The following is a 57,671-nucleotide window of genomic DNA, read 5'->3' as shown; positions in this document are numbered from 1 at the left end:
CGTCCTGGGCCTTCGTGGAGACCGTGCGCAGGCCCATGCCCTCGATGAGGTTGTTGGTGGGGACGTCCGGTCCGTACACGCCGTAGAGCGTGCCGGAGGCGCCGCCGTGGAACGCGCCGGTGTCCGAGCCGAGGTCGACGGTCAGGGCTCCCTCGCGGACCACGGTGACGGTCGCCTTCACCGCGCGCCCGGCGGCGGTTCCGGCCACGGTGAACGTGCCCGGCCGGGCGTACCTGTCGGACGGTACGGCGTCCCAGGTGACCGGCGCGTCGCGGTCGTAGCCGTCGGAGAAGGAGGAACGGACGGCAGCGGGCAGGGACGGGGCGGTGCCGGTCGTCGTGCGGACCTCGAAGGACGTCTTCGACAGCTCCTGGAGGGTCGGCACGGTCCCGACGGTGCCGGCCACCTGCTCGGGGCTGAGTGCCGCGTGCCAGACGGTGAAGTCGTCGACCGCTCCCTTGAGCAGCGGGTCCGGCCAGAAGGATTTGCCGATGTACCCGGCAGCGGCGGCCGAACTGTCCAGTACGTCCTTGGCTTTGACGCTGGTCTCGGTGGCGGAGACCGGCACGCCGTCGAGGTAGGTGGTGAGCCGCCCGGCGGAGGTGTCGAGGGTGACGGTGACGGTCCGCCACTGGTCGGCGGGGAGTGGCGCGTAGCCGCGGACCTGTGCCTCCGCACCCCCTCCGCCGGTGGTCACCGAGGTCTGCAGCAGCCCGTTCCCGCTGTAGGGGGTGGCGAAGAGGTACTTGGTCGTGTCGGTGCCCAGATCGAAGATCCGCTGCCAGGACGACTTGTCGCCGCTCCACTTCACGCGCGCGGAGACCGTCAAGTCGGCCGCGTCGCCGAGCACTTCGCGGGGGAGGCGGACGTACGCGCCGTTGGAGTCGGGTGCGCCGCCGGGCAGCGCGAGTGCCTTGCCGCCGGTCGCGCCCTCGACGGACTGGGCGGTGGAGCCGTTCACCAGGGTCGCCGTCAGGTCGTTGCCGGAACTGTCGGCGATCCGGCCGGAGGCGAGGTCGTCCTGGTCGAAGGTGTAGTGGGCGACGGGCTGCGGCGTCTCGGCCGCCTGAGCGGGCACGGCGGGCGCGGCCAGCAGGCCGGCGCCGAGGGTCAGCGCCACGGCGGCCGGTGCCCGGCGCCGGGCCGATCTGTCAGCGGATGGCATGGATCGCGTCCTCAATCCTGGAGTGTCGGAGTGCATCGAACCGGTTCGATCAGGGCGTGGGGGGCAGCAGGAAACTCGCGTGGCTGACGGGGTTGGCGGCTCAGCGGCTCCAAAGAATGCGTGGAACCGGCTTGGGGTCGTCGGAAGGATCACTTCATCGAACCGGTTCCGGGAAGCTAGCACCGGGAATCCCGGCCAGCAATCCCCCAGGCCCGAAGAAATCCGGCCTTCTGCCGGGCAGGAAAGTGCTGTCGGGGGTGTTGACAGGCGTTCGGCCTCTTCCTACCTTCACTTCACGCGAACCGGTTCGACGATCGGCTTCCGTCAGACGTTCCAACCCCTGTCCAACCCCTACTCTCACGACCGGCGGGTACTGTCTCCACCGAGGAGCGAACCGGTTCGAGCAAGGAGCCACCCGTGAACATCGGTGAGATCGCCCGGCGGGCCGGTGTCTCGCGGAGCACCGTTTCGTACGCGCTCAGCGGCAAGCGCCCGGTCTCCGGCGACACCCGCCGGAAGATCCAGGAGGTCATCGACGAGCTGGGCTACCGGCCCAACGCCAGTGCGCGTGCCCTGGCCAACGGGCGGACCAGCACGATCGGCCTGGTGTTCCCGCCGGCCGGGAACCATTACACGGGGATGCAGCTGGACTTCATCGGCAGTGTGGTGGAGGCCGCGGCAGCCTACGACTACGACGTCCTGCTCTCCCCGAGCGGTGTCGACAGCGACCGCTCGTTCCAGCGGCTGCTGGGAGAGCGACGGGTCGACGGCGCGATCCTGATGGAGATCAGACTGCAGGACGACCGGGTCGACCACCTGGCCGAACTGGACTTCCCCGCCGTCGCCATCGGCCGCACCGCCCACCTGGAGGGCGGCTGGTGGGTCGGCCTGGACCACACCGCACTGACCGCGGCGTGTGTGCACCACCTGGCGGACCTCGGCCATCGCCGGATCGCCTTCGTCAACCGCCCCGAGCAGCTGCTGCGGGCCGGGTACGAGTCCGCGCACCGCGGCCTCGACGGCTTCACCAAGGCCGCCGCGGAACGCGGGCTCACCGTCCGGACGTACCCCTGCGGGGACGATGCCGCCTCCGGCCAGACCTGCGTGGAACGCATCCTGCACGACGACCCCGCCACCACGGCTCTGGTCACCCTGAACGAGGCCGCCCTTGGCGGGCTGTACCGGGGGCTCGCCGGGGCGGGCCGCCATGTGCCGCGCGACTTCTCCATCACCGGAGTCGTCGCCGGACGGTGGGCGGAGACGGTGACCCCGCAGCTCACCGCGGCGGACGTACCGGCGGAGGAGATGGGCCGGCTCGCCGTCGACCTGCTGGTGGAGCGGCTCGACCATCCCGACGCGCCACCCCGGCACCATCTCCTCACACCACCCATCTCCCTGCGGGCCAGCACCGGGCCGAACACAGCCTCCTGACCACACCCGCGTAGTTCACCGCACCCACCGCACTTCACCTCACCGGGCGCCCGAACCGCTCACCGTGCTGTTCGCCGTGCCCGCTTTCGCTCACCCCCCGTGCCCTCGGCACCCGCATGCCCAGAACAAAGGAACCCTCGCGATGAACAGCTCCTCCAGACAGCGCCGTCTGACCGCCGCGGCCGTGACCGCCCTCGCCGTGGCCGTCACCGCCACCGCCTGTTCCTCCGGCTCCGGCAGCAGCGACACCAAGGACGCCGGCAGCGGCACGTACACCCTCTGGGACCCCTACCCGCAGTTCGACAAGACCTCGGCCTGGGCGAAGCTGCTGGACCAGTGCGGCACCGAGGCCGGCGTGAAGGTCAAGCGGACCGCCTTCGACACCAGCGACTTGGGCAACAAGACGCTGCTGGCGGCGCAGCAGGGCAACTCCCCGGACGTCCTCATCGTCGACAACCCCGTGGTGTCGACCATGGCCGAGGCGGGCGTGCTCACCACGACCGACGACAACAAGCTGGACACCTCCAAGGTCGACCCCAACCTGCTGGCGGCCGGCCAGTCCGGCGGCAAGACCTATGGCACCCCGATCGGCGCCAACACCCTCGCCCTCTACTACAACAAGGACGTCCTGAAGGCGGCCGGCGTCGATGTCGCCTCGATCAAGGACTGGCCATCGCTGACGGCGGCCCTGGCGAAGGTGAAGAAGGCGGGGAAGAAGGGCATCACCTTCTCCGCCATCGGCACGGAGGAAGGCAGCTTCCAGTTCCTGCCCTGGTTCTGGGGCTCGGGCGCCGAGCTCACCGAACTCGACTCCCCGCAGGGCGTATCGGCGCTGACCCTGTGGAACGACTGGACGAAGAAGGGCTACGCCCCCAACTCGGTCCTCAACAACACCCAGACCACCAGCTGGCAGGAGTTCGCGAGCGGCGACTACGCCTTCGCCGAGAACGGCACCTGGCAGCTCGCCAACGCCAAGAAGGCCGGCTTCGACTTCGGCGTGCTGCCCGTCCCCGCCGCCACGGGCGGCAACGCGGCGGCCCCCACCGGCGGCGAGTTCGTCACCATCCCGGTCCAGAAGGACAGCGGCCGCTACGCCGCCTCCCAGAAGCTGGTCACCTGCCTGACCAGCGGCGACAACCTCTACAACACCGACACCACCCTGTCCTACGTGGCCCCCACCAGCGAGGTCCAGGACAAGCAGGTGGCCGAGAACGCCGACCTGAAGCCGTGGGTGGACGCGGTCAAGGCGGCCAAGGGCCGTACCAGCGACGACCTGGGCACCAAGTACCCCAAGATCTCCGAGCAGATGTGGAAGGCCGTCCAGTCCGCCCTCAGCGGCTCCAAGTCGCCCAAGGACGCGCTGTCCGAGGCCCAGTCCGCAGTCAAGTAACCCGACCACAAGGGTCGTTGATGAATCACACGACACAGCTCCCGGACCACCGGTCCGAGGGCGTCCGAAAGGACGGGGCGGCCGCTGACCCGCCCCCGGCCGGCAGCAGCAAGCGCCGCCGACCCGCCTCAACCCAGTGGGCCGCCTGGGGCTTCCTCGCCCCGGTGGCTCTCTACCTGGCCCTCTTCTACGTCTATCCGCTCTACCGCAACCTCGACCTGAGCCTGCGTGACTACACCGTCCGCTCCTTCGTCCAGGGCGACGCGCCGTTCACCGGCCTGGCCAACTACCGCAAGATCTTCGACGACCCGACCTTCGCACCGGCCCTGCTGCACACCGTGGTGTTCACCGCTGTATGCCTGGTCTTCCAGTACGCCATCGGGCTCGCCCTCGCGGTCTTCTTCCACCAGAACTTCCGGCTCTCGGCCACGCTCCGCGCCCTGTTCCTGGTCCCGTGGCTGCTGCCGCTGATCGTCTCCGCCTCCACCTGGGCGTGGATGCTCAACAGCGACTCCGGCATTGTCAACGCCCTGTTGAGCGCCCTCGGGTTCGACCCGGTGAACTGGCTGACCTCGCCGTCCTGGTCACTGACCTCGGTGATCATCGCGAACATCTGGATCGGCGTCCCCTTCAACCTGGTCGTGCTCTACAGCGGCCTGCAGTCCATCCCCACGAGCCTGTACGAGGCTGCCGCCATCGACGGCGCGAACGCCTGGCAGCGCTTCTGGCGGATCACCTTCCCCCTGTTGCGTCCGGTGTCCGCGATCACCCTGCTGCTGGGGCTGATCTACACCCTCAAGGTCTTCGACATCATCTGGATCATGACCAAGGGCGGCCCGGCCGACTCCTCCACCACCTTCGCCACCTGGTCCTACCAGCTCGGCTTCGGCAACCTCCTGCCCGCCTTCGGCCCCGGAGCAGCAGTCGGCAACCTGCTCGTCGTCGCCGCCCTGGTCTTCGGCCTGGTATACGTCCGGGCGCAGAGAAAGCAGGCACTGTCATGAGGCGAACCCGCAGGCGTACGTGGGTGAAGACGGCGATCGGCGTCCTACTGACCGCGATCATGCTCTTCCCGGTCTACTGGATGATCAACGTGTCCTTCACCCGCGACCAAAACATGCGCAAGAGCCCGCCGGACCTGTTCCCCGCCCACGGCACCCTCGCCGGCTACCGCACCGTCCTCGACGAGCAGTTGCCCTACCTCGGCACCAGTCTCGTCATCGGTCTGGGCACCGTCGTCCTGACCGTGGCCCTGTCCGCGCCCGCAGGCTACGCCCTGGCCAAGCTGCGCCCACGCGGCGGCGGCATCCTGAGTTTCGTCCTGCTGGCTGCCCAGATGATCCCCGGCATCATCATGGCGATGGGCTTCTACGCCATCTACCTCCAGCTCGGCCTGCTCCAGTCCGTGCCCGGCCTGATCGTCGCCGACTCCACCCTGGCCGTCCCCTTCGCGGTCCTGATCTTCACCGCGTTCATGTCCGGCATCCCGGGCGAGCTGCTGCAGGCCGCACAGGTGGACGGGGCCCAGGCCCTGCGCACCTTCTGGTCCGTCGTCCTGCCGATCAGCCGCAACGCCGTCGTCACGGTGTCCCTGTTCGCGTTTCTGTGGTCCTGGTCCGACTTCGTCTTCGCCAGCACTCTGGTCAACGGCGGCGCCCATGAGCCGATCACGCTCGGCATCTACCACTACATCGGCAACAACAACCAGGAGTGGAACGCCATCATGGCCACCGCGGTGGTGGCCTCGCTGCCGGCCGCGATCATCCTCGTCCTCGCCCAGCGCTACGTCGCCGCCGGCGTGACCGCCGGTGCCGTGAAGGACTGAGCCTCACCAGCCCCCTGCTCGAGAAACGAGTCACACCCCATGACCGCCGCCCCCTCCGGCCCGGCCTTCTCCATCCACGACATCCCGTTCAGCACCTACGGATCCTGGTTCGACATCTCGCCCGTGATCGCGGAGAAGACCTACGCCGAGGACCTCCACCTCGTCTCGCACCAGAACGGCATGCACGCCGCCCTGCGACTGGTCCCCCTGGACACGACTTCGGCCGTCCGCGCGGAGACCCGCGTCGAGGCGACACCGGGCCTGCTGAGCTGGACAGCCGAGAGCGGACGCGTCGACCTCGCCTACGAGAGGCCGGACACCGTACGGCTGCGGGGGAGCGGCCTGGACTTCGGCGTCTTCGCCGCCGCGCACGTCCTGACCCCGTTCAGCGGGACGTACTTCTTCCACGACCCGGCGGCGAACGCGCACGTGTTCACCTCCTACGAGACCGGACGCCGTTATCGCGTCACCGTGCTGTCCGGCACGATCGCCGAGGCGGCCGGAGCCCAGGCCCTGGGCGGTGCCGAGCGCGGTGTCGTGGTGACCGCTCAGACGCACGGCGTCTGGGAGATCGCGATCGAGGAACTCGACACCGCCCGCCCGCCCTACGCTCCCTCGGCGGCCTTCGACGAAGTCGTGGCGGCCGCGCAGGACGTCTTCGCCGCCTTCGCCGACGCGGTGGCGCCCTGGCGTTCGGCGGCCACCCCGGCCGCCGAACTCGCCGCCTACGTCGTCTGGTCGGCGACCGTGGTGGCGAAGGGCCTGGTCACCCGGCCCGGTGTGCTGATGTCCAAGCACTGGATGGACAAGGTCTGGAGCTGGGACCACTGTTTCAACGCCCTCGCCCTCGCTGCCGGTTGCCCCGAACTGGCCCGCGACCAGTTCCACCTGCCCTTCGACCACCAGGACGAGAGCGGCGCCCTGCCGGACTCGGTCACCCACTCCGAGGTCCTCTACAACTTCGTCAAGCCGCCCATCCACGGCTGGGCCTTCGGCCACCTGCGCCGCAGACTGCCCACACCTCTCGACCGGGCCGAACTGACCGAGGTGTACGAGCGGTTGGAGCGCTGGACCAGCTTCTGGCTCACCGCCCGCCGCGCCCCCGGCGCCGACCTGCCCCACTACCAGCACGGCAACGACAGCGGCTGGGACAACGCCACCACCTTCGACCCCGAACGTGTGGTCGTCACCGCCGACCTGGCCGCCTTCCTCGCCCTCCAGATGCACGAACTCGCCCAACTGGCGACGGTGTTGAACAGACCGGACGAGGCGGGCCGGTGGCACGCCGCGGCCGAGGAGACGCAGACCGCCCTGCTCGACCAGCTCTGGACCGAAAACAGGTTCGTCGCCCGCTCGGCCGACACAGCGGAGACCTGGAGCAGCGCCAGCCTCCTCGACCTGATGCCCATCGCGCTGGGAGAGCACCTGCCCGCCGAGATCGCCAGTACGCTCGCCGACCGCATCAAGGCCCACCTCACGCCGTACGGCCTAGCCACCGAACTGCCCACCTCCCCGCACTACTTGGCCGACGGCTACTGGCGCGGCCCGATCTGGGCCCCCGCCACCGTCCTCGTCGAGGACGGCCTGCGCCGCGCCGGCCACGACCGACTCGCCGACGACATCAGCACCCGCTTCCGATCCCTGTGCGAGACCCACGGCTTCGCCGAGAACTTCGACGCCCTCACCGGCACCGGCCTGCGCGACCGCGCCTACACCTGGACCGCCAGCAGCTACCTCCTGCTGGCCGAGGCACACGCACACCGAGACGGCCGCTGACCGCCCGGCTCCGCAAAACCCCGGGGTCGTACGGACCCCGGATCTTCCCCCCTCCCAGGAGCCGCACCATGACGTCGCACTCCACGCTCCCCGGATCCGCCGCCCGCACCAGACGGCGAACGGCCTCGTCCGTCGCGAAATTCCTCGGCCTGCTGGCAGGCGGAGACCTGGACAAGGTCACGGCGGTCTTCGCCGACGACATCGACTGGTACGTTCCCGGGTCGGCGTCACTGCCCTGGACAGGGGCGCGCACCAAGGGCAGCGAGGTAGCCGACTACTTCAGGACGCTCGGTGCGAACATCGTGCCCGAGAAGAACGTCGACGATATCGAGGCGCTTCTCATCGACGGTGATCATGCGGTCATGCTGGGACGATTCACGCGGGACGCGAGGGGCACCGGCCGGACGTACATCACTCCCATCGCAATGCACCTTCAGGTGGCAGACGACAAGATCGTCAAACTGCACCTTCATGAGGACACCCTCGCGGTAGCCGAGGCATACGCTGAGTGAGCGGCCTCGGTCGTACGTCGATCGGCGCGGGGCCAACGCCTGGGCGCGCGGGAATTCGATGCGGCTGGTAGCGGAATGGCGGGCCGGACCTGAATTCCGCGGCCCGATTTGCGCTGCGTTGCCCTCTCTGCGGGTCAGGTCTAGCGTGAGGGAAGTGGCAACCGGCGCCATCTGCCGCGAGGCACCACGCCGCCGAGGGATAATGGTTCCCGAGCCTCCACGGCAACCGTCCTGACCTTGGTCGCATCCAACCGGGTTTTACGGGCGGATTTGACGCACTTCGGCGCCAACCGGCGCCCGGAGGTCGATGTGCTTCCCACGCGACACAAGACAGCAACCATCAAGGGCCAAGAAGTCTTTTACCGCGAGGCCGGCCCCCGCGACGCACCGGTCGTACTGCTGCTGCACGGATTTCCGAGCAGTTCCCACATGTTCCGCCATCTCGTCCCCGCGCTGGCCGACGACTATCACGTGATCGCCACCGACCACATCGGATTCGGCCACTCCGCCATGCCCAAGGTGGACGCATTCGACTACACCTTCGACAACCTCGCCGGCATCACCGCCGGACTGCTCGACCACCTGGGCATCAAGCGCTTCGCCATGTACGTGCACGACTACGGAGCACCGATCGGCTGGCGCCTTGCGCTCGACCCTTCCTTCGATGTCAGCGCGATCATCACGCAGAGCGGCAACGCCTACATGGAAGGCTTCACCAAGCCGTTCTGGGACGACCTGTTCGCGTACGCCACCAATCCCGGCCGCGAAACGGAGCCGGGGGCGCGGGCCAAATTCAGCGTTGCCACGACCCGTTGGCAGTACGAGAACGGCGCCCCCGACGCGAGCCTGGTCAGCCCGGACACCTGGACCCTCGACCAGCTCCTGCTGGAACGGCCCGGCAACGACGAGATCCAGTTGGCGCTGTTCCGCGACTACCCGACGAACATCGACGGGTACCCGAGGCTGCAGGAGTACTTCCGCACCAGCCAGGTGCCCCTGCTCGCGGTATGGGGGCAGGGGGACGAGATCTTCGGGCCGGACGGCGCACGGGCGTTCTCCCGTGACCTGCCGGAGGCAGAGGTCCACCTGCTGCCTGCCGGACACTTCGCCCTGGAGACGCACCTGGACGCGATCAGCGGATACATCCACGGATTCCTCGGACGCGTCCTCACGTGAGGTCCTGGTATCTCGACGCGTTCAGGGGCCGGAGGCTGATACGACGTGCATCCCGGCCGGAGCGGCATGGGGGGCGCCGCAAGAGAGGTGGCGTGGTGGCCACGTTGACAGCAGTGAACGTCGGGATGCCGAAGGACGTGCCCTGGCACGGAAAGACCGTGCACACCGGCGTCTACAAGCGGACCGTCGCCGGACCCCGGATGGTGCGGCGGCTGAACATCGATGGGGACGGCCAGGGCGATCTGGGCGGGCACGGCGGTGAGCAGCGCGCCGTCCTGGTCTATCAGACCGACTCCTACCGCTACTGGGCGAAAGAGCTGGGCCGCGATGACCTCGTCCCCGGCCAGTTCGGTGAGAACTTCACCGTCGACGGCCTGCCCGACGAGGAGGTCTGCATCGGGGACCGCTATCGCATCGGCGGCGCCCTGTTCGAGGTCACCCAGCCCCGGGTGACCTGCTACCGGGTGGGCCTGCGGATTGGCGAGCCGCGGATGGCGGCACTGCTCGTGGCCCACCACCGCCCCGGCTTCTACCTCCGGGTGATTGAGGAGGGCGAGGTCGAGGCCGGGCAGGAGATCGTCAAGGTCGCCACCGGCCCCGAGGCGATGACCGTCGAGGAGATGGACCGGGTGCTCTACCTGCCCGGGCACACTCGTGAGCAGGTCGAGCGGGCGCTGCGGATCCCCGCGCTCAGTCCCGGCTGGCAGGACTCCATGCGGATCCTTCTGGACCAGTCCGACGGCGAGGGCAGCGGTTCCTCCGGCAGTGCGGGACTCAATACCGCGGCCACCGCTCCGCCGCCCGGCTGGCCGGGCTTTCGGCCGCTGACCGTCACGCGCATCCAGTCCGAGAGCCGCAATGTGTTCTCCCTGCACTTGGCAGCCGCGGACGGTTCTGGGCTGCCGGCCGCGCTGCCGGGCCAGTTCCTCACCGTGAAGGTCCAGCCCGAGGGCGACGTGCCGCCGCTGATCCGCAGCTACTCGCTCTCCGGCGAGCCGGGCATCGGCACGTACCGGATCAGCGTGAAGGTCGAACCGCACGGCGCCGCCGGCAACGAGCTGCGTGCCCACATCCGCGTCGGCGACCGTTTGCAGGCCGCCGCGCCCCGCGGCACCTTCTGCCTGGCCCAGGGCGACCATCCGGTGCTGCTGCTGTCGGCTGGGATCGGCGTGACTCCCGTGCTGGCCATGCTGCACACCCTCGCCCGCGAGCACTCCACCCGAGAGGTGCGGTGGCTGCACGGCGCGCGGGACGGCACCGAGCACCCCTTTGCCCAGGAGAGCCGCGAGCTCATCGCTGCCCTCCCCAACGCGCGGTCCACCGTCTACTACAGCAGGCCGGCCGCCACCGACCGCCTGGGCGTCGACTACGCAGAGGCGAGTCGCCTGTCGGCCGAGCACATCCCCGGGCTCGGCCTGCCGACCGACGCCGACGCGTACCTGTGCGGTCCGGCGGCCTTCATGGACAGCCTCACCGCCGCGCTCATGGCCAGCGGCCTTGACGCCTCCCGTGTCCACACCGAGATCTTCGGCGCGGGCGCCGCCATCACCCCTGGGATCAAGGGATCGGCGACCGCGCCCGCGCCCCACCAGCCCGCGGGTCCGCCCGGCACCGGACCCGAGGTCTCCTTCGCCCGCAGCGGCCTCAACGTCCCCTGGAACGACGCCCAGGAGTCCCTGCTCGAACTCGCCGAAGCCTGCGACGTCGCCGTCCAGTGGTCCTGCCGCACCGGCGTCTGCCACACCTGCGAACTCGCCCTCATGTCCGGCACCGTCGTCTACTCACCCGACCCCGTCGAACCCCCCGCCCAGGGCAACATCCTCATCTGCTGCTCCAAACCCGCCGGAGACGTTGTCCTCGACCTGTGAGCCGACGGCCCCGCCATCGGCTCAACGCTCGGGACTTCGCAAGCCAGTACGACCTCTCGAATGACCTGGGCATCAATCCGGGCGCTGTGCGTCTTCCAACGTCGCCTGCCGCGGGAGCCTCGTGGTACACGCCGTGGTCGGGCGCAAGGCGGTCCGTGCCGCCCGTTCGAAGCGGCTCGGGAGCGGGTACTTCCGGTCATCGGGCGCCCATCGCGGCGAACCGCCACCGACGGCAGCCGCTCCCGGGCCCGTTTGTTCTGATCGGCGACGAAGCGCCGCATGTGGTCTTCGGCCAGCAGGGCCGGGTCGTGGCCGCTGCCCGGGGCGGTCACGGTGAGACAGACGCCGAGGTCGACACACACCCGGCGCCCGGCGTCGATGTGCTGCGGGCTGCGCGGCGCTTGGAGCGACCGCAGCCGGCGAGCACAGCGCTCCCAGAACAGATCCCGAAGCCAACGCTGCGGCACATCGGTGAGGTCGACATGGCTGGAACGCCGCTTGTAGCGAACGCCGAAGTGCTCCGTCTCCAGGAATCGGACAGGATGACGCCGCAGGGGTGCATGGCGTAGCCGCGGGGCAGCGCGTCCAGTCCCTCGGCCAGCTCCCACAGCGGCCCGAACTCCCCCGCCCGAGCGGCAAGTCCGCGCAGTTCCGGCAGACTGCATCCGCACCCCCGGGACGTCGAGCTTGAGCAGTCCGAGGTCTTCGACGTCCTCCTTGTCGGCCTGCGCCATCGGGTAGCCGCCCGGGGTGGGCTGTACCGGCAGCCGCACCAGCGGACTTCCCCGTGCCGTTCCCGGACCGCGGTCCGAGGCGGACGTGGCGCGAGCGCAAGGTCATCCTCGGCGCGGCCGCCGTGCTGCTGCCGGCGCTCGCGGCGATCACCGTAGAGGTCTGGATCGCCAAACCGAAGGGCCACTGATGAGCACCACCGCCTTCAGGCGCGCCCAGCGCTGGTTCTGGGACCTGGCCACCATGGCGGTATGCGCGGCGGGCGCCCCCTGTAACACGGGCTACGAGCCACTCCAGGCCCTGCCACGGGCCTGCGCGTCCTGGTCAGTGGCCTGGTGCTGGCCGCCTCCACCGTCCAGGCGGCGCGGGTCCAGGCCGCGCTCGCCAGTCGGCCCCCACGCCCGAGCATTACCCCCTCTGGGTATATTGTCGTGACGCAACCCGCTCACGGCCCAACGCGGACGGAAGCCATGACGACAGTCCACCACCGGCCAGGCGGCGCCCACAGCGCCGCACTGCGGTGGACGCACGCTGCCGTCATCGCACTGGTGGCAACGCTCGCGATTCTCATCCACCACGACACGGCCGCCGCCATCACGCACGTACCGCCCGCCGGGGTCTCCGAGACGAGCAGCATGACGGGCTTGCACCACGCGGCCGCACTGGCGATGCCCGCCCGCACGAGTCTGCACGCCATGGCGCCCGGTGTCACAGCCCCGACCGCGGCCCACGACGATGACGGGGCATGCTCCGGCACCGCGATGCAGCATTGCTCCGCCGCCGGGGTCGACGGCCTGAAGTTCGCACCTCCCCACCAGCCGTCCACCGGCTGCGCTCCGGCCCTCCCCACCGGAGCAGTCGCCGGCCGGGACGTTCCGGGAACCACAGGCCGGGCACCACCCGATCTTTCCGTCCTGTCTCGATTGCTGCTGTAGGCCGCGCCCGCGGCTGCGCGCGCTCACGCGTGCGCTCAGCCGCGCCCGCACGCGCGTCGAACAACAGCGATATCGAGAAGAAGGACACCCTCTGTGAACAGCATGAACCGCCGCTCCGTCCTGCTGGCCGGGCTCGGCGTCGCGGGCGCCGGAGCGCTCGCCGCCTGCAGCAGCTCCGACAGCACTCCTGCCCTGGTCAGCCCCTCCGGCTCGGCTGTCGCCGCCGCCGACAAAAAGCGCACCCGGAGCGGCAAAACCCACGAAACGACCCTGACCGCCACACAGGCCATGGCCGACCTCGGCGCCGGGATCACGGCCAGGACCTGGGCCTTCGACGGCCGGATCCCGGGCCGGGAGCTGCGCCTGACGGCCGGTGACACGCTGTCCGCCACGCTGTCCAACCAGCTGCCGAACCAGACCACCACTTCCATCCACTGGCACGGCATCGCCCTGCGCAACGACATGGACGGCGTACCGCCGGCCACCCAGGCCGCCGTGCGGGCAGGACGCAACTTCACCTACCGGTTCACCGCGGACGCCCCCGGCACCTACTTCTTCCACCCGCACGTCGGTGTCCAGCTCGACCGGGGCTTGTACGCGCCGTTGATCGTGGAGGACCCCAGGGAGCCGCTGTCGTACGACGAGGAGTGGGTGGTCGTCCTCGACGACTGGCTCGACGGCGTCACCGGTACCCCGGACGACGTCTTCGCCGAGCTGCGCCACGGCATGGGCGGGATGCACATGGGCGAAGACTCCAGCAGCCCGTCCAGCTCCTCCGGTGACGACATGGGAGACATGGGCGGCATGGACATGAGCAGCATGGGCGGAATGGGCAGCTCCCCGTCCGCCTCCACCTCGTCCTCCGGCGGGAGCATGGGCATGAAGTTCATGCTGATGGGCGCCCAGAGCCCACTGCTGGGGGGCGATGCCGGCGACGTGAAGTACCCCTACCACCTGGTCAACGGCCGCGTTCCGGCCGACCCGCAGGTCTTCCGCGCCAAGCCCCGCAAGCGGGTCCGGCTGCGCCTGATCAACGCCGGCGCCGACACCGCCTACCGTGTCGCTCTCGGCGGCCACCAGCTCACCATCACCCACACCGACGGTTTCCCCGTGAGGCACCAGCAGACCGACGCCCTGCTGATCGGCATGGGCGAGCGCTACGACGTCCTCGTCACCCTGGACGACGGCGTCTTCCCCCTGGTAGCGCTCGCGGAGGGCAAGAACGCCACCGGCATGGCCGTCATCCGCACCGGCTCCGGCAGCACCCCCACGGCGACCGTCCGCCCGAAGGAACTGGACGGCATGCTCATGGCCGCATCCCAGCTGCACGCGGCGGACGACGTCCGGCTGGCATCGAAGAAAGCCGACCGGGTCCACCGCATCGAGCTGACCGGCGACATGATGACCTACAACTGGGCCATCAACGGCCGCCGGTTCGACATGAACAACCCGACCGCGCACCCGATCACCGTGAAAGAGGGCCAGCGGGTCCGGCTCGACTTCGTCAACACCACCACCATGTGGCACCCGATGCACCTGCACGGCCACACCTACCAGCTCGGTAGCAGCGGACCGCGCAAGGACACCACCATCGTCCTGCCGAAGAAGACCGTGTCGGTGTTCTTCGACGCCGACAACCCCGGACAGTGGATGCTGCACTGCCACAACGCCTACCACGGCGAGGCAGGCATGATGGCGCTGGTCGCCTACCAGGGCTGACCCCGGCATACACCACACGCGCCGGTGCATTTGCGCGTGGGCCGGTGCCGGCGCCACGGACGCCAAGGACGCGACGCGCACAGCAGGCAACGCGACCGAGCACGGCCCTCCACCCCTGGGTGGAGGGCCCGTTTCCGCCCCCGGGCCGATCCACACGACAGCGCACCCATGGTGGGCTACTGCTGTGACTGCCACCTTGCCGCGCGCCCTGCCCAGCCCGGACGGCAAACCGGTTCCGCCGCCCGGCACCACTGACACGTTCCGCGCCTTCGCCCACGACCTGGCCACCGGCCGGCGGCCGTGGACCGCCGAAGCAGCGCAATTCATCGCCGACCTGTTCGACCAGCTCGCCGCGGACTGGGACACCACCCGCGCCACCGGCCGTGACGACCCCCTACGCGACGCCCTCACCCGCGGCGGCCCGATACCCCGGGGCCCGTGCCTCGAACTCGGCTCGGGCACCGGCCTGTTCACCCCCGTACTGACGGCCGCCTTCCCGCACGTGATCAGCGTGGACCTGTCGATGCGCATGCTGCAGCAGGCCCACTGCCGCTCGCCGTGGCGGGTGCGCGCCGACGCGAGCAGGCTGCCCCTGGCGGACGCCTCCGTCACCACGATGGCGGCGATCGACATGCTCCTGTTCCCTGCCGAGACCGCCCGCGTCCTGGCACCCGACGGGTTACTGCTGTGGATCAACCAGCTCGGCAGCGACGGGCCGCTGTACCTTCCCGCAGCCACCGTCGTCGCCGCTCTGCCCGGCACCTGGCAGGCCACGGAGTCCGAGGCAGGCTGGGGCAGCTGGGCCGTCCTGCGCCGTACCGGCTGACTTATCGACTCACCTTCCACAACCAGGGCAAACGGGCCGGCCCGGGCCATGAGGCCCGGGCCGGGTGGGAACGCACTGGCCGTCAGTGGTAGGCGTGCACGACTGCATGCCCCGTTCCGCGGCCGATCATCCACCGGTTCACCGGAGTGGTCAGCACGAAGGCCAAGGCAAGGGATGCCGCGAGCGAGATCCAGAACAGAGCCTGGGACAGGCCCGCGTCCATGGCACCGGGCACCCCGACCATGACGGTGTTGTCGATCAGTTCCATCACGGCGATGGACACCGTGTCCGCGGCCAGCGCGACCTTCAGCGCCTGGCGGACGGGCAGCCCGGCGCGCAGCACGCCCCGCATGGTCAACGCGTAGCCGAAGACGAAGGCCAACGCGATCGAGACGATGACAGTGCCCGCATTGTGCAGGCCCACGGCAGTGCCGATCACCATGCCCAGGACTTCGCCGATGGCGCAGCCTGTCAGGCAGTGCAGCGTCGCCTGCGCGGCTGTGCGCCAGGAGACACCGGGGCCATGGTCAGCATGGTGCGCGTGCTGGTGCTGTTGCTGGTGGTGCGCGGTGTGGTCCATAGTCGACCTCCCTGGTTGGATCGGGTCACCCACCCAGAACCACATACCCCCTGGGGGTATTCCGAAATGGCGAAGTTTCTCTACGTGGATGGGTCTTGCACCGGTCCTACGCTCGGGACCCGGCCGAGCGCTCTACTGCCCGTGATCACCATGAGCGGTATTGGTAACCCCGGCTATCAGAAGTTGCGGAATACCGAACTGTCCATCGGCCCGCTGCGCGGCCTGCCTGCGCTGCGGACGCCGCCCCTGCACCCGCTGGCAAGGACGCGCAACGTGGTACGGCAGGGCCGCACCGTGCTCGCCTACCGCGGCTGCCTGCGCTCATCGCTGGCCGCCGTACCGGCCCCCATCGCCCTGCTCGAGCCGCGCCGCCCTCTCCCTGCTCCTCCACGCGGAGCGATCGGCCTGCCGCTGCCCGAGGACCCGCCCGACGGCGCCGCCTCATTCGCCTGACACCTCCAACGCCCACCGCTTCACCGCGCCTCGCCAGCCCACTTCAGCAGTGGACCCAACGGCTCCCGCGTGGTCGTCAACTCGCCCAGCGGAAAAAGTCCTTAGTCACGGGCAGCCTCCAGCCCTCAGCCCTCAGCGCCGAAGAAGACGTTCGCGTCCAGAGTGGCCCCGGACCGGGCCGTGGGGCAATCGGTCCGCATCGCCCGCATCCCGGGGTCTCACCGGGGCCGAGTCTGGGTGATCCGCCAAAGGCGGCGGGGCAGTTCGCCTTCCTCGAAGGCGTGGACCTCGGCCAGATTCCAGCCCTCGGCGAGGGCGTCGACGAGGTGGCGGGGGAAGAAGTGCACCGCGAAGCCGCCGTGTTCGAAGATGTCGTCGCCGTGCGCGGTGCCGGAGCCGTAGTGCGTGTCGCCGGTGTGGCGGACTGCGTAGACGAAGGTGCCGCCCGGCCGCAGCACGCGGCGGACCTCGCCCACCAGGGCCTGGATCTCCTTGGTGGACAGGGCCATGCACAGCAGCATGTGCGCGAAGACGGCGTCCACAGAGGCATCGGCGAGGGGCAGCGGTTCGCGCACGTCGTGCATCGCGGTGGTCACCCGCTCGTCGACGCCCTGCTCGCGGGCGGCGTCGCGGAGCTGCTCCAGGCCGACGGGGCTGAAGTCGGTGGCCTGGACGGTGAAGCCCTCGCGTGCGAAGTACAGGGCGTCACGGCCATGGCCGGCACCGAGCTCCAGCACGTCAGTGGCGTCGACAGAGCGGAACACGTCGGCGGCGTGGACTGCGGGTGCGGAGGGCTGCTCGCCGTACATGCCGGGGTGGGCGGTGTAGGTGTGCTGCCAGTGCTCCCGCTGTGTGTCGGCCAGCTCCGGTTCGTCATTCACGTCTGTTCACTCCCCTTGCCCGGACCGGTGCCGCCTGTGTCGGCCAGCCTGGAGGGGGTTGGTCAGGGCCTGCCGAAGCTGGTCGGCGGCCGGGACGCCGGCCACGCCGTCCGGAGTCCGGTACATCCGGCAGGCCAGCCCTGGCGTCGCGTCGGGCTCGGCGAACGGGTCACGCCCGTTGATCAGGAACGTCGGCGAGCCGGTGAAGCGAGCCGCCGCGGCCTCGGTCTGGTCGGCGATCACGTGGGTGGTCACGGTGACGTCGTGCAGGCCCAGGCCGTCAAGAACCTGGTGCAACCGGTCGGCGGCGGACCGAGTGTTCGCGCAGTCAGGGATGACCAGCAGTTCGATGTCCATGTCTCCAGCATCGCGGGCTTTCCAGCCGGAGGGTGCGGGTCAGGTGCAGCACTCGCAGCCGGGGCGGCACCCGCATGCGTCCGCCTCGCCCCCGGACGGCGTCACGACGGCGGTGGGGGCCGTGCAGCAACCCCGGTGCGCAGCGAGACGCCGTCGAGCAGCACCAGCCGAGCGGGGCCCTCGTACAGGCCCGTTCCTGACACGCACCCGCCCGCCCGTCAGGAGCGCGAATCCAGCATCAGATGCATTCCCGTCGGCCAAAGGGCCAGGTCATAGCTCCCCATTCAAGAGAAAGGAAAGTGGCGCAATGTCGCAGGCCACCAGGTCGGACGACTCCCGATCGCGCATCAAACGCAATTCCCCGGATTCCCGCCACATCCTCCGCCTCCGCTTCGATCTCCCGCCCGACCACGACCCTGAACTTCTCCAGCGGCTGCGACAACTCCTGGAAGACTTCACCCCGCGCGTGCAGATCATCGAGCCGAACATGGCTGTACTCGACCTCACCGGCGCGCTCCCGTACTGGAAGCGCGACGCCCGCAGCCTGACCGAACTCGTCCAGCTGCGCGCTCGCCCACCTCGGCCTGAGCAGTGCTGCGGGATGCGCGGGCAACCGGATGCTCGCCGCGATGGCCTGCGCCGTCACCCAACCCGGCCGGCGTACGGTCATCGACGACTCCCCCGAGGCCATCACCGCGTTCCTGCGGCCCCGCCCGGTCCGGGAACTGCCCGGCGTGAGCGCGAGGACGGCCGCGACGCTCGCCGAGTACGGCCTGCACACCGTCGGCGACGTCACCGACGTCCCCCAACTCACCCTGCAACGCCTCCTCGGCGCCCACGCGGGCCGCACCCTCCACTAGCACGCCCAGGGCCACGAGCCCCAGATCGTCGACCCCACCCCGACACCGGCGAGCATGAGCGCCGAACACCACTTCGGCCGCGACGAACTCGACCCCGCCCAGCACCGGCGCGCACAGCTCGCCCTCGCCGACGACCTCGGCGCCCGCCTCCGCGACTCCGGCCAGAGCGCCACAGCCCTGGCCTGCACCGCTACGCCGACTCCAGCGGCACCCGCCGCAGCCGTACCCTGCCCGAGGCCACCCAGTACACCGTGCTCCTTGCCCGCACCGCGTACGCGGTCTATGAGTCCCCCGGTCTCCAGCGCGCCCCGGGTCCGCAGCATCGCGCTCCGCGCCGAGGCCCTTCGCCCCGCCGACCGGGCCCCCGGCAGCTCACCCTCGACACGGAGAACGACAAGCCCCTCGCGATCGAAGCCGTCGCCGACCGCGCCCGCTACGGCCACCACGTTCTCTACCCCGCCACCCTCGCCATCAACTCCCCTACCCCGTCCGCCCGCCGCCGGAACCGGGGTGGCCTCCCCCAGACGACTCGCTGCGACATAAGCACGACAGCAGCGGGCGAGGGTAGGCACCCCTGCCGAGGAGTGACGATGGACCAGGACCGCTATCGGGACCTGCGTGTTCCGGACGACAGCGGACGGCCGACCCGTGAGGAAGTCGCCCGGCTGATCTATGCCTTCGACGCCGTCGCGGACGAGCGCCGCACCCGCGCGGACTACCTACACGTCGCCGACAACGTGCTCGAAGTCCTCACCCGACGCGGGCTGATCAAGCCAGATGCAACTGGCCGAGCGGCCACCCGCCATCGGTCTGCGCCTGCACAAGAGCGGCCACGTGACCGGGACCAGACCAGGACCAGCCAGGCCGCCACGCCGTATTCGCCCTGCAACCGCACGGGCCCGTTCGGAGCCGTGATCACGTGGCCGGGAAAGGATTGGACGGGGCGAAGCTCGGGCTTGTAGCTTGCAGTTGACCGCGACATCGCCCGAGGAGGTGAGACCCATGAACGCTGTATCGATGTGGGTGCTCCCCCTTTCCGCCACGGTCGGGCGATTGACGTAGGTGTCGCCGGGAGCGCCTCGACAACAAGGCACTCCCGAAAGGCAACACCTATGGACTCTCCGAAGTTCACCGCCGAGCCGTCGTCCAACGATCCGGTCGAGCGCGACTTCACCGTGGGCGACGTCCCCGGACTCCGGTCGCCGGCCTCCGGCGCTGATCGCGCGCCGCTCATGTTCGACGTGATCATTGCCGGGTGCGGGCCGACTGGCGCGATGCTGGCCGCCGAACTGCGGCTGCACGATGTGCGGGTACTCGTTCTGGAGAAGGAGACCGAGCCCGTTTCGTTCGTGCGCATAGTCGGTCTGCATATTCGCAGTATCGAGCTGATGGCGATGCGCGGACTGCTGGATCGCATTCTCGAGCACGGAAGACAGCGTCCGGCCGGCGGATTCTTCGCCGCCATCACCAAACCCGCGCCCAAGGGCCTGGATTCCGCGCACGCCTATCTGCTGGGCATTCCGCAGCCGGCCGTCGTTCGCCTACTCGAAGAGCATGCGATCCAATTGGGTGCTCAGGTCCGGCGCGGTTGTGCGGTGGCCGATTTCGAGCAGGACGACGAGGGTGTGACCGTCGAGCTGGCCGACGGCGAACAGCTGCGTTCGCGCTATCTCGTCGGCTGTGACGGCGGGCGCAGTACGGTGCGCAAACTGCTCGGTGTCGGCTTCCCCGGCGAGCCCTCGCGGACCGAGACGCTGATGGGCGAGATGGAAGTGGGTGTGCCGCAGGAGGAGATCGCCGCCAAGGTGACCGAAATCCACGAGAGCAACAAGATTTTCAGTCTCAGGCCCTTCGGAGAAGGGGTCTATCGCGTCGTAGTCCCCGTCGCGGGAGTCAGCGATCGCGCGGAACCACCCACCCTCGAGGATTTCAAACAACAGCTGCGCACCATCGCCGGAACCGATTTCGGCGTGCACTCCCCGCGCTGGTTGTCCCGCTTCGGGGATGCCACCCGGCTAGCCGAACGCTATCGGGTCGGGCGGGTGCTGCTGGCCGGCGATGCGGCACACATCCATCCACCCACCGGCGGACAGGGCCTCAACCTGGGCGTTCAGGACGCATTCAACCTCGGCTGGAAACTGGCCGCACAGATCCGCGGCTGGGCGCCGGAAACACTCCTCGACACCTACCAGGCCGAACGTCATCCGGTCGCCGAGGACGTGCTGGACAACACCCGCGCCCAGATGGAACTGCTGTCCACCGAGCCGGGCCCGCAGGCCGTGCGCAGGCTGCTCACCGAACTGATGGACTTCGACGAGGTGAACCGCTATCTGATCGAGAAGATCACCGCGATCGGTATCCGCTACGACTTCGGCGCAGGCCCCGACCTGCTCGGCCGCCGCCTGCGCGACATCGACGTGAAACAGGGCCACCTCTACGGTCTGCTGCATCGCGGCCGCGGCCTGCTGCTGGACCGCACCGAACGCCTGACCGTCGGCGGCTGGTCAGACCGGGTCGATTACCTCGCGGATCCCACTGCGGTACTGGATGTTCCGTGCGTCCTGCTACGCCCGGACGGCCACGTCGCCTGGATCGGCGACGATCAGCAGGACCTGGACGACCACCTCTCCCGCTGGTTCGGCAAGCCCGCCAACTGATTTCGCCTGAGCAACCGAAGAGGCCAGTGAGGAGGATCGAACGGCCATTGGCTTGCTCTCCCTGATGAAGCAGGGAGATTCTGGTCTTCCGCACCGGGTGCTGTGCCGCTGCGCGGCACGAACCCCGGTGCGGATTCCGTGGCTTCCTGCTTCTTCGCGCTGCGCCGGAACGAGTTCCGGTCTTACCTGCGCTCGACAGGCTGTCACCGCCAGTCCGGCGGCCTGTTCGACGTTCATGGCGGCGTTGTGGTCCCGGTCGTGGATCGTGCCGCAGTGCGTGCACGTCCAGGTACGCACGTGCAGGGGTTTGGGCCCGTCCTTGACTCCACAGACCGAGCACACCTGACTGGTGGGCTCGAACCGGCCGGCCTTCACAAAGACGCGAGCGTACCGCTGCGCCTTGTACTCCAGCATCGCGAGGAACCGCGCCCAGCCGGCGTCGTGCACGGATTTGCCGAGCCGGGTGCGGGCAAGGCTCATCACCGCCGGGTCCGCCACCGCGACCGCTCGGTTTTCACGGATCAACCGGGTGGAGAGCTGGTGGTGGAACTCGCGTCGGACATCGGCGACCTGCGCATGCGCGCGAGCCACCTTCAGACAAGCCTTCTCCCGGTACTTCGACCCCTTCTGCTCGCGGCACAGCGCCCGCTGCGCCTTCTTCAGCTTCTTCTCCGCCCGGCGCAGAAACCGCGGGCGGTCGCTGCCGCCTTCCGGGGCCCGAGCGGATCGTGGCCCACGCCAGGGCGAGCACGTCGGGATCGCACCGCCGGCCCGGCCCGCAACCTCGTGAAATCGCTCCCTCGGTCCTGGAACAGCCGGGCCGGGCAGCACACCGTGGTGCGTGGTGTGCTGCCCGGCCCGGCGTCCGAGGGCAGGCGCGGGTCGCGCTATGAGGTGACCGAGCGGAAGTTCCAACGGCCCGAGCCGACTTCGTACACCGTCTCGGTCCCGCCGTCGCGCACCAGCCGTGCTCCGGCCGGTGCCTCGGCGCGTCCGTCGAACAGGGGGACATGCACCTCCGCCGTGCTGCCCGCGGGCACGTCCACGGTGAGACGGAAAAGCCCGGTGTCACGTGTCCAGTCGGTCCGTGCGACGCCGTACGGCGTGCGGTAGGAGCCCGACGCCGAGGTCATGTCTCCCTCGACGGCCGGGTCGATGAGGAGTTTGGCGTAGCCGACGGACTCGGGCGTCTGCCCGATACCGGCGACCCGAGTGGTGAACCAGGAGTCGATGGCGCCGAGCATGAAGTGGTTCTGCGACTGCCCCGGGCCGCCGTCCCAGGACTCGCCCAGCGTGGTGTTGCCGGCGCGCACCTGATAGCCGTAGCTCGGGCTGGTCGTCCGGGTGGCGATCTCGTGGACGATGTCGTCGCGACCCGCGGTGGACAGGACGCGGAAGGCGGCCGGCAGGGAGATCTCGCCCAGCAGCAGGTGGTCACCGGCGTCCCTGACGGCGGTGGTGAAGTGGCTGAGCAGGCGGTCCTTCTCCCCCGCCGGGTACGCCCCCATGTCGAGGGCCAGGGCCTCGGCGCCCTGACCACCGCCACCGAAGGTGCCGGTGGCGGAGTCGTAGTACTTCGCGGCGAGTGCCGTCGCGCTGGCGTCGGCCTTCGCCCGGTACGAGTCGGCCGCCGCCCGGTCGCCCAGGACGTCGGCGATCCGGCCGAGGGCGTCGACAACCCGCCAGTAGCCGTAGGTTCCGGCGACCGCTCGCGGGAACGTGCGGTCCGGTGTGAACCAGTCACCAAGCCCGTAGTCGAGGATGCCGCCGGACACCTGCCGCTCGAGGAAGTCGGCGTACTGCCGCATGCGCGGGTAGTAGGTGCGCAGCGTGTCCGTGTCCCCGTAGGTCGTGTAGAGCTGCCAGGGGACGAGGACGAACGCGCCGCCCCAGTTGGCGTCGTTGCGGTAGGCGCCGGGCAGGCTGGTGTACTCAGGCACGGTGCTGGGGATCAGCCCGTCGTCCGTCTGCGCGTCCGCCATGTCACCGACGATCTTGCGGAGGTAGGACCGCATGTCGTAGTTGGCGGCGAGCGCGGGGAAGACGAGCTGGTCCTGCTCCAGCCATCCGAGTTTCTCCCGGCTGGGGCAGTCGGTGAGGACGCTCATCATGTTCCCCTGGATGGCGCGCCGGATGAGCGAGTGGATGCCGTTGACGAGCGGATCGGAGCTGCTGAATTCGCCGGCCGAGGTGTTGTCGGTGCGCAGCACCTTGCCGCGTACGGTGACCGTCGCGTCCTCGGGCAGGCCCTTGAGTTCCAGGTAGCGGAAGCCGTGGTAGCCGAAGCGTGGGTGCCAGGTCTCGCTGCGGGCGCCGCGGGTGGTGTAGCTGTCCCAGAGGGGGGCTCCCACGTTGCTGATGGACTGGAACGCGTGGCCGTCCTTCAGGCTTTCGGCCGGGTAGACACGGATTTCGGTTCCGGCCGCGGCGCTGACGGTGATCTCGGGCCAGCCGGCGATGTTGCGGCCCAGGTCGAAGACCCGGCTGTGCTCGGCGCCGTCGACCTCCTTGCCGGTGAGGGTCTCGACGACCTTGATGGGTTCGGTCTCGCGTGCGCTGAGCCGGGCCGGGTTCTGCGCGGTGCCGGGGCCCGGTACCGCGACCGCCCTCCCCCACCGGTGCCGGTCGCCGCTCGGCTCGTCCCAGTGGGGGATCTCCCGGCGTGCGTCGTAGTCCTCGCCGCCGTACCAGTTCGAGGAGGTGGTGGGTCCCAGCGTGGCACGCCAGTCGTCGCCGCTCGTGACGGTGCGGACGCTGCCGTCGGCCAGGGTCACCTCCAGCCGGGCGATCAGCTTGGGGTCGCTCAGGTTGCCGTACAGCTTGCGGTAGCGGTCGGCGGTGCTGACGACGTTGGACATGCCGTTGCCCAGGGCGACACCGATGGTGTTGGCGCCGGTCCGCAGGCGGTCCGTGACGTCGTAGGTGGCGTACTGGACGCGCTGCGCGTAGTTGGTGTTGGCGGGCTCCAGGACGGCGTCACCCACCGGTTCGCCGTTGAGGGTGGCGTCGTAGATGCCGAGGCCGGCGAGGTACAGCCGGGCGCTGCGCACCTTCGTGCGCAGGGTGAAGTCGTCGGTGAGCAGGGGCAGTCCGTCCGGCAGGTAGGGCTGGGGCGGCTGCTGGCCGTCGACCTGGGCGAGCGTGGTGAAGGGGCCGCTCGCGCTGTCGGCGCTCGACAGCGCGTAGTCCACGGGGAAGTTCGGGACGCGGCCGTCCGCGGTGAGGACGTCGGCGCGCGGGTAGAGCGCCACCTCGTCGAAGGTCTTCGCCGTCTTCAGGTCGAGGGTGAGGACCACCGGCGCGGCGGCGACGTCCGCACTGGTGTGCGCGGCGCTCGCATACCCGGCGGCGGTCTGCAGGGCGCTGTTGGGCAGGCCGTCGACGGCCAGGGCCGGTTCCCAGGTCTTGCGCAGGGTGTTGCTCTCCGAGGCCGTGACCGCGGCGCCCCGGCCGAGGCCGGTGGTGGAGGTGGCGGAGTCGCGGATGTCGATCTCGCCGAGCTGGACGCGCCAGGTGCGGGCGGGAAAGGCCTCCGCCAGGGGCAGACCGAGCTTGGTGACGTCCAGGCGTACGTAACGGGCGTTGGTGCGGGGGACCTTGACGACGACGGGCTCGACGGTGCGCTCGCTCAGTCGCCAGTCCGGATGCGTGATCCAGTCGGCGTCCCAGTCCGACTGACGGGTCAGGCCGGTCTCGAAGACGGCGGTGCCGCTCCATCCCGAGTCGCTCTGCCCGTGCGACGACCAGAGCTTGACCCGCCAGTACACGCGGGTGCGGGAACCGATTTCCTTGCCCGCGTACGTCGTCTCCGGCACCGTGGAGCGGACTTTGCCCGAGTCCCACAGGTCGGGGCGCCCGTGGCGCAGCAGGTCCGGTGAGGTGGCCGCCTGGACGCGGTAGGCGGACTGGAGGGTGTTCGCGGCGCGGGCGGTGGTCTGCCAGCTGAGGTCGGGCGTGGTGTCGTCGATGCCCAGCGCCCGGCTCAGGTGCTGGGTGCGCAGCCGGGTCGGGGTGATGGTGCCCGTGGTGGCGTCGGCGGTGACGGCGCCGGCCAGCACGGTGACGAAGGCGGTCAGTCCGGCGAGGAGTACGGGCACGGGCCGTCGCCGTCTGCTGCGGGGACGGGGTCTGAGCATGGGGACTCCCTGGGGTGCGTGCGGGTCGGGAAGGGTTCGGGGGCAGGTCAGACGCGCGTGAGGTCGGCGGTGACGTGCCGCCTAAATCGCAGGGTGACCGGTCCGAGCAGGCCGGACGGCAGGGGCTTGTTCCGTTCGTTGGAGAGGGTGTTGGCCACTCGGACGGAGAGGGAGTTGTGGCCGGGCTTCACCAGGCCGGTGAGGTCGACGACCCATGGCGCCCACAGCAGGGACGGGAGCTCGGTGCCGTTGACGGTGACGGCCGCGACGTCACGGACGTCGCCGAGGTCGAGCAGCACCCGCCGACCGTCGAGCAGGGCGCGCTCGACCTCGAGGTCGGTGGTGTAGGTGCCGCTGCCGGAGAAGAGACGGTCGTGGTCGGTCCAGCTGCCCAGGGGTCCGGTGATCGGTGTGGCGTCGGCGCGGTCCAGGGTGAGGGTCCAGTCGCCGGCCACGCCGACCGGCTCGAGCGGGTCGGCGGTGCGCACCGTGCCGCGGTAGGTGTGGGTGCCGTCGGTTCCGGTGAGCTGGTGGCTGCCGGGGGCCGAGGCCTCCACCGTCGCGCGCAGGGCGGGGCCGTGCCGCTCGACCGCGACGACGGGCAACGCCGAGGACGTCAGGTGCGGGACGGCTCGCGCGTCGTGGCGTACCACGACGATCAGCGTCTGGTACGGCTCCAAGCTCAGGGGCAGCTGAACGCCTCGCCGGGTGCCCCGGTGCAGCGGTGCGGTGCCCGTCCTGCCCGTCGCCGGGTCCCAGAGCTCGGGAACCCCGGTCGCGGGGAGCGTGGCGACGGTCTCGACGCGGGCGCCGCCTTCGTTGTTGATGAGGAAGGCGGTGTCCGTGCCCCGGTGGACGCGCAGCACGCGCACCGCGTCCTGCGGGGTCTCCAGCACGGCGGCGGCGACCCCGGCCTCGTGCGTCGCGGCGCGCAGTCCGGTGGTGTCGGCAATGCGTACCGCACGTCCTCGGCCCACGGACCGGCTGCCGGGTACGGGCTCGCCGAACAGGTCGGTCAGGGCGCGCGTGAGGGACCGGTCCCTGCCGTCCGCCTCGTCGGCGGCGAGGGAGCCGACGGCCACGACGGTTCCGCCCGCCCGTGCGAACTGCGCCAGCGTGTGCACGCAGGCCACGTCCAGGGTCGGTGTCACGGGCAGCACCACCAGGTCGTAGCGGGCCGCGCCGACGGCCAGGCGACCGTCATGGACCTCGGCGTGGCACAGCAGGTCCGGGTCACCACAGAGCGCGCCCTCGTGGACGAGGTCGAAGTCGACCTGGGCCCGCTCCAGCGCGTAGGCGGCGTCGGCGAGCGCGTCGTCGACCTCACCCTGCCGGTCGGTGCCGGTCCACTGCTCGGCCGCGTGCTGCGGCTGCAGGATCGCGGTACGGGCCCCGGGCGTACCGCGGCCGGCCTCCATCACCCGGCCGATCCATTCGGCGAGCGGTCGCATGGCCCACCACCAGGGGGCGCGCGGGCCGAAGGGCGGTGGGAAGTAGACGAGTGTCTCGTCGGTCCACAGCGCGTGCAGGACCGTCAGGTTGATGCCCCGCGTGGCCTGGGCGCCGACGGTCGCGTGGACGAAGCCGGGCGTGACCTGCCAGCCCATGTTGCCGAACATCTCCAGCAGGGCCCGCTCCCGGCCCGTCTGGTGGGCGACGGACGCCGGGTTGCGGGGGATCATGGTGGGTTCACCGGCCACGTACTCGGCAGTGATGATGTCCCCGCCGGGAACGTGAGCCCACTGGTTGACCTTGTGCAGGTCTCCGGTGGACGGGATGCGCTTGGCGGGGGCCGTCTCGTCGTAGAGGGGGTTGGTGATCAGGGCGACGTCGCGCTGCTCGTACCAGCGGGACTGCTTCTGGAAGTAGCGGGCGAAGCGGTTGGACACGGCCTGCCAGTAGCGGCCTCGGGCGATCCTGCCGTCGCGGCCCAGGTCGTCGAAGGCGGCGGCGTAGGCGATGCCGGGGGTGACGTCCACCGCTCGCAGCGCTTTGTCGAGGGTCGGCGACCACGGGAGGCGCCGGAAGTGGGCTTCGGCCGAGGCGAAGAACGGCTCGTCGTCCCAGAAGCCGGGCACCACCGTGCCGAAGTAGCGGCCGAAGCGGCGGTGGTACTCGCCCGGCACGATGTCGAGGAACAGATCCACGGGCTCGTCGTCGAGCAGGTCGACGTAACTGCGGCTGTAGCCCTGGGTGTCGTCGATGAGGGGGACTCCCCCGAACAGGTCGATCTGCCAACGGCCTGCCGGGACCTGCCAGGTGTGATCGCCGCTCAGCCGCCCGGTCAGGTCGACCGCGTCGGCGGCGTCGGAGGTGCCGGCCGGGCGGGCCGCGGCGGCGGCGGCCGTGACCTCGTCGCCGAGGCGTGCGCGCTCGGGGAAGTCCCCCACGTCGGCCGGGTCGTCGAAGGCCGCGGTGTGGAGTGTGGTGCCGTCGGCCGCTGCGACGGTGAGGCTGTCCCACAGGGAACGCTGGTCGGCCACGGCCCGTACGCCCGCACCGCCGGCCGCGTACCGGTCGTCGTCGACGCTGCCCTTGGCCTTGCCGTCCAAGGTGACGGACAGCGTGGTGCCACGGACGGTGACGGCCACGGTGTGGAACTTGGTCTTGTTGAAACCATCGGTCCGGGTGCTGCGCAGCAGTTCGACGGAGTCCGCGCCGCGTGCCAGCCGCAGGACGGTGACGACTCCGGTCTGGTCGAAGGTCACGGCGTAGCCGTCGAGGCCGTCGGGCGAGGCCCGGACGACGAGGCCGGCCGCGGTGTGGTCGGCCTTGGCGCTGCCGGTGACGGTGTAGTCCGTCCACCGTTCGCCGCCGCGCAGGACGGCGCCACCGTCGAGCACCGCCGCGTCGGCGACCAGGTGCCCGGCCTCCACGCCCACTCCGGTGGTGTGGCGCAGGTCGACGGTTGCGGGTCCCCGCACGACGGTGGTCGAGCGCCACAACGCCTTCAGCCGCAGGTCGGGTCGTGGTTGGTACGTACGCGAGCCGACGGTTCCGCCCTTGACGACGTACTCCCCCGCCCGGCCACTGGGGAAGTGGTCGTCGTTGAACAGCCACACGCGCATGCCGGTCTGTTCCGCGGTGTGCAGCACGTGGCCGACGATGCCGAACCACTCCTCGGTGAAGAACACCGGCTGCATCTGGGCGTTGTCGAACGGGAAGAGGACCACTTCGTACATGCCCTTGGACCGCAGATCCGCCATCTGGCGGTCCACCAGGTCCGCGGTGACGGGCCCGTTCCAGTACCAGTAGACGGTCGGTCTGCTGTCCTTGCGGGGGTCGGTGAAGTCCCGTGCGAGAAAGCCGGGTTCGCCGCTTGTGACGGACCCGGCGGCGCGGGCGGGATCGGGCAGTCCGACCGCGAGCACGGTGCCCGCGGCACCGGCCGCGGCCACGAAGCGGCGTCTGGACAGGTCATTGTGAGACATGGGTGAACTCCTGCGTGGACGGCGGGCGCCGGGAGGCGTGCCGAACGGAAGCGGGTTGCGGAAGAAGGGACGGGAGCGCGCGCTGCGGGCCGGGTCAGCCGACGGCCAGCCGCGCCACCTCGGACGCGCTCAGGGCCCGGTTGTGCAGACGGAAGTCGCGGACGGCGCCGTGCAGGTACGGGTGGGTGGCGTTCTGGGAGCGCCCCAGGTAGTTGCGGGTGCTCGCGCCGAGCAGGAGGGGGCTCGCCACCATGGCGGAGTTGCGGCCGGCCTCGACGCCGTCGACGTACAGGACGCCGGTGCCGCCGGCGAGGGTGAGGGCCACGTGGGTCCACCGGCCCACGGGCAGCGGGGCGCCCGCGTCGATGAAGTCCTCGGCCTGCATTCCGGCGATCTTCAGGGCGGCCCTGGCCCGCCCGGCGCCGGTGGTGGCCACCAGGAACAGATAGGTCTCCTTGTGGAATCCCAGGTCGAAGACGCGGGCGGAGGCGGCCAGCGTGTCGACGCGTACCCGCACGCCGAGGGTCAGCTCGTCCAGCCCGCTCGGCAGGCCGGCGGGGAGCGCGACGTGGCCGCCGTGTCCGTCCAGGGACACCGAGCGCACACCGTCACTGTCGTCCCAGGTCGCGCCGACGAGCGTCGCGTCGGCGAAGGCGCCGGTACGGTCGGCCGCCGAGGTGCCGTTCCCCTCGTCGAAGGGATAGCGGACGATGTCCCGTTCGCGCGCGGGACGCGGCCGCACGGCCCAGTAGACGTTGTACCGCTGGTGCTGCACTTCGTGGAACGGCCTCAGTGACACGCGCCGGTCGTCGGCGAGTGCGGTGAACGCCGTGGCGCTGCCGGGCGCGGGGCGCAGGGTGTCCGGACGGATCGAGGGGAGAGTGGCGAGCGCGGTGTCGCCGTATTCCCCCGCGAGGACCAGCGGGCCGTACGACAGCGACTTCACCTGGGGGTTGTCGGGCGCGGCCTGCCAGACGGGCTCGCGGGGCAGGACGAGCTCCACCGTGTCCCCGGAGCGCCAGCGCCGTTCCACCGTGGCATATGTTCCCGGCTCCGGCCGGACCGGGAGGTGCTGGCCGTTGACCTTCAGCACGGCCGGTCTGCCGGAGTCCGCCACCCAGCCGGGGACACGGATCCTCAGCGTGAAGCGTGCCTCTCCCTCGGTGACGGTGAGACGGGTGCGGTCGGCCGTGGGATAACCCGTCTCCTGACGGACCGTCACTCCCACCTCCCGCCAGTGCACTTCGGAGGGGATGAACAGGTTGACGTAGAGCGCAGGACCGCGTGTGTTACGGGTGCGGAAGTAGATGCTGTCGGCGAACTTGGTGTGCGTCTCCAGTCCCGAACCATGGTCGCAGGAGAAGTTGTCGTAGTCCCCGCTGTAACTGCCGGGCGCGGCACCGAGGCCACCCTTGGGCTGCCGCTCCGAGCCCGCCCACAACCCGGTGTAGTACGTCACGAACCCGTGCTCGGAGTCGGGATCCTGTTCGCCGAGCATCTGGTTGTAGAGCGTCCACTCGTAGTGGTCCATGCGGTCGGCGCGGGAGGGCTGATGGAGGAACAACTGCCGCCCGAGCTTGAGCATGTTGTAGCTGTTGCAGTTCTCGCAGGTCACCTCGGAAAGACGGCTGACGATCTCGCCCGGCGGCCCGAACAGTTCCTGGTTGGAGTTGCCCCCGATGGCGTACGAGTGGTCCTGTACGACCGTCGTCCAGAAATGGTCGGCGATGTCCAGGTAGCGGCGCTCTCCCGTGGCCTCGTAGCTTGGTACCGCTCCCACGACCTTGGCGATTTCGGTGTTGGCGTGGTGCCCCGCGAGTTCGTCCCGGCCGGCGGCCAGCGGTGCGTACAGCGACTCGTGGTCGAAGCGTCGGGCGGTCCGGAGGTGCGTCGCGTCGCCGGTCACCAGGTGGAGGCGGGCGAGCACGTCGTTCATGCCGCCGAATTCCACGTTCAGCACCGTCTGCATCCGCTCATAGGAGAGCGGTGAGGTGCGGGCGTCGACCCAGGCCGCCATGTCCAGAAGTACGGCCATCGCTTGCTCATTGCCGCTGAGTTCGTACTGGTCGAGCAGGCCCGCCATGATCTTGTGGAGAGTGTAGTACGGCGCCCACGGTTTGCCGCCGGCTTCGAGCTGGTCGAAGACGGACTCGGGAAAGGCCGACAGATAGCCGCGGTGATAGCCGGCGGCCGGTGCGGACTGCTGGCACTGGGCCAACACCGACACGATGGACCGGGCCTTGGCCACATAGGCTTCGTCGCCGGTATGGGCGTGTGCCTGGGCCAGCGCGCTGAGCAGATGCCCGGTGGTGTGGCCACGCAGCTGGATCCCTGGGGCCTCCCACCCTCCACAGGGTTCGGCCGAGGAGGGCAGTCCCACGTTCAGGCGGAAGGTGTGCAGCAGCCTGTCGGCATCGACGAAGAGCAGATACGCGCAGGTGCGCCGCATGTTGGCGAGGAACGGGCCCTCCAGCAGCCGGACATCGGCCGGCGGGAAGGCGGTGAGAGCGGGTCGCGGTCCCGCCGTGGCGGCGCCGGCCGGCTGAGGGGGCAGCGTGACGGCGGCGGCCACGACGGATGTGGCGAGGAGGATCTGGCGGCGGGACGGACGGGGCATGTCGCGTGGTGCGGACAAGGCGCCGTGCTCCTTCCGGGCAGGGGAGAGTGCCTCCGCGCACGGCTGCGATCGCAGGCGCGGCGGCGGAGGATTGCGGGCTCAACTGACGGCAAAGGTCTGGCACTTCACCGACTTGAATCGTTTTACGTCGTCCGCCGGAGACGGTAAGTGCGTACATCGCAGCCGTCAAGGGTTCACGCAAGGACGGCCGTTGCCGGAATAATTGCCCGCAAAAGCGCTTTTTCGCGGAGACTGCCTCACTACGTTCAGGCCATGGCCACACGGGTGGCGCCTACGGCCGACCCGGAGCCCGACCCGCCGAACAGCATCCCGAGGAAGAATTTTGAATCGTTCAAAGCAAGGGCGCGCCAGGGCCGGAGCAGCGAAAGCTGAACATCGAACAGCGGCGCCGTCCACGGACTCACTCGTCCAGTTGATCGATTCCAGGGGTAGTAGTCACTGCGAGTCACGGACCGCCTCCACTGCCTCCCGGACATCCGGGTGCGGGTCGTCGGCGAGGTTGTCCAGCAGCTCCGTGACCCCCGGGGTGGACCAACGGGCGACTGCCCACACCAGCTCCTCCCGTACCTCGGGGTCGGGGTGGATGCAGAGGCGGGTCAACTGGGCGAGCGGTCCCCGCCGGCGCATCCCGAACCAGTGCAGCGCCTCCCGCAGCACGGCCGGGTCACCGGGCTCACCAGCCACTGCAATCCTGGCGAGCAGCACCCTGGCCGGGGGCGGCGGGCCGTCCAGCGGATGCGGCAACCGCTCGCGCAGGCGCCGCGCCCCGTACCCGCCTCGTACGCGGCACCCGTAGCAGGTACAGGGGCGGGTCCCGTGCACGTCCGGCTGGTATCGCCAGCCCACCACCTGCGGCGCGGTACGGATCCGGTCTACCTCACGCGGCTGGATCGCCCGGGGTACGAACACCTCCCACCCTCGTGGGTCTTCCAGTGCCGAGATCCGCCGCACCGCCTCGGCCGCGGTCACCGTGGCCTGTGCGTCCCGTGCACGGTCCGTATAGGTTCCGGCCAGCACGTGTTGAGTGTCGTCCAGCCGTATGTGGACAGCCACAAGCCCTCCCCGGCTGCCGAAACGCGCCAGTTCGCGCAGCCACTGGTGGGTGAGGGTGTACGACGGCAGCACCGGGAAGCAGTACACCCCGCGCGCGTCTCCCTGCCCGTAACTGGTTGCGCGGATCCCGGACCGCCGGATGCGCGGCGCGTTGGCCGCTGATGTCAAGTGCACGAACATCGCCATGTCTTGGCATGCTAAGCGATCGATTTCATGGGATTCCTGTGCCCATGGAACGATGTCCTGGTCGCGGTCCAGAGTGCTGACGTCGGCACTCGAGTGTGGCGGCCGCGGCCATGACCGGGGCGTGCGCCGGCGAGATGACGAGGGCCTCCGCCTGCCGCAGCAGTTTCCCGGTCTGCCGTATCTGCCGGGCGACAGCCTCCCCGGCCGCCCGGGGCCACGGCGGCCGGTACCCCTGTTTGCCCGGCGTCATCGACAACGCCGCATCCCATGCCAGATCCTCGGGCCGTTCTGGTCCCTGCTGCGCTCCCGCTTGGTCCGGCCGGCCCTCCCCATCCCGAAGTACCCTCCCGCAAGAGCCAGTTGCCGATGCCGTACCCGACCTGATCAGGGGCGATACGACGCGATCCGGCCGAGACCCGAGGTCCTCCGCAACCCAGCAGGGGGCGCGGTCTCCACCGTGAGCTACGAGTTGTCCGGGGTTGTGAGCGGGGCCGCGTTGTCAGTGGGTGCACGGCTTGGGGCCGGTGCGTCGACAGTCCGCCGGGGTGACATGATGAGCCGCTCCGTGCGGCCCCCGGGCCCCTCGAAGCCTTCCGCGGGTGTGCGCCCGCGGCCAGCGGGGGTCCCGAGCAGGGCACCCCTCGTGGAACGTTCCCTGGGGAGGGACCCGTGATATCCAAGCGCGCCGTCACCGCTGCCGCCGTGGCCGCAACAACTGCCGTGCTCCTGGCCTCCGGTGACGCCTATGCCTGCAGCATCGGCGACTTCACCGCGAAGGCGACGTGCGACACCAGCACCGGCGAGGCCCGGGCCGCCATCACGGTCACGGACAAGGACCCGTCCGGCACACCCGCGGACATCACCGTGCGGATCCGGATGGCGGTCGGTACCGACGGCGAGACCGTCGGCACCGGACACATCGACCACCCCACGGCGGCAGGTGCGAGCACGACGATCCTGGTGCCGTGGCTCCAGGGCTACCAGTGGAACGTCTCGGTGACGGCGGGCAATCTCGTCGACGAGCGGCTGACGGACCTGCCGATCTCCCCGGACACCCCGTGCGTGCCGGCCCCTTCCCGCCCGTCCGGCACCCCGACGGCTGGGCCGGCTCCCTCGGCGTCGCCGACCACCACCGTGACGCCGACCTCTACGGCCGCCGCGCCGTTGTCCTCGACGTCCCCGCTCCCTTCGCCGTCCGCATCCTCGCCCGCTGCGGGGACCGGACTCGCCGAGACCGGGGGCGGCAGCGATACCGGGCTGATCGCCGGGTCGGCCGCTGCGGTGATCGCCGCCGGCGCAGGCGTGCTGTTCGTGATGCGTCGCCGCACGACGGCCTGACGGCACTGACCACGGACCCGCGCCGGGCCGAGGACAGGGGTCGTATGCGTCTGACGATACGTACGACCCCTGCCCGGCGGCCACCGGCTTGCACGGTTCCAGGCCGGTGTCCCAGGGCGGGAGCCCCTTCCGGGGCTCGGGCAGGCCGGGCCCACGGCCTCGCGGACCGTCCCCGACGACAGGTCCCCTTGGTCGCAAAGGCCGGAGGGGCGGTCGCACTCGCGGGCAGCGTCAGCGGCCTGTTCGGCAGCGGCAACGGTGATCGGCCCGTCGAGGGCCGGTCGGAACCGGGTGCGGAATATCGGTGCCGAAGGTCGGTGCGGTGGTGTGTGATCGGGGGTATGGCGATTGTGTTGGGCAAGCCTGGAGTCGACGGGCTGAGCAAGGCTGTGGGCGTGCTGCGGGAGTGGCAGCACGACGGGGCGCCGATGCAACTGCATCCGGGGGACCTGGGCTGGTTCTGGCGGTCAGGTGCGGAAGCGACCGCCGCGGCGGTACGGACGTGGAGCCGGGACGGACAGATTCTCGCCGTCGGGCTGCTGGACGGTCCCGGGCTGTTGCGGCTGACGATCGCGCCGGACGCTCAGCGGGGCGAGGAGCTGGCGCGGCAGCTGGTTGAAGACGTGACCGAGCCGGAGCGCGGCGTGCTGCCCGAGGGGAAGGTGAACATCGAGGCGCCGACGGGTGCACTGGTCCAAGATCTGCTGTTCGAGGACGGCTGGAGCGCCGACGAGCCGTGGACACCGCTGCGCCGCGACCTCGCGGAGCCGGTGAAGGACCCGGGCGTGCGGATCGAGGCGGTAGGGCCGGAGCAGGCGCACGTGTTCGCCGCCGTACACCGGGCAGCGTTCGACGGGTCGAGGTTCACGGACGAGCGCTGGCACGCGATGGCGGCCGGATTGCCGTTCGCCGACGCCCGGTGCCTGGTCGCGTACGACGACCAGGGCAACGCGGTGGCGGCGGTGACGGTGTGGTCGGCCGGCCCGGGTAGGCCCGGGTTGCTCGAACCGATGGGAGTGCACCGGGAACGTCGTCGTCACGGCTACGGCGTGGCGATCACCGTCGCCGCGGCGGCCGCACTCCAGGAACTGGGCTCGTCGAGCGCGATCGTCTGTACCCCGAGCTCCAATGCCGGCGCCGTCGCCACCTACAAGTCAGCCGGCTTCCGGCAACGCCCTGAGGTCCGGGACCAATACCGGGACGCCTAGTGCCTGTCTCCTCCATCACGAGCGGAGCCGGATGACGGTGCGGCAGCGGTGACGGTCCTGAGGAAGGCGTATCCGCGCTCCTATGGATGAAATCGGTGGGTGTTGGCGCGGGCGACGCAGCGTTTGGCGCGTCGGATGGCTTCGCGTCGTGTTTTGCCCTCGCTGACGCTTCGTTCCAGGTGGGCACGGGTGCGGGTGTCCCGGCGCAGGCGGGCTGTGTTGGCGGTCACGAGGAAGCCGACGGATCAACGGTCCTGCCCGCCACGGCTTGCTGAGAGCTGGGCGTTGTCGCCGTCCGGATGTTTCCGGTAAGACCGGCCTGGTGGGCGAGCAGTGCGGCCTGAACACGGTTCTCCAGTCCCAGGCGGGTGAGGATGCGGTTGACGCGGCTCTTCACGTTCCCCTCGCTGAGGCCTAGGGCTGTGGCGATCTGGGCGTTGGACATGCCTCGGGCGACCAGAACAAGGACCTGAAGTTCGCGTTCGGTCAGCGCGTTCAGCCCGTCCAGCGCCTCTTCAGGCCCGCTCTCGCGCGGTGCGGGGTCGAGGTGAACGGGGGCGTTGGGCAGCAGAGCGGCAGGCAACGCGGTGACGGTGTCGATGAGACGGCGCGTGACGCTCGGGGCGAGTACGGCCTCCCCGCCTGCGGCCGCGCGAATGGCCTGGGCGAGCTGGTCGGGAGGGCTGTTCTTCAGCAGGAAGCCGACGGCTCCGGCCCGCAGCGCCGCGTGCACGTACTCGTCCAGGTCGAATGTGGTGAGCACGAGGACACGCGGAGCCTCGCCCGGTCCGGGCCAGTTGGTGACGATGCGCCGCGTGGCTTCGACCCCGGTCATGCCGGGCATACGGATGTCCATCAGCACGACGTCCGGCTGGAGTTCGATCGCGTGAGCGACAGCCTGCTCCCCGTCGGCTGACTCGCCGACGACGGACAGGTCTTCACGGCGGTCGACGACCAGCCGGAGCGCGGTCCGGACCATCTCCTGATCGTCGGCAAGAAGCACTCGTACGGTCATACGCTCTCCTCCGCCGGTTGAGACGCCTTCGCGGACAGGACAGCGCACAGCCGCCAGCCGCCGTCCTCGTGCGGGCCGGCCCGCAGCACGCCGTCGAAGGCCGCCACACGTTCGCGCATGCCGACGAGCCCACGGCCGCTGCCGGGAACGGACCGGTGGCCCGGTGGTGCCGGGTCGTTCTCGACCTCGATCGTGAGGCGGGAGTCGTCACCGCGTACGGTGACCCGAACGCCGACAGGCCCGGCGTGCTTGATCACGTTCGTCAGTGCCTCCTGGATGATCCGGTAGGCCGAGATCAGCATGCCGGTGGACGGATCGGTCCGCGCCCGGAGGTCCGACATGTACGTCACGCGGCACCCCGCCGACGTCGCGGCGCCGATGAGCGGCTCAAGATGCTCCGAAGACAAGGACGGTTCGGGCGCGAGCCCTTGTTCTCGGAACGACAGCAGTCCGAGGAGGCGGCGCATCTCAATGAGCGCGGTGTCGGCTGTCCGCGCGATGAGACCGACGCTCTTCATGGCTTCCGCGGCTTCTGCAGCTTCCACAGAGGGTGGAACACCGCTCGCCATGCCCTCCTCTGCGGCTCGCGCCAGAACGGCGATCGCGCTCACATGGTGGGCGACCAGTGGGTTAACGCGGCGAAGGCGGTGTCCACCTTCCTATGTGTCTCGGTCAGGGACTGCTCCCGGATGCCGATTGCGTTCGCTGGCGCTCCCGGCTGTTTCGGTTGTCCAACGTCAGCACCTCGTCCCAGAGTGCATCCGTGGGGGTGACCGGTCATGACGTCGGGAGCTGTCTTCGCCATGGTGTTCGCGGTGCTGCTCGCCTCTCATGTCCGGGCGGCCCCTTGCTGACAGCGGGACAGGCAGGCAGCGGCCAAGTCCGTCTTATGGCCGGACCTGTTGTCAGTGGCCTGCGGCATGATGCGGGGCATGTGACGGCCCGTCCGACCGAGGTTTTTCGAGGCCGTCGGCTACAAGGGAGGGGTGCTGTGCGCAGGCCGGTCACAGGCGAGGTGCACGTTCACTACGGTCAGATCTACGTTGAGAGCGATCCGGACAATGCGATCCCGGACCTCTCCGAGGCGTTCGCAGGCCAGAGCGGGGGGCTGTGCGGGGCCGCAGTCCCGGGCGTGCTCTGGCTGATCACCGGGCTGCACACAGGCAACGTCGGCTTCGTCGTAGAGGTCCACGACGAAGATCCTCCGCTGGACCCGCTCTGGGAGGACGTGGTGGAGGTGTCCTTCCGCCCAGTGTCTGAACGCACCAGTTTGGTGCAGTGGGCGGGCGAGGCCGCGTGGGACCTGAATCTCGCCCGGACCGACTACCGGGTGCGGTACTGCGCCCGGCGGATGGACGAGGGACGGGAGCGGGACACCAGAGCGTCCGGGGAGCCACAGGCGGACAGCTACCTTCTGCAGTTCTGGCCCGCGCCGCCTCGTGCGGACCGCGTGGTCCGCCAGACCTCGCAGAACGCCGCCTACTGGCACCGCTACGCGCGCGAACTTCCACCGCCTCCCACACCAGAGCAGCGCGCCGAGACCGAACGCCTGGCACACCAGGCGGAGGAGCGGGCCGCCGAGGAGCGGCGACTGCACCGCGAGCAGTGGGAGTGGGGCGGACGACTGCCGAGCGAGGGGCTGCGCGGCGTCGGCGGTAATGTCCGCGGTCTGCTCCGCTTCGACAGCGACCTGGTGCACGCCCTCGACGCCGCGGGTCCGGAGGTCCAGCGTGCGGTAGCGTCGCTGGCTGCCCGGCGGGCCTGCGCGGCAGCGGGCCTGACCGACGTTCCGTGGGTCACCCGGGCGCTCACCGCGTTGACGCAGAAACGTCCGCTGCCGCCGCCGTTCGACGACACGGCCCGGCTGTGGGAGAACCTGCGGTCCGACCCGCAGGTCCCGAGGCGGTCGGTGCTCGAGGCGATACCTCCCGGGCGACCGCCATATCGCCCACCCACGCCCCCGGCGGCGGCCGAGTCGACGTGGGTCCCGGCCACGGAGTCGGAAAACGGGTCAAGGCTGCCGGGCCTCGGCCAGGCACTGGGCGCGCTCGTACCGACTGGGCCCGCCAGTCATGGCACGACACCGACAGCAGACGTGGGGCAAGGTGCTGCCGTGATAGTGCACACCTCCGGCACTCCGCGCGGACCCGAGCGAATCTCACAGCCGCACTTCGCCCTTCCTGCCGTACTGGCCGCTGCCGAGCCCGACCCGCTGAAGGCGGCACTGGACGCGGTGTGGCACGCGGTAAATACGTACGGCGAGCGCTACCCAGAGTTGCTGGAGGAAATCCGGTCGGCGTGCGTCGGGCAGCTGGGAGAGTAGGCCGGTCCTGCTGATCAACCTGGTGCGACATCAGCGGCGCGGCATGGGGACGACGCCGACGGCGTTGTCCCCATGATCTTGATCGAGGACCGAAGCGAACGTACTCAGCTCGCGGTGGAGCCGCTGGACCTCGTCGTCCTTGGCTGCCAGGACGGATAGCAGCAGCTGGTGACGTTCCTTGAGCTGCGTGAGTTCGGTGTGAGTGCGGGTGAGTTTGCCGGTGAGTCGCTGGTTGAGATCCCGCAGCCGTGCGATGCGGGCCTCACGCGGGTCGGGCTGTTGACCGGCTGCCCAGGCGGCTGCTCGCCGCTTCTCGAACTCGTCCTTGAGGTGGCCCCAGGTCCGATAGAGGGATGCGCGGGAGATGCCCGCTTCACGGACGAGCGTCTTGACGTCGCAGGCGCCGCCGGGCGGAATCTGCCCGGCCAGCAGCCGGTCGATGGCCGCGCGGATGCGCCGCTCGATCTGGTCGCGTTGCTGGTGGCTCAGTGCCATGTCATCGGGCCTTTCCGGCTGCCGTGTCGATCTCTTCGAGAACCCGCATTGACCGCTCGTGCTCGGCCCTCAGCCGGGCCTTCTCCGCGGGTGGGATCCGAGGGCTGGCCAGCAGGACGACGCCGTTGTCAGCTGTGGTCTGCCAGACGGAACGGTGAATGATGTGGTGGGTGGCCTGCGGGCAGCGGGAGCTGTCACACAGCCCGGTCAGCGGAGCTGCGGCGGACCTGGTGCCGGCGAGCTTGAGACACAGCGCCTTCGCTGGGTCCTCGAACCAGCAGTAGTTCGCCGCGGAGAGGTGCAGGACCGACGCCTTCTTCTTCAGAAGAAGCTCGATCTGCCGGTCGGTGACCACCTTCGCCGGGCCCGGCTCGTGGTCGGCCAGTTCCTTCTCGACGGCGCGGAAGGAAGCCAGCAGCGCGTCGGCTCCCGGGCCGGCGGGCATCTGTCCCTGTTCGAACTGCCGGTATGCCTCGACGGTCCGCTTGAGCTTCTCCTTCGCCTCCTCCTTCTTCCACTCGTGGTGGAAGACGGCCTGGGCGCCACCCGGCCGGCCGGCGTATCCCTCGCTGGTGGCCACCTGCAAGTGCTTGAAGTGAACCTTGGTGGCCAGCAGTCCCCCCGGGCGGGCGGCCATCTCGACAGACAGTGTCCGCCGCAGGCGGCGGGGGTGCACCGGCTCGTCGGGGATCGGCTCCAGGCCCATGCGGCGCCCGGCGGGCGAGGCGACCCACTGCCGCAGCCAGGTCATAGCCCCGTTGGACTCGAAGCCGTTGAACGCGCCGAACAACGGCTGTCCAGGCCCAGCGTCCGAAAGCTGCTCGGCCAGAGCGATAACACGTACGACTTCGTCAATGACGACCCACTCGTCGACCTCACCGCCCCATAGACGCCCCTTGACGACCCTGCTGACCAGGCGGTGCCGGGCCAGACCAGTGCCGTCGGCGTCGTCCGTGCGGCGGCAACCGACCGTCAACTCCATCAGTTCGCTGGACCGCATCCCCGTCAACGCAGCGGTGGCGACCGTGCAGGCGTGCCCGGCGATCCGGATCAAGGCATCAGAGGACCTGTTCGACAACGGCAACGACCAAGGGATCAACTCACCGGTGTCCGCGCGAGAGGCGTCGGCAGGGTCGCGACACCACACGTACTCGGTGCCGACCTCGGCGACCGCCTCCTCCAGCAGCGGCCGGGCCTGGGCGAAGAGAGACTTGTGAATGTCCCGGTGTCCCGTCGGCCGCAGCAAGTGCTGGAAGTTGGCCGTCAGCAACGGATCCTTCGGATCCCACCCCAGACGGAGTCGCTTGGTCACCTGGAAGTCCTCGATCCGCGGCAGCGGCTGCCCCGTCCGCAGATGTTCCTCGACGAGCGCGGCAAGCCGGTCGCCGTCCCGCAGATGCCTCGACCACTCGACGTTCCGCCAGGACTCGCGCTCGGCCCGCAGCTGCGCCCGCAAGTCCACGATGTGCGGTCCGAGCACGTCGACCAGGTGCAAACACGCCGTCAGCAACGGCCGCAGGACCTCGTCGCCCAAGGGCTCGGTCTTGATCACCACCTGCGGTCGGGACGGTGCCCCGGTCACGACGCGGGGCGATCGTGCGCCCCAGGGACGGAAACCGGGCCGGTGCCGGTCGGCCGACAGCAGCTCGCCGTAGTCGGTGATGTCCTGCATGGCGGAGACCACCGTCCGCAGCGAGCCGCCGGCCTTGTTCCGCAGGACAGCGCCAGTCTCCTTGTCCCGGACGACGCCGTACTCGCGCAGGAACGCCTCGCAGTGGTCCTGGGTGACCGCGGCGAGCGTGGGGATCCGGCGCTCGTGCAACCAGTTCAGCCAGAACGTGAGGTGGTAGACGCGGGCATAGATGGTGCGGGGGTGCCGCGGGAGCCGGCGGGCCCTGGGCAAGGCGAGGACACGCTCGTCCTGGGTGGCGATCCAGGCCAGGGCGAGTTCCTTGGCGACCACGCGCCAGGGCCGGTGGGTGATCCGGTCGAACAGCACGTTCTTCTCCGTCACCTTCATCTGCACCGGTGCATCGGCCCAGCCGACGAACGACCACACGTCGTCCTCAAAGCGCGGCCGCGGGCAGTCGCCCAGCCAGTTCAGGCGGGCAGTGGCGGCGATGTCGGCGCCGGCGAACACCGACCCGAGCGCAGGCTCGACAGAGACAGGAAGCAGGCTCACGACGTGATCTCCTCGGCTCGCAGCGGCAGCTCGGCGTCCTCGTCACCGACGTCGCGCTGTGCGGCGGCGAGGGCGGCCTTCTCGAACCGCGGCAGGATGTCCGCCGACAGACGGCGGGCGTAGGGGGCGAAGACGGCGGCGAACTGCTCGCGCGGCATCTGGCGGAACTGCCGCGCGAAGAAGGCCTTCAGCCGCAGCAGATTCGGCAGGTGACGCGGGGCGAACAGCGCCAGCGGGCAGAGCAGGCAGACCCAGGGCCGGGCCGGACACGGCTGCCCCTTCGGCCCATGCAGGCCGGCGAAGTGGTCGGCGCAGGCCCCGCTGAACACGTCCCGCTCACCGGACAGCAACTCGGCCAAGGCGCCCTCGGCCAGCCCGAGGCGGCATGCTTCCTCCGGCAGCCCGACAGCGCTGGCCGCCTCGTCGACGACCATCGGGGCACTCGCGCGCCGCAGCAGGTCGCCCTGCGCATCCCGGGCGATCTCCTCGACCACCGCCTTCTGCGCCGGGGTCGCGGCCGACAGGTAGTGATCACCCTCGACCTGCGGCGAGTGGTTCGGATCGACCGTCGCCCGCAGGGACCACTGCCGCTGACCCCGCTGCGCGATGAACGTCGTCCGCAGCCGCCGACGGTCGATGCGCAACAGATGGCCGTCATCCCCGCGCAGATCATGGGCCTTGACCCAGCCGCGCATCATGTACTCCTCGAAGGCCGCGGGGGCCAGTCGGCCCTGCCGCGTCACCAGCCACACGTGCTCGGCCAGCTCGGCCGGGGCATACCTGCGCAGCAGGGCGCTGTGCTGCAGCCACTGCTCCAGCAGCCGTGACGCCCGCGACGACAACACCACGCTCTCGTCCGCCGTGCGGCCCTTGGCGTAGGACAGCAGCGTCGCCTGCCGCCCGGTCCAGCGGATCCCGGACACCTGAAGGCCACTCAGCCCGTCCGGGACGATGCCGGTCCAGGCCGCCAGCAGCAGCATGTAGGGAATCGCGTCCTTGTGGGACGGGAACAGCGCCGCCCTGGCCCGCTCGATGCCCCGGTGCCGCCCGGTGAACGTCCTCGGCGTCAAGCTCAGGTGAGCGGCGACCTCCGTCCGCGTCACCGGGCCCATCCGCAGCATCAGCCAGGCTCCGTTCACCTCGCCCCAGCCGCCGACTGCCGGATCCTGCCCGCCCTCGGCGAGCGTGACCATCGCCCGCTGTGCCTCCCCCAGGCGGCGTACCTCCTGCCTGCAGAGGTCGATCAGCCGGTTCCACTCAGCCGGCGCGTAGGGCGGAAGCGGTCCGTTGACGGTGGGGCGCGTGTAGTTCTTGCCGAACACCATCTGCCGCACCGATTCGGGCAGCACCTGATGCCGGGTGTCCAAGGCTCGCAGGATCGTGCGGGTGCGGTATTCGATCAAGTAGTGCGAGCGCAGCCAGAACGCCCCGAGCACGGCTCGGGTCAGCTCCGTCGCCGAACCGGTGAAGCCGTCCTCGGCCAGTTCGCGGACCATCCGCCGCAGGGTGTAGGTGAAGCTCTTCACCGTGGTCAGCTTGGCGAGCGGTCCGTGGGGATGGATCGAGGCGGCAAGGCCCTCGGCCAGATCGGCCGCCAGCGCCGGGTTGGGCAGGTCACCGATGACGATGACCGTTGACGTCCCGCCGGGCAGGGACAGCTTCAGCGCGAGCGGATCGCGCAGGACTTCGGCCGGCATCAGAACTCCTCGGCGAACTCAGCGTCGGCCTCGGCGAGCGTGGCCGCATCGACGACAGCGCGAGTCCGTTCCCAGGCCGCGCGGTAGATCCGGTGGACATCCAGACGCTTGAGGTAAACCTCCGTGGTGACCACGCTGGAGTGTCCGAGCAGATCCCGCAGGATCAGCAGCGGATCGGCTTTCAGCAGGTAGAGCGCGAGCCCGGACGTATCTCCGGTCGCCGCCGCGAGCTGGGCGGCCTGCCGGTAGTGGCCCTCCACCAGCTTCTCCAGGGTGGCCATGGCGAAGGTGTGCCGGCACCGGTGCGGCGCGACGTCGGGGAACCGCGGCTCGAAGCGCTCACGGATCCGGCGGGCCGTGCGGCGAAACAGCGTGCCCCAATCCACAAACGGCCGCCCGTCGTAGCTCAGCGCCAGCAGCAGCGACCCGCCCTGCGGATCGACCAGCCGCAGCCGTTCCTCCGGCCGAAGCGCCGCCCAGCGTGTGCGCCGGCCGTTGACCCGGCCGCCGTAGAAGTCCGCCTCCTCCACCACCAGCGGCCTCCTCGGCCGCCACGGCCCTTGCGACATCTTCCTGTCCAGGTCGATGTAGGAGTGCACCGCCGCCAGCGAGGCGTAGTCGATCCACGTCGTGCGGAACTTCCGCCCCTTGGCCGCCAGCTCCGGGACCACCCACGGGATCGGCACCTCGGGCGGCTCAGCGGGCAGCGGCGGAACCTCATGAACCAGCAGGTGGCTGAACTCCCGGCTCCGCATCCCGGTGCCCAGCACCAGCCCGCCCATCGCCGCGTTCCGGCCCGGGAACCGGCCGCGGAACGTCGCGTCCTCCAGCCCATCTGGGCCCAGCCCGGCCAGGCCGTAGCGGAACAGACCGGCGAAGTCAGACTCCAAATACTGCACCTTCACGTGCGGCTTCGGCCGCCGCAGCCGGGCCCGGTTGCGGCGGGTCTCCACCAGCCGGCCCTGCACCATCCGCTTGCCCGTGGCCACCGTGAACGGCACCGCCGCGGCCAGGCCCTCGCTCTCGGCCCAGTCGTAGAACCGGCTCAACGCCGTGACCTGCAACTCCCACGACGAGAACTCCAACCGCTCATCCAACGGCCCCGACAACCGGCGGTCCGCGTACGTAGCGAGCGCGGTCACCAGCTCCTGCCGCGTACCGAACACCGCGACACGGTGCCGGCGCAGATGCGTAAGCCAGTCTCGGGCCGCCAGCGCGTACGCCCGCCACGAATTCGGCGACGGCGCCCCGCTCGACGGCAGCGTACGAAGCCAGGCGTTCACCGCCCGCGTCGCCCGCGGGCCGCCCTCGTCCTCGAACAGGAAGTCGTCGTCGAACAGCACCGGCATCCGCTCAGGGATCAACGGCTCGCCATCGAGTCCCCAGGACTGCCAGCCCTCGGCAGAGAAGAAGTGCACCAACACGCGGCGGGACGGTACGTCCGCGACACGACCCTCATCAACTGCTAATGCCACGTCCGAACAACGGGAGTTGAGGAATGTGAGACACGCCAAGAAAGCAGCGACAAACGTCGTGCAAGTCTCGTGCGATGCGGGCCCGTTCGGTGACCACCGCTTGCCGGGCGTTGCGCTCCTGCTCGGCCCTGAGACGCTGATTGAGGTCACGCAGGCGTACGGTGTCGGCATCGATCCTGCGCCTGCCGTACCCCAGGGTCCAGGCAAGGGTGAAGAAGAAGACGAACGTCGTGGCGCTGATCGGCTCCAGCGACCCGAGACGCGGGCTCTGCCAGTGCCCGGTGAGGACGTCGGCGGCGGTGGCCGACGCGAGGCACAGCAGCGTCCCCGGCAGGCTCGCCGAGGCCGTCGCGTAGCGGGCCACGCCATACACGCCGATCATGAGCAGGAACGGGCCGGGTATCCGGCCGTGGATCGGGCTGAGTATCTGGAAGACCACGTAGAGAACGGTCATCGCCGCCAGGACGGCGCATGGACGTGTCCGCCTCCACAGCAGCGGAGCCGTCTGCATGCCCCACAGGGCCACTCCCCAGCCGTCCGGCTCCGGTGTGCGATCCAGCACCGTGGCCACATCGAACAGCGTGATGCCACCGCCCAGAACCACATCCGTCAGACGCGGCCGGTCGGCTGCCCATCGCCGCACGGCTCGTGGCGCGGCATACATGAGAGTGCTCATTTCGGTTCGTCAGGTTAGAGGAAGACGGGGGCTCGGCGGATCGTTCGTCAGGGGTGCATCGAAAGTTGCGCGGCCGCCCGGGAGATCGCCATAGGGGCCGAGGCGCTGGCGCGTGCGCCCTCCTAGCGTCTGTTCCATGACGAACTTCCCGGTGTCAATCCCCCCTGTCGGGCGGACCAGTCCGACGGCAGGGCCTCAGCGCGGCGCGACGAACGTGAGCAACGCTCCGAAGAATCAGAGAGGTTCGGCGCCCGCCGTGCGGCCTCTCCTCCTGCTGCTCGGCACCGGAACGATGCTGTTCGCGGTGGGCGGCCGGTGGGACATCGCTGCCGCGGCCTGGATCTTCCCCGTGCTCCTGCTGCGCTTCACCCGCCTCGGCCGCGCATGGACCGGAGCGTTGTGGATCTGGCCGGCGCACATCGCCGCCGCCGTCTTCTGGATCCAGGAGTCGGCGATCGGCCTCAACCCCGTGACCGCGGCGGGCGCGGCTGCCCTCGCCGCCTTGCAGACGCTTCCGTTCCTGGCCGACAGACTGCTGGTCAACCGGCTGCGTCCCGCGGTGGCGGCCCTGGCCTTCCCCGCTGCTGTCGCGGGCGGCGAGTTCCTGATCACCGTGCTGTCGCCATTCGGGACGGCCTACGGTTCGCTGGCCGTCACCCAGTACGGTGACCTCCCGCTCCTGCAGATCATCTCGGTCACCGGCTCGTGGGGGATCGGATTCCTGATCGCGTACTTCGCCAGCACCGTCAACCGGATCTGGGAACAGCCTTCGTGGCGCGACGGCTTGGTCTGCGGGGCTGTCCTGCTGACCGTCGTACTCACGGGCAGTGCCCGGCTCGCCTTCAGTCCGTCCACGAGAACGACCGTCCGGATCGCCGGGGTGAGCCCTGACCGGACCGTGACCGATCACCTCAAGACCACGCTCGGTCGGATCACCGGCGGGTCGGCAGGTATCGCCGCCGCTCCCGCTTCGGCAGTGGAGCCCGCGATGACCGCCGTCGAGAACGACCTGCTCGCCTCCACCCGACGCGAGGCCGCCGCCGGAGCGAAGATCGTGGTCTGGCCCGAGGAGGGCGTCAAGACCCAGGAGACCCACGAGTCCGCTGCCATCGCGAACGCGCAGGAGCAGGCCCGTCGGTCAGGGGTCTATCTGGAGATCGGTCTCCGTGTCTACAGTACGACCGCCCCCGCCTACGGCAGGGACGAGGCGATCCTCATCGACCCTGCCGGAAAGGTGCTGTGGACCTATCAGAAGGCGCATCCCATCCCCGGCTCGGAGAAGTTCACCCCCGGTGACGGCCACGTGCCCGTCGCCGTCACCCCGTACGGCCGTATCGCCAACGTCATCTGCTACGACGCCGACTTCCCCGCCATGATGCGGACCAGGGCCGACATCATGCTCGTTCCCTCCCACGACTGGAAGGCGTACGGCGGCGCGCACACCATGAAGGCGAGCCTGCGAGCCATCGAGGGCGGCTACTCGATGGTGCGTCAGGACGCGGAGGGCGTCTCGACCGCTTACGACAACAAGGGCCGGGCCCTTGCCACCACCGACTACTTCACAACCGGCCGACAGACCATTGTGGCCTACGTGCCCACGCGCGGCGGCACCACTGTCTACGACCGGATCGGTGATCTCTTCGCCTGGCTCTGCCTGGCCGGAGTCGCCGCGCTCACCGTCATGGCTCTGACGCGTAAATACCGACCCGTATGGGCAAAACCGCAGGTAGCTGACCTCGCCTCCTGCGTTGTCGCCCCGCGACGCGGTGTTGATCAAGGGCTACGGGGTGTTCGACGCGCCCATTTACCTGCCCCACGGCGGGCGGCGAAGCCGCCCTGGATCGCTGACCTGCCCCTGGCGCCCCGCATCCGCCGGGCCGAAAGGCTCTGACCGTGTTGACGGAATGGAATGGCGACAACCCGACCGCCGCTGAGGAGTCGGACCTGGACAGCGCGCTGGTCTCGGTGCCGCTCGCCTCCCCCGTCCGGTGGCCGAGACCAGATCGTCCGCGGCTTACGAGCACGAGCCCCCGCCTGAGCCGAAGGCCGGTGCCAGCTGCTCACTTCGGCACTGATTCGCCGGGCGGAGGGGTGATCGGGAGCCCCTCCCCCAGGTTCGACGGCGACTGGGGCACAGCGATCTCCTTATAAGTAGGCGAGCACGTCGGCTGGTTCGGTCGCCCGAAGGGAACGCCGTTCGCAGACGCCTCGCCGGAAGTTGTTCCACCCGTTCACCAGATGCTCTGCGTCGCCGAGCGAGGCGGGCCCGGGGTGCGCCGCCGGCTGCCGGATGTGAGATCCGTGTCTGCCGGACGCAGTGTCTCTCACCGATCGCGCAGAAACACGCCCAACTCGTGAGCCGGCGCACTCACCTCGAACCAACGATGGCGGTGCGCTTGGGGCGGGTAGCGGGATCACTCCTGGACGGAGGCCATGCCCATCGGAGCGTAGCGGCCTCCTGCCGCGGCTCCGACCGGAATCGCGGCGCTCGGCGCGGCGATGGTCACGGGGCCGAGTTCGATGGCGGCGGCGACGTTCTGCTCGAACCAGGCGCGCCGCTTCGTTCCGGGGACGGCCGTGACTCCGTCTTGGGCGAGCACCCAGGCGAGGGCGAGTTGACCAGTCGTCACGCCGAGGTCGGCTGCCGTCTCAACGATCCGGTCGAGAGGCGACAGGTTCTGTTCCAGGTTCGCGTCGGCGAAGCGCGGGGAGGTGCGACGGAAGTCGTGGAGCGGCAGGTAGTGCACCGATCGCACGGCCCCGGTGAGGAAGCCGCGGCCGAGCGGCGCGTACGCGACGAAACCGATGCCCAGTTCACGGACCCGTGTCGAGCACGCCGTTGACCTCGACGTTGCGGCTGAACAACGAGTATTCGGTCTGCACCGCCGACAGAGGCGCCACTGTGTGCGCTGCCCGGATACTCGCCGGGCACGCCTCGCTGATACCGAGGTACCGCAGCTTTCCCTCTACCACCAGATCAGCGAGGACGCCGAATGTCTCCTCGGCCGGGAGTTCCGGGTCACCGGCCACGGCGTAGTTCATCCGGATCTCGCCGAGGTCGACTGTCTGTTCCGGGTAGCCGTGCGACACGTAGATCTCGGCGTGGTCGGCGGCCTCCAGGTAACTCCCTCGGCAGCTCATCGGGCGACCGCCCCGACGAGGTCGGCGGTCACGTCCCAGAGCCGGCCGGCCATGGCCGGGTCGAGACCGGCCTTGCCCTGCCGGCGGACGGCCGGGGAGCCCCGGAAGCCGCCCAGGCCGTCCGGCCCGACGTACGAGTTGCCGGGAACGTCCTGGGTGGCGGCGTAGAGCAGCGACAGCGCTCCGCGCTCCGGGGCGTTGGTGAGGAACGTGAACCGGTTGATGACGTTCGACCGGGAGTGGGCCGCCAGCGTGGTGCGGGCGATACCCGGGCTCGCGAGCACCGAGCGTACGGGGCTGCCGGCGGCGGTCAGTCGGCGCTGCAGCTCCAGCGAGAACAGGACGACGGCGAGCTTCGAGGCCTCGTAGGCACGCATCCCGTTGTGCTTGCGCGTCCGCCAGTCGAGGTCGTCCAGGTCGATCTTGCCCTGCTTGTGCAGTTCGCTGGTGACGTGCACGACTCGGTCGGTGATGTGCTCGAGCAGCGAGTTGGTCAGCAGGAAGGGGCCGGTGTAGTTGGTGGTGGTCTGCAGGTCGAGGCCGTCGGCGGTGCGCGCGGCGGGGATGTCCATGACGCCGGCGTTGTTGATCAGGATGCCGATGTCGCCGGACCAGGAGTCGGCGAAGGCGCGCACCGAGGTCAGATCCGACACGTCGAGCGGTCGGATGTCGAAGGTGCCGGGCAGGTCGGCGACGGCGCGGCGACCCTTGTCGGTGTCGCGTACCGCCAGTACGACGTGGGCACCTGCACGAGCGAGCTCGCGTGCCGTGATCAGGCCGAGGCCACGGCCGGCACCGGTGATCACCGCCGTCCGGCCGGTCAGGTCCGGGAGGTCGTTCGCTGTCCAACTGGTCATGGTCGTCATGGGCCTTGGCTCCGTGGTTCGTGGTTCGCGGTTCGCGGTTTCGGGTTCGCGGCGACCGGTGATCGCATCGCCAGTGAACTCGCCGCACCACGGGCGCTGGAAGGCCACGCGCAACCACTGACTGGCAGGTCGTGGATAAGCCGCGCCGGATGGCCAACGATGGGGACCATGGACCATACGTTCGACCGCTCATCGCTGGGTGCCTTCCTGCGCACCCGCCGTACGGCGCTGCAACCGGAGGACGTCGGGTTGCGCCGCGGACAACGCCGACGTGCTCCGGGCCTGCGCCGCGAGGAAGTGGCGGAGCTGTGCACCATGTCCGCCGACTACTTCGCCCGGCTGGAGCGCGGCGACGGGCCACAACCCTCCGAGCAGATGGTCGCCGCCATCGCCCGCGGCCTGCGGCTGACCCCGGACGAGCGCGATCACCTGTTCGCGCTCGCCGGCTACCGCACCGCCCGCCGTGACCTGCGGCTTCAGCACGTGAGCCCCGGGCTGATGCGGGTCATGGACGGCTTGGCCGGCAGCACCGCGCAGGTCATGGGCCCGCTGGGCGAGACGTTGCTGCAGACGCCGTCCGCGGTGGCACTGCTCGGCGAGCAGACCCAGTACACCGGCAACGCCCGCAGCGCGACGTACCGTTGGTTCACCGATCCGGCCGCCCGCGAGCGGTACCACCCCGAGCAGTACGACGACAACAGCCGGACCAACGCCGCGCTGCTGCGCGCGGCTGTCACCCGGGACGGGCCCGGCTCCCCCGCGGCGGACCTGGCGGACATCCTGCTGCGCACCAGCGACGAGTTCGCCCGGTTGTGGGAACGCCACGAGGTGGGGCTGCGGTGGAGCGAGACCAAACGGTTCGTCCACCCCCAGGTCGGACAGCTGGACCTCTACTGCCAACTCCTGCTCGAGCCCGACCAGGGCCAGTCGCTTCTCATATTCACCGCCACCCCGGGCACGGAAAGCCACGAGAAACTCGCCCTGCTCACCGTGCTGGGCACCGACCAATTCGCCGCCGACACCGAGTGACGCCACCCGCGGCGTAGGCGACACCCCCTCGGAACGGATCCGACCGAACCGGTTCGTCACGCTGCCGGGCCGGTTTGTGGAGTCGCCGCACACTGAGGTGAGTTCGATGCCGCGACTTCTGCCGAGCCGGCTGACAAACAGCTTTCCAAGCCGTCGCCGGACTGCTCTCACGCCAGCAGACCATCGCTCTCTCCCGTGGCCTTCGAGCGTGAACACCGTCAGGGCCCCAGGCCTCGACGTGCCACGACCAACCGCGCACGAGATCGCAAGGGCTGTCCCGTGACTTTCGGCGTAACCGTCGGTCACGGGGGAGATGATCTCGCTGTGGCCGGTGTGATCACGGCGTCGGGGCGCGTGCAAAAACCCCTGTGCGCCGACCCGCACACCTCTGCGATCATCCCCGAATGGCGCACAGTCTCGAATCGCTGGTCATCCGGCACGCCTACCGCCTTTCCTCCCCCAAGGGCTCCGCCGGGGAAGGAGCCACCGCCGCACGACAGTTCGACGCGGCGCTGACATCCGTGGGCTTCAAGCTCTCGGCGGAGCTGCTGGAGCGGCTGTCGGGGCTGTCCGAGGCCGCGGTCCTGCACACTGCCAGGCGGACGCTGCGCACCGTGAGCGAGATGGTGGGCGACCATGTCCGGCACAACTCGTACTTCATCGACTTTCCGGCAAACGTGCCGGACACCGAAGAGTTCTGGATGCGGTGTGTGACGAAGGCGCTCGGCGACGACAAGTCGCGCGAGAACGTGCTGACGCAGCTGGCACACGGGGTGCTGGACCTCCTCAGCCTCCCCACGTACGGCCGTTACCAGCACACCTACGAGGAGATGCTCGCGGCGCAGGACGAACTGATCGCCTCGGCGGGCGACCAGGTGACCGTCCTGCACCTCGGGCGGGACCTGGACGACGAACTGACGGACCTGTACCTGGCCTTGGCGGGCAGCACGACGCCACTGGGCGAGGACCACCTGCGCGACCTCAAGACCCTCGCCGAGCGGTGCGCGCGCGGCCCCCAGCCGGAGTCGATCCCGGTCCGGGAGAACCGGGCGGTCGTCAACGAGGCTCGTCTCGCTGTCGGCGCGGACCTCCTGCTGGACACCGTCATCGACGTGCTGCGGCTGGCCTGCGCGCTTTCGGACGGCGACGTGACGCTGCAGGAGCCGACCCGGTTTCGGGCACTCTCGCGGCCGACCCGCCGTGCGCTGCTGGCAGGCCTCGACGCCGTGGTCGCGGCGAACCCCGCCAAGCTGGCCGATGTGCACGCGCACCGCGAGCCTTTCAAGCGGCTCGGTGAGCGTCTCCACCCGCACGAGTACCCGCGCTGGCCGCACGCCGCCGATGTATTCGCCGTAGCGCGGGGCGAGAAGGAGGCGCGGTCCTTCGACAGCCGTGTCGAGAAGCTGCTCGACGAGTTCGACGTCCTCGGTGCGGTGCAGTTGTTGAAGTCCTCTCCCGGCAAGCTGTTCCGCGCCTTGGACCTCCTGCTGCGCATCGCCGCCGACCAGGAGGAGCGGGACGCGGTGGTGGCCGCCGCGGTGCGGGTCGCTCCCGAAGTCTCCGGCCGGGTAGTGCTTTCGGTCCGCGAGCACTTCCACAACCGGGAGCGAGAGACCGGCGCACCCCGCATCTTCGTCAATCGCCGGGGCCGCGCCTGGGTGACCCCCGACTACCGGCCGACCATCCCGGCCGCCGACCGCGATCGTCTGATCGCCGCCCTCGACGCCGAGATGCGCCGCAGGCTCCCGGCGCCGGACCGGCTTCTGCTCGACCCCGATGTCCTCGACGTGGCGCTCCCGCTCAGCGGCAGGGCGACCGCGGCCGGATTCGGCGTACTGCCGCGAGGTTCGGTCTCGGCGGTCGACGGCGAACAGCTGCGCTTCTTCGTGTACTGGAAGCAGACCGAGAACCGGACCGACTACGACCTCTCGGCGCTGCTCCTCCACGCCGACTACAGCACCGACTCCTGGCTCTCCTACACCTCCCTCAAGGCTGTCGGCGGACAGCACTCGGGCGATGTCACCGAGGCGCCCGACGGGGCCTCGGAATTCATCAACCTGTCCCTGGACCGGGTACGCAGCACATTCATCGTTCCGCAGGTCAACATCTACGCCGGCGAGAGCTTCGAGGAGGTCGAGGAGTCGTTCTTCGGTTTCATGCTGCGCGACGGTGAGCAGAAGGGCCGGCCGTTCGAGCCTCGCACGGTGCGGATGAAGTCGGAGCTTCGCGGGGTGGGTCGGGTGGCGCTGCCGCTGGTGTTTCGCCGCGAGGACGACGGCCGGTGGCGCGCGAAGTGGCTGCACCTGTATCTGAAGGGCATCTCGTCGGCCAACCGGGTCGAGGAGAACCAGGTGTCAGTGTCCAAGGTGGTGCGCGCCATCGCAGAGCGCGAGTATCTGACGGTGCGGTACCTGATCGACCTGATGTCCGACGACTCCACGGCCGTGGATCTGTGGAACGGCGAGCCGGTCCCGGACGAGCCCGTGATGTACATCGGTCTCGAACGCCCCGAAGGGCTGCACCCGGACTCCCGAGTCATCACCCTCGAAAATCTGCGCGACTTGATCCCGGGCTGAGTGCTAGCGTTGCCCACGGCGAGGCCATGAAGGGGCTTCCTTCTCAATTCCTCTCCTGAAACAAGTTCTTTCGCTTTCCTCGCCGTCGGCTTCGACTGGGAGGCGCCCGCGCGGCGCCTCCCAGTTTTCGTGTGCGCCGATGGTCATCACCCCCGAAAACGCAAACGACTTGATCCCGAGCCGACTGATAGCATTGCCTGCGGCGAGGCCATGAAAGGGCTTCCTTCTCCTCCGCCGTGAAAGCGGCTTAAATGCAATAATTCCCTTCGCTTTCCTCGCCCTTGGCATCTCTCCGGGCGGCGCCCGCGCTCACCGCGCGAACGCCGCCCGAGCCGTTTTCAGGGCCTGTTCCGCGTAGCCACGTCCGAACGGCACGGCGCGCACCAGCAACGGGAAGAGCCGGCGCAGACCGACACGGCCCGCCCGGCCGGCGGCGACGGGTGCCGCCCGCTAGGGCGTGTCAGCCTGCAGGTCGAGCCATGGGCACCGATCACTGGATGCGTCCGGGTGAGGAGTTCACCGTCGTGACCGAGACAGAGCCCGTGGAGTCGCCGTTCAACGTGGTCGCCCACGATCAGGGCATCACCACGTGGCGACCGGCCGAGGACGGTTCTTGAGGCCGTCAGAACTTCCGGGCTGTGGCCACGAGGTTCGACAAACGCGCCTAAATCTTCCACGGCACCGTCATCGTCCCCTCGATCCGACTCCGGCTCCGCTCATGATCCGCAACTGGCTAGTCGTCCGAGCCGGTAGCCGACGGCGGTACCTCGACGACGAAGAACAGGAAGCAGGTTTTGGTCGACAGGTCATGGAAGCCGTCGGGGAACAGCTCACGGGCGGCCGGGTCGGGCTGCGGCTCGCTGATGACGGCAAGGCGGAATCCGGCGGTGGTGAAGGCATCGGTCATCGCGTGCAATGGCTTGCGCCAGAACCTCATCGGGACGGACTGCCCGTTGAACGTCCAGTCGAAGGTATAACTGGTGGTCGCAAAGTAGTCGGGCCGAGGATCCTGGAACGTGTAGGCCACGAAAGGGTGTTCCACCGACGCGATCAGTCGGCCGCCGGGCCTGAGCACTCGCCGCAACTCGGCCAGTGCCGGCCCCCAGTCCTCCAGGTAGTGCAGCACCAGCGACGCGACCACGTCGTCGAACGCACCGTCGTCAAACGGCAGGTGGTCGCTCAGGTCGGCCACGTGCAGGGCTACGTCGTCACCGAGCCGCCGCCTTGCCAACGCCAGCATCCCGGCGCTGGCGTCGATGCCGGTGACGACTGCACCGCGGTCGCGCAGTGCAGCGGACAGGGGGCCCGAGCCGCAACCGGCGTCCAGAATCCGGCGGCCGGCCACGTCTCCGGCGAGGGCCAACATCGCGGGCCGCGCGTAGTACGCGTTCACGAGGTTGTTCTCGGTTTCCGCCGAGTACGCCTCGGCGAAACTGTCGTAGTCATTCGCCTGGGCCCGATCTGCAGGCTGGGCGAAGCTCTCGGGCACGTCGGTCACGCGTTCCATCGTCGCAGCCTAGTAGTCACATGATCCGCCGGACAGGCCCGAGTGCGCCGATCGGGAGTTCCAAGCCGGGAGCGCTGATCGGCGTGGCTTGCGCGCGTAGCGACGGTGCAGGCGTCGGCAGCCGGTGAGCCAGGCGATGGTGCGTTCGTCGACCCAGCGGTGTCTGCCCAGGCGCGTGGAGTTCTCGATGTCGCGGTGAGCGATGCGAGGGACGATGCCCCGCCGTGCGTAACCAGTCGCAGGTGGAGGTGGTCGTACCCCTTGTCCGCGTGCAGCTTGACCGGGCGTCGGCGTCGTGAGATGTCTCGCGAGAAACAGGCTGAAGCGCCTGAGAGGCCAGCTCGATGTGCTGGCCCCTCAGGCGCGTCCGGCTCTGGGGGCACGGCTTTGCAGCACGCGCGACGGGTGGGCGTTCGCACGTCGTTCGCGCGGCTGCGGAACGCGAGCGCCCAGCCCCCGCCTCTGTCGTGGTTAAGGCGTCACGACCTTGCCGCCGAAGGTCACGGCGAGGTGTCCGTCCGAGGCGAAGGACCAGCCCAGGGCGCCGCTATAGGAGGAGCAGCGGGAACCGTTCGTGCCGGTCCAGAACTGGTTCGAGTTGTCGGCGTCGCCGACGGTCTTGTCGTTCGAGCCGCTGACGCTGAAGCGGCACGAGGTGTTGGTCCGGAAGACCGAAGTGCCCACGTCGAAGGAGAAATTGCGTTGCGCGTTGTCGATGCTCGCGTTGTTCGAGATCGTCATCTTGCCCGGGTTGCTGTTGTACGTGAATCCGTGGTGACCGTTGCCGTAGGCGATGTCGTGCTGGACCACATGGTTGACCGCGATGTCGTCGCCGCCGAGCTTGTAGCCGTTGCGGTCGCCGTTGGAGTTCACGGTGCCGTCGCTCAGAGTCCCGTTCTTGTAGGACAGGGAGTACTCGATGGTCACCGGGCCGATCGCGCCGGTGTCGGTCTTCGTGTACAGGTCCCAGCCGTCGTCAATGTTGTTGTGGGAGACGTCGTAACGGAAGACGTTCCCGGTGCCGGTGGTGAGCTTCGCGGCGAAGCCGTCGGCGTCCTCGCCGTCGGAGTCGGCGTTGTCGTGCGACTCCGAGCTCACGATCAGGTTGTTCGACGGCCACTGGCTGCTGGGGGTGCTGGAGGAGATCCGGCCCAGCTGCAGTCCCGTGTCGCGGTTGTACGCGGTTACCGTCCGCTCGATGACGTTGTTGCTGCCGCCGACGTAGATGCCGTTGTCGCCGGCGCGTTGGACAGTGATGCCGTACAGATGCCAGTAGTTGGCGTTCAGTTGCAGCCCACGGTTCGACGAGCTTTCGCTCTGCGCCGAGAAGTTCAGCACCGGGGTCTCGCCGGGGTAGGCGGACAGGGTGGTGCGGGCGCTCGAGGTGCCGTTGCTGCCCGCCGGGATCGTGATCGTCGAGGAGTAGTTGTAGGTCCCGCCGCGCAGGTAGATGGTGCCGCCGGATGCGATGCGGCTGATCGCCGTGGCGAGCGTCGTCGGGGCGGACTGCGTGCCGGCCGCGCCGTCGGTGCCGCTCGGCGACACGTACTGGGTGGTACTCGCGGCCTGGGCCGGGGTGCCGGACAGCGCGACGAGCGCGCCGGCCAGCAGGCTGACACACGCGATGACGGGTCTCACTTGCATCGTTCTGCCTCCAGGTTCGTCCGTGACCAGGGGTGCCGTGCAAGAGAAAGCGCTTTCTCACGTCTCGCAGAGGACCGTAAGCGCTTGCTATGGACGCGTCAATAGATGGGTACGTGATTCTTATTCATGCTTGCGAACAGTCGTCGGTACATCGGGATGGGCCGACCGGGCGCGCAGGGTCCCTGTGGAGCCCACACCTGAGGGAATGAGAGCGGCTCCACGACCACGCTCGCTTCCCCCGGCGCCTCCCGAACGGGAGCCTGCCCGACCGTCTCGCCCGGCGCGACCTCGCCGGACAGGACGCCGTCCGGTGCACGACGACGGATCAACAGCACGCCATCAGCGTGCACCTGGGATCACCGCGAAGCGGCGATGGAGGCCCCACAAGTTCCCGAGGGTCTCCGCCCGCAGCATCGAGTCGACCCGCGGCGTGTCGCCGACCAGGTGGCGGTGGCGGTCAACAAGGGCGGCAACACCCCTGCCGCCGTCGCGAAGTTGATCACCGCGACCGCGACAGACGCCAAGCCGAAACTACGCCACGCCGCCGGCCCGACCGCTCGACGCGTCAGCACAGCGCGCCGCATCGTTCCCGCCCGGGCCTTCGACCAGCTGATCCGGAAGGCCGACAAGGCCGCCGACCGACACTCGCGCCCAACCCGCGAGAACCCCGGTCTGACCCGCGCGAGCCCCGAGTACACCCACCAGAGGGAAGGACAACATGACCACGTATCTGGCCGACAAGGCCGAAGACCGCTCATCTGGCCAACTAGCGTGCTCAGTCACATGCACACCCTCCACGACCAGCCTGGCTGCTCGCTCGGCGTGTTCGTCCCAGCCGGTCTGCACACGGCAACCGCACAACGCCGTCACCTCGACCGCCTCGCGCAGGCGGGGCCGACCTGTTCGAGCTCGGCCTGGTCACCGAGGACGCCTTCCTCGACGGACCCGTCATCCGGGCCGCATACCACCGCGCCCTGCGAAGCAGGAACGCCCTTGATGCCGCCGTCCGCGCCATCGAGCAGACCGCCCGCCTCAGGCCGACCGTCGCCATGACCTACTGTGAGCCCGTCAGCCGCGACGCCCCCCGAGCACCTGGCCCGCCTGTTCGCCTACGCCGGCGCCGCCGGGGTGATGGTCGTCGACCTCCCCGACCACCAGACGGCCCGCTGACAGGCCGCCGCGCGGGACACGGGCCTTCGCACCCCACGCCACATCGCGCGAACCACCCCCGACCGACCTCCCGGCCGCGGTCCCCGACGCGTCCGGATGGCTCTACGCGCCCGCCGGCACGGCCCCAACCGGCTACCGGGGCCCGCTCGACATCCCGGCGGTCGCCGCCTTCACCCAGTGCCTTCGCGCCGCGAGCCCACTGCCCGTGGTCTTGGGAGTGGGGATCTCCCACCCGGCCCTCACCGCACGCGTCGCCCCGCTGGTGGACGCCGTCGTCATCGGCACCCCCATCGTCCGCGCGCTGGCCACCGCTCCCCGGTCAAGCCCCCGATGTGACCGCCACGTTCGCCCAGACCCTGCGCCCGACTACCCTCACGGAGGCCCGTGCCTGATCGCCCCGCCCCGGCCGAGGCCCTCGACCGGATCACCGCCGATGCCCTTGCCCTTCGCCGGGCCCTGCGCACCAACGCCACCAACCACGCGCACGCACTGGCTGCGCTGATCACCGACGCCCAAGACCTCGCCGGCACCACCCTGTGGCTGTTCCTCGACCTCGCACAGCACACGCCGCGCACGTCTGCAGATCTGCTGCTCCTCGACCGCGTCGCACAGATCGCTCCACGACCCGCCCTTGACCGTCGGACGGCAGCTAGTGCCGCAACAGGCAACGTTCGCCCCGTCGCGACGCCCGGCACGCACTCTCGCCGCACCGGCCGAAAGCCCAAGTACGTCCAGTACGAGG

General features: G+C 69.7%; 45 protein-coding genes and 5 pseudogenes (1 of these 50 running past the window's edge). 26 read left to right on the top strand and 24 right to left on the bottom strand.

The genetic code is table 11. From position 1 onward, the window contains the following. Positions 1-1,165, bottom strand: the 5' end (the start) of a protein-coding gene (locus ABZ656_RS11675) for a LamG-like jellyroll fold domain-containing protein (RefSeq protein ID WP_360266873.1). 2,489 nt of this gene lie to the left of the window's left edge; only the first 1,165 of its 3,654 coding nucleotides appear in the window; the start codon lies at positions 1,163-1,165; its stop codon lies off the left edge, out of view. Positions 1,166-1,582: 417 nt separating this feature from the next. Between ABZ656_RS11675 and ABZ656_RS11670 the strand changes: the two genes are divergently transcribed. The 12 genes from ABZ656_RS11670 (at position 1,583) to ABZ656_RS11615 (ending at position 15,355) form a co-directional block, all read left to right on the top strand. Continuing rightward, positions 1,583-2,596 (top strand): LacI family DNA-binding transcriptional regulator, encoded by a 1,014-nt coding sequence (locus ABZ656_RS11670; RefSeq protein WP_101403221.1) that lies wholly within the window; start codon positions 1,583-1,585, stop codon positions 2,594-2,596. A gap of 142 nt (positions 2,597-2,738) precedes the next feature. Further along, positions 2,739-3,986, top strand: a complete 1,248-nt coding sequence (locus ABZ656_RS11665; protein ID WP_360266870.1) for an extracellular solute-binding protein — start codon at positions 2,739-2,741, stop codon at positions 3,984-3,986. Between the two features lie 20 nt (positions 3,987-4,006). Then, complete coding sequence (locus ABZ656_RS11660; RefSeq protein WP_360266867.1) at positions 4,007-4,990, top strand: sugar ABC transporter permease; 984 nt, start codon at positions 4,007-4,009, stop codon at positions 4,988-4,990. Then, a complete protein-coding gene (locus tag ABZ656_RS11655; RefSeq protein ID WP_360266864.1) occupies positions 4,987-5,811 on the top strand; it encodes a carbohydrate ABC transporter permease in 825 nt (274 codons plus the stop codon). Before ABZ656_RS11660 ends, ABZ656_RS11655 begins: the two co-directional genes overlap by 4 nt. A gap of 39 nt (positions 5,812-5,850) precedes the next feature. After that, positions 5,851-7,587 carry a trehalase family glycosidase gene (locus tag ABZ656_RS11650; RefSeq protein WP_101403217.1) on the top strand — a complete coding sequence of 579 codons (1,737 nt, stop codon included), beginning with the start codon at positions 5,851-5,853 and terminating at the stop codon, positions 7,585-7,587. Positions 7,588-7,655: 68 nt separating this feature from the next. Next, complete coding sequence (locus ABZ656_RS11645; RefSeq protein WP_101403216.1) at positions 7,656-8,099, top strand: nuclear transport factor 2 family protein; 444 nt, start codon at positions 7,656-7,658, stop codon at positions 8,097-8,099. 309 nt (positions 8,100-8,408) lie between these two features. Beyond that, entirely contained in the window at positions 8,409-9,275 is an 867-nt protein-coding gene (locus tag ABZ656_RS11640) for an alpha/beta hydrolase (RefSeq protein WP_360266860.1), read from the top strand. A gap of 95 nt (positions 9,276-9,370) precedes the next feature. Further along, positions 9,371-11,143 (top strand): MOSC and FAD-binding oxidoreductase domain-containing protein, encoded by a 1,773-nt coding sequence (locus ABZ656_RS11635; RefSeq protein ID WP_360266857.1) that lies wholly within the window; start codon positions 9,371-9,373, stop codon positions 11,141-11,143. 787 nt (positions 11,144-11,930) lie between these two features. Beyond that, positions 11,931-12,065: a hypothetical protein gene (locus tag ABZ656_RS11630; protein ID WP_360266854.1), complete on the top strand. Its 135-nt coding sequence runs from the start codon at positions 11,931-11,933 to the stop codon at positions 12,063-12,065. A 280-nt stretch (positions 12,066-12,345) separates the two neighbouring features. Then, complete coding sequence (locus ABZ656_RS11625) at positions 12,346-12,810, top strand: hypothetical protein (RefSeq protein WP_360266851.1); 465 nt, start codon at positions 12,346-12,348, stop codon at positions 12,808-12,810. A gap of 93 nt (positions 12,811-12,903) precedes the next feature. After that, positions 12,904-14,529, top strand: coding sequence for a multicopper oxidase family protein (locus tag ABZ656_RS11620; RefSeq protein ID WP_360266848.1), 1,626 nt, complete (start codon positions 12,904-12,906; stop codon positions 14,527-14,529). Positions 14,530-14,713: 184 nt separating this feature from the next. After that, a complete protein-coding gene (locus ABZ656_RS11615) occupies positions 14,714-15,355 on the top strand; it encodes a class I SAM-dependent methyltransferase (RefSeq protein ID WP_180362292.1) in 642 nt (213 codons plus the stop codon). An 82-nt stretch (positions 15,356-15,437) separates the two neighbouring features. Here ABZ656_RS11615 and ABZ656_RS11610 read toward each other — a convergent pair whose 3' ends face one another. Further along, positions 15,438-15,935, bottom strand: coding sequence for a DUF4396 domain-containing protein (locus ABZ656_RS11610; RefSeq protein ID WP_101403211.1), 498 nt, complete (start codon positions 15,933-15,935; stop codon positions 15,438-15,440). A 150-nt stretch (positions 15,936-16,085) separates the two neighbouring features. Between ABZ656_RS11610 and ABZ656_RS11605 the strand changes: the two genes are divergently transcribed. Next, entirely contained in the window at positions 16,086-16,388 is a 303-nt protein-coding gene (locus tag ABZ656_RS11605; RefSeq protein WP_360266843.1) for a hypothetical protein, read from the top strand. Between the two features lie 218 nt (positions 16,389-16,606). Here the strand turns inward: ABZ656_RS11605 and ABZ656_RS11600 are convergent, their stop codons facing one another. The 3 genes from ABZ656_RS11600 to ABZ656_RS11590 form a co-directional block, all read right to left on the bottom strand. After that, the gene (locus ABZ656_RS11600) at positions 16,607-17,269 is read right to left on the bottom strand and encodes a class I SAM-dependent methyltransferase (RefSeq protein WP_360266840.1); all 663 of its coding nucleotides are present in this window, start codon (positions 17,267-17,269) and stop codon (positions 16,607-16,609) included. A gap of 6 nt (positions 17,270-17,275) precedes the next feature. After that, a complete protein-coding gene (locus ABZ656_RS11595; RefSeq protein WP_101403208.1) occupies positions 17,276-17,626 on the bottom strand; it encodes a hypothetical protein in 351 nt (116 codons plus the stop codon). A gap of 238 nt (positions 17,627-17,864) precedes the next feature. Then, complete coding sequence (locus tag ABZ656_RS11590; protein WP_360266837.1) at positions 17,865-18,272, bottom strand: hypothetical protein; 408 nt, start codon at positions 18,270-18,272, stop codon at positions 17,865-17,867. On the opposite strand from ABZ656_RS11590, the gene ABZ656_RS11585 reads away from it, so the two are divergent. The 4 genes from ABZ656_RS11585 to rox all read left to right on the top strand — a co-directional run bounded on the left by ABZ656_RS11585 (position 18,256) and on the right by rox (position 21,143). Beyond that, positions 18,256-18,486 carry a hypothetical protein gene (locus tag ABZ656_RS11585; protein ID WP_360266834.1) on the top strand — a complete coding sequence of 77 codons (231 nt, stop codon included), beginning with the start codon at positions 18,256-18,258 and terminating at the stop codon, positions 18,484-18,486. The two genes, ABZ656_RS11590 and ABZ656_RS11585, sit on opposite strands and share 17 nt — an antisense overlap. 54 nt (positions 18,487-18,540) lie before the next feature. Beyond that, positions 18,541-19,029, top strand: a complete 489-nt coding sequence (locus ABZ656_RS11580) for a hypothetical protein (protein WP_360266831.1) — start codon at positions 18,541-18,543, stop codon at positions 19,027-19,029. A gap of 47 nt (positions 19,030-19,076) precedes the next feature. Continuing rightward, complete coding sequence (locus ABZ656_RS11575) at positions 19,077-19,448, top strand: hypothetical protein (protein WP_180361949.1); 372 nt, start codon at positions 19,077-19,079, stop codon at positions 19,446-19,448. Between the two features lie 150 nt (positions 19,449-19,598). Continuing rightward, positions 19,599-21,143 (top strand): rifampin monooxygenase, encoded by a 1,545-nt coding sequence (rox, locus tag ABZ656_RS11570; protein WP_360266827.1) that lies wholly within the window; start codon positions 19,599-19,601, stop codon positions 21,141-21,143. Between the two features lie 138 nt (positions 21,144-21,281). Here rox and ABZ656_RS11565 read toward each other — a convergent pair. The 5 genes and pseudogenes from ABZ656_RS11565 to ABZ656_RS11545 form a co-directional block, all read right to left on the bottom strand. After that, positions 21,282-21,836: pseudogene (locus ABZ656_RS11565) on the bottom strand (RNA-guided endonuclease TnpB family protein); the annotation flags it as partial. 194 nt (positions 21,837-22,030) lie between these two features. After that, entirely contained in the window at positions 22,031-25,279 is a 3,249-nt protein-coding gene (locus ABZ656_RS11560; RefSeq protein WP_360266824.1) for a family 78 glycoside hydrolase catalytic domain, read from the bottom strand. A gap of 47 nt (positions 25,280-25,326) precedes the next feature. Beyond that, entirely contained in the window at positions 25,327-28,710 is a 3,384-nt protein-coding gene (locus ABZ656_RS11555; RefSeq protein WP_360266821.1) for a glycosylhydrolase-like jelly roll fold domain-containing protein, read from the bottom strand. A 94-nt stretch (positions 28,711-28,804) separates the two neighbouring features. Then, a complete protein-coding gene (locus ABZ656_RS11550; RefSeq protein ID WP_360266891.1) occupies positions 28,805-31,327 on the bottom strand; it encodes a beta-L-arabinofuranosidase domain-containing protein in 2,523 nt (840 codons plus the stop codon). 456 nt (positions 31,328-31,783) lie between these two features. Beyond that, complete coding sequence (locus ABZ656_RS11545) at positions 31,784-32,587, bottom strand: HEAT repeat domain-containing protein (protein WP_360266818.1); 804 nt, start codon at positions 32,585-32,587, stop codon at positions 31,784-31,786. Between the two features lie 669 nt (positions 32,588-33,256). Between ABZ656_RS11545 and ABZ656_RS11540 the strand changes: the two genes are divergently transcribed. Both ABZ656_RS11540 and ABZ656_RS11535 read left to right on the top strand, forming a co-directional pair. Beyond that, entirely contained in the window at positions 33,257-33,925 is a 669-nt protein-coding gene (locus tag ABZ656_RS11540; RefSeq protein WP_129592220.1) for an LAETG motif-containing sortase-dependent surface protein, read from the top strand. A gap of 341 nt (positions 33,926-34,266) precedes the next feature. Further along, a complete protein-coding gene (locus tag ABZ656_RS11535) occupies positions 34,267-35,133 on the top strand; it encodes a GNAT family N-acetyltransferase (protein ID WP_360266815.1) in 867 nt (288 codons plus the stop codon). A 226-nt stretch (positions 35,134-35,359) separates the two neighbouring features. On the opposite strand, the gene ABZ656_RS11530 is transcribed toward ABZ656_RS11535, so the two are convergent. Then, complete coding sequence (locus ABZ656_RS11530; RefSeq protein ID WP_360266812.1) at positions 35,360-36,148, bottom strand: response regulator transcription factor; 789 nt, start codon at positions 36,146-36,148, stop codon at positions 35,360-35,362. Then, complete coding sequence (locus tag ABZ656_RS11525; protein WP_360266809.1) at positions 36,145-36,666, bottom strand: ATP-binding protein; 522 nt, start codon at positions 36,664-36,666, stop codon at positions 36,145-36,147. The genes ABZ656_RS11530 and ABZ656_RS11525 overlap by 4 nt, the downstream gene beginning before the upstream one ends. Before the next feature lie 473 nt (positions 36,667-37,139). On the opposite strand from ABZ656_RS11525, the gene ABZ656_RS11520 reads away from it, so the two are divergent. After that, a complete protein-coding gene (locus ABZ656_RS11520) occupies positions 37,140-38,471 on the top strand; it encodes a hypothetical protein (protein WP_360266806.1) in 1,332 nt (443 codons plus the stop codon). Between the two features lie 30 nt (positions 38,472-38,501). Here ABZ656_RS11520 and ABZ656_RS11515 read toward each other — a convergent pair whose 3' ends face one another. From ABZ656_RS11515 to ABZ656_RS11495, 5 genes are read right to left on the bottom strand one after another with little or no spacing between them, the layout of a single operon-like run. Beyond that, complete coding sequence (locus ABZ656_RS11515; RefSeq protein WP_360266803.1) at positions 38,502-38,966, bottom strand: hypothetical protein; 465 nt, start codon at positions 38,964-38,966, stop codon at positions 38,502-38,504. Position 38,967: 1 nt separating this feature from the next. Next, a complete protein-coding gene (locus tag ABZ656_RS11510) occupies positions 38,968-41,148 on the bottom strand; it encodes a hypothetical protein (protein WP_360266800.1) in 2,181 nt (726 codons plus the stop codon). Further along, entirely contained in the window at positions 41,145-42,845 is a 1,701-nt protein-coding gene (locus tag ABZ656_RS11505) for a hypothetical protein (RefSeq protein WP_101403198.1), read from the bottom strand. Before ABZ656_RS11505 ends, ABZ656_RS11510 begins: the two co-directional genes overlap by 4 nt. Continuing rightward, on the bottom strand, positions 42,845-44,359 hold the full coding sequence (locus ABZ656_RS11500; RefSeq protein ID WP_360266797.1) for a site-specific integrase: 1,515 nt from the start codon (positions 44,357-44,359) through the stop codon (positions 42,845-42,847). Before ABZ656_RS11500 ends, ABZ656_RS11505 begins: the two co-directional genes overlap by 1 nt. Continuing rightward, a complete protein-coding gene (locus ABZ656_RS11495; protein WP_360266794.1) occupies positions 44,304-44,996 on the bottom strand; it encodes a hypothetical protein in 693 nt (230 codons plus the stop codon). The genes ABZ656_RS11500 and ABZ656_RS11495 overlap by 56 nt, the downstream gene beginning before the upstream one ends. A 256-nt stretch (positions 44,997-45,252) precedes the next feature. Between ABZ656_RS11495 and ABZ656_RS11490 the strand changes: the two genes are divergently transcribed. Next, a complete protein-coding gene (locus ABZ656_RS11490; RefSeq protein WP_360266791.1) occupies positions 45,253-46,887 on the top strand; it encodes a nitrilase-related carbon-nitrogen hydrolase in 1,635 nt (544 codons plus the stop codon). A gap of 523 nt (positions 46,888-47,410) precedes the next feature. Here the strand turns inward: ABZ656_RS11490 and ABZ656_RS11485 are convergent. From ABZ656_RS11485 to ABZ656_RS11475, 3 genes are read right to left on the bottom strand one after another with little or no spacing between them, the layout of a single operon-like run. Beyond that, positions 47,411-47,803 (bottom strand): aldo/keto reductase, encoded by a 393-nt coding sequence (locus ABZ656_RS11485; RefSeq protein WP_360266888.1) that lies wholly within the window; start codon positions 47,801-47,803, stop codon positions 47,411-47,413. Between the two features lie 7 nt (positions 47,804-47,810). Further along, a complete protein-coding gene (locus ABZ656_RS11480; RefSeq protein WP_360266789.1) occupies positions 47,811-48,137 on the bottom strand; it encodes an aldo/keto reductase in 327 nt (108 codons plus the stop codon). After that, positions 48,134-49,003, bottom strand: coding sequence for an SDR family NAD(P)-dependent oxidoreductase (locus tag ABZ656_RS11475; protein ID WP_218978016.1), 870 nt, complete (start codon positions 49,001-49,003; stop codon positions 48,134-48,136). The genes ABZ656_RS11480 and ABZ656_RS11475 overlap by 4 nt, the downstream gene beginning before the upstream one ends. A 159-nt stretch (positions 49,004-49,162) precedes the next feature. Between ABZ656_RS11475 and ABZ656_RS11470 the strand changes: the two genes are divergently transcribed. Together ABZ656_RS11470 and ABZ656_RS11465 are read left to right on the top strand one after the other, a co-directional pair. Next, on the top strand, positions 49,163-50,032 hold the full coding sequence (locus tag ABZ656_RS11470) for a helix-turn-helix transcriptional regulator (protein WP_360266784.1): 870 nt from the start codon (positions 49,163-49,165) through the stop codon (positions 50,030-50,032). A gap of 404 nt (positions 50,033-50,436) precedes the next feature. Next, positions 50,437-52,608, top strand: a complete 2,172-nt coding sequence (locus ABZ656_RS11465) for a hypothetical protein (protein WP_360266781.1) — start codon at positions 50,437-50,439, stop codon at positions 52,606-52,608. Between the two features lie 309 nt (positions 52,609-52,917). Here the strand turns inward: ABZ656_RS11465 and ABZ656_RS11460 are convergent. From ABZ656_RS11460 to ABZ656_RS11445, 4 genes and pseudogenes are all read right to left on the bottom strand, one after another. Beyond that, positions 52,918-53,058: pseudogene (locus ABZ656_RS11460) on the bottom strand (fructosamine kinase); the annotation flags it as partial. Positions 53,059-53,341: 283 nt separating this feature from the next. Further along, a complete protein-coding gene (locus ABZ656_RS11455; protein ID WP_360266778.1) occupies positions 53,342-54,115 on the bottom strand; it encodes a class I SAM-dependent methyltransferase in 774 nt (257 codons plus the stop codon). A 129-nt stretch (positions 54,116-54,244) separates the two neighbouring features. After that, positions 54,245-54,408 (bottom strand): annotated as a pseudogene (locus tag ABZ656_RS11450) (IS5/IS1182 family transposase); the annotation flags it as partial. Positions 54,409-54,586: 178 nt separating this feature from the next. Continuing rightward, positions 54,587-55,759: a pectate lyase gene (locus tag ABZ656_RS11445; RefSeq protein ID WP_101403194.1), complete on the bottom strand. Its 1,173-nt coding sequence runs from the start codon at positions 55,757-55,759 to the stop codon at positions 54,587-54,589. A gap of 809 nt (positions 55,760-56,568) precedes the next feature. Between ABZ656_RS11445 and ABZ656_RS11440 the strand changes: the two are divergent. The 3 genes and pseudogenes from ABZ656_RS11440 to ABZ656_RS11430 form a co-directional block, all read left to right on the top strand. Further along, positions 56,569-56,775: pseudogene (locus ABZ656_RS11440) on the top strand (tryptophan synthase subunit alpha); the annotation flags it as partial. A 239-nt stretch (positions 56,776-57,014) separates the two neighbouring features. Next, a pseudogene (locus ABZ656_RS11435) lies at positions 57,015-57,431 on the top strand (tryptophan synthase subunit alpha); the annotation flags it as partial. Further along, a partial coding sequence (locus tag ABZ656_RS11430; RefSeq protein ID WP_360266774.1) for a hypothetical protein occupies positions 57,314-57,671 on the top strand: 358 nt, incomplete at its 3' end. The pseudogene ABZ656_RS11435 and the gene ABZ656_RS11430, both read left to right, overlap by 118 nt.

It is taken from the genome of Streptomyces sp. NPDC007095 (assembly GCF_040634475.1).
Classification (GTDB): Bacteria; Actinomycetota; Actinomycetes; order Streptomycetales; family Streptomycetaceae; genus Streptomyces.
This window is presented reverse-complemented; position numbering and strand designations above follow the sequence as displayed.

Bases quoted from the DNA above. Each gene is read 5' to 3' on its own strand.
- ABZ656_RS11465 (WP_360266781.1), top strand. From the start codon at position 50,437: ATGGCGCACAGTCTCGAATCGCTGGTCATCCGGCACGCCTACCGCCTT.
- ABZ656_RS11595 (WP_101403208.1), bottom strand. From the start codon at position 17,626: ATGGACATCGAACTGCTGGTCATCCCTGACTGCGCGAACACTCGGTCC.
- ABZ656_RS11470 (WP_360266784.1), top strand. From the start codon at position 49,163: ATGGGGACCATGGACCATACGTTCGACCGCTCATCGCTGGGTGCCTTC.
- ABZ656_RS11505 (WP_101403198.1), bottom strand. From the start codon at position 42,845: ATGCCGGCCGAAGTCCTGCGCGATCCGCTCGCGCTGAAGCTGTCCCTG.
- ABZ656_RS11645 (WP_101403216.1), top strand. From the start codon at position 7,656: ATGACGTCGCACTCCACGCTCCCCGGATCCGCCGCCCGCACCAGACGG.
- ABZ656_RS11545 (WP_360266818.1), bottom strand. From the start codon at position 32,587: ATGGCGATGTTCGTGCACTTGACATCAGCGGCCAACGCGCCGCGCATC.
- ABZ656_RS11660 (WP_360266867.1), top strand. From the start codon at position 4,007: ATGAATCACACGACACAGCTCCCGGACCACCGGTCCGAGGGCGTCCGA.
- ABZ656_RS11625 (WP_360266851.1), top strand. From the start codon at position 12,346: ATGACGACAGTCCACCACCGGCCAGGCGGCGCCCACAGCGCCGCACTG.
- ABZ656_RS11530 (WP_360266812.1), bottom strand. From the start codon at position 36,148: ATGACCGTACGAGTGCTTCTTGCCGACGATCAGGAGATGGTCCGGACC.
- ABZ656_RS11555 (WP_360266821.1), bottom strand. From the start codon at position 28,710: ATGTCTCACAATGACCTGTCCAGACGCCGCTTCGTGGCCGCGGCCGGT.
- ABZ656_RS11650 (WP_101403217.1), top strand. From the start codon at position 5,851: ATGACCGCCGCCCCCTCCGGCCCGGCCTTCTCCATCCACGACATCCCG.
- ABZ656_RS11610 (WP_101403211.1), bottom strand. From the start codon at position 15,935: ATGGACCACACCGCGCACCACCAGCAACAGCACCAGCACGCGCACCAT.
- ABZ656_RS11550 (WP_360266891.1), bottom strand. From the start codon at position 31,327: ATGCCCCGTCCGTCCCGCCGCCAGATCCTCCTCGCCACATCCGTCGTG.
- ABZ656_RS11525 (WP_360266809.1), bottom strand. From the start codon at position 36,666: ATGAAGAGCGTCGGTCTCATCGCGCGGACAGCCGACACCGCGCTCATT.
- rox (WP_360266827.1), top strand. From the start codon at position 19,599: ATGGACTCTCCGAAGTTCACCGCCGAGCCGTCGTCCAACGATCCGGTC.
- ABZ656_RS11585 (WP_360266834.1), top strand. From the start codon at position 18,256: ATGGCCTGCGCCGTCACCCAACCCGGCCGGCGTACGGTCATCGACGAC.
- ABZ656_RS11480 (WP_360266789.1), bottom strand. From the start codon at position 48,137: ATGAGCTGCCGAGGGAGTTACCTGGAGGCCGCCGACCACGCCGAGATC.
- ABZ656_RS11445 (WP_101403194.1), bottom strand. From the start codon at position 55,759: ATGCAAGTGAGACCCGTCATCGCGTGTGTCAGCCTGCTGGCCGGCGCG.
- ABZ656_RS11455 (WP_360266778.1), bottom strand. From the start codon at position 54,115: ATGGAACGCGTGACCGACGTGCCCGAGAGCTTCGCCCAGCCTGCAGAT.
- ABZ656_RS11535 (WP_360266815.1), top strand. From the start codon at position 34,267: ATGGCGATTGTGTTGGGCAAGCCTGGAGTCGACGGGCTGAGCAAGGCT.
- ABZ656_RS11665 (WP_360266870.1), top strand. From the start codon at position 2,739: ATGAACAGCTCCTCCAGACAGCGCCGTCTGACCGCCGCGGCCGTGACC.
- ABZ656_RS11655 (WP_360266864.1), top strand. From the start codon at position 4,987: ATGAGGCGAACCCGCAGGCGTACGTGGGTGAAGACGGCGATCGGCGTC.
- ABZ656_RS11605 (WP_360266843.1), top strand. From the start codon at position 16,086: ATGAGCGGTATTGGTAACCCCGGCTATCAGAAGTTGCGGAATACCGAA.
- ABZ656_RS11560 (WP_360266824.1), bottom strand. From the start codon at position 25,279: ATGCTCAGACCCCGTCCCCGCAGCAGACGGCGACGGCCCGTGCCCGTA.
- ABZ656_RS11515 (WP_360266803.1), bottom strand. From the start codon at position 38,966: ATGGCACTGAGCCACCAGCAACGCGACCAGATCGAGCGGCGCATCCGC.
- ABZ656_RS11580 (WP_360266831.1), top strand. From the start codon at position 18,541: ATGAGCGCCGAACACCACTTCGGCCGCGACGAACTCGACCCCGCCCAG.
- ABZ656_RS11495 (WP_360266794.1), bottom strand. From the start codon at position 44,996: ATGAGCACTCTCATGTATGCCGCGCCACGAGCCGTGCGGCGATGGGCA.
- ABZ656_RS11475 (WP_218978016.1), bottom strand. From the start codon at position 49,003: ATGACGACCATGACCAGTTGGACAGCGAACGACCTCCCGGACCTGACC.
- ABZ656_RS11575 (WP_180361949.1), top strand. From the start codon at position 19,077: ATGGACCAGGACCGCTATCGGGACCTGCGTGTTCCGGACGACAGCGGA.